The organism is uncultured Imperialibacter sp. (genome assembly GCF_963974565.1).
GTDB lineage: Bacteria > Bacteroidota > Bacteroidia > Cytophagales > Cyclobacteriaceae > Imperialibacter > Imperialibacter roseus.
The window spans coordinates 1-56,483 of the sequence record NZ_CAXBCJ010000021.1; the positions used below are offsets into that span (position 1 = coordinate 1).

Annotated in this window: 59 protein-coding genes (1 of these 59 running past the window's edge); 21 read left to right on the forward strand and 38 right to left on the reverse strand. The window is 46.6% G+C overall.

Going from position 1 to position 56,483, the window contains the following annotated elements:
• Positions 1–141: 141 nt before the first annotated feature.
• The 16 genes from AAC052_RS22630 to AAC052_RS22705 all read right to left on the reverse strand — a co-directional run bounded on the left by AAC052_RS22630 (position 142) and on the right by AAC052_RS22705 (position 11,809).
• Positions 142–1,194 (reverse strand): ThuA domain-containing protein, encoded by a 1,053-nt coding sequence (locus tag AAC052_RS22630; RefSeq protein ID WP_339815573.1) that lies wholly within the window; start codon positions 1,192–1,194, stop codon positions 142–144.
• Between the two features lie 348 nt (positions 1,195–1,542).
• Positions 1,543–2,001 carry a hypothetical protein gene (locus AAC052_RS22635; RefSeq protein ID WP_339815574.1) on the reverse strand — a complete coding sequence of 153 codons (459 nt, stop codon included), beginning with the start codon at positions 1,999–2,001 and terminating at the stop codon, positions 1,543–1,545.
• 543 nt (positions 2,002–2,544) lie between these two features.
• A complete protein-coding gene (locus tag AAC052_RS22640; RefSeq protein WP_339815576.1) occupies positions 2,545–2,907 on the reverse strand; it encodes a hypothetical protein in 363 nt (120 codons plus the stop codon).
• The gene (locus AAC052_RS22645) at positions 2,900–3,127 is read right to left on the reverse strand and encodes a hypothetical protein (RefSeq protein WP_339815577.1); all 228 of its coding nucleotides are present in this window, start codon (positions 3,125–3,127) and stop codon (positions 2,900–2,902) included. The genes AAC052_RS22640 and AAC052_RS22645 overlap by 8 nt, the downstream gene beginning before the upstream one ends.
• A gap of 113 nt (positions 3,128–3,240) precedes the next feature.
• On the reverse strand, positions 3,241–3,804 hold the full coding sequence (locus AAC052_RS22650) for a DUF6756 family protein (protein WP_339815578.1): 564 nt from the start codon (positions 3,802–3,804) through the stop codon (positions 3,241–3,243).
• Positions 3,759–4,355, reverse strand: coding sequence for a hypothetical protein (locus AAC052_RS22655; RefSeq protein ID WP_339815579.1), 597 nt, complete (start codon positions 4,353–4,355; stop codon positions 3,759–3,761). The genes AAC052_RS22650 and AAC052_RS22655 overlap by 46 nt, the downstream gene beginning before the upstream one ends.
• Before the next feature lie 542 nt (positions 4,356–4,897).
• On the reverse strand, positions 4,898–5,824 hold the full coding sequence (locus AAC052_RS22660; RefSeq protein WP_339815580.1) for a hypothetical protein: 927 nt from the start codon (positions 5,822–5,824) through the stop codon (positions 4,898–4,900).
• 161 nt (positions 5,825–5,985) lie between these two features.
• Positions 5,986–6,615, reverse strand: a complete 630-nt coding sequence (locus AAC052_RS22665) for an NAD(P)H-dependent oxidoreductase (protein ID WP_339815581.1) — start codon at positions 6,613–6,615, stop codon at positions 5,986–5,988.
• 5 nt (positions 6,616–6,620) lie between these two features.
• Positions 6,621–7,067 (reverse strand): DMT family transporter, encoded by a 447-nt coding sequence (locus AAC052_RS22670; RefSeq protein WP_339815582.1) that lies wholly within the window; start codon positions 7,065–7,067, stop codon positions 6,621–6,623.
• 4 nt (positions 7,068–7,071) lie between these two features.
• Positions 7,072–8,049, reverse strand: coding sequence for a cyclase family protein (locus tag AAC052_RS22675; protein WP_339815583.1), 978 nt, complete (start codon positions 8,047–8,049; stop codon positions 7,072–7,074).
• Positions 8,050–8,207: 158 nt separating this feature from the next.
• Positions 8,208–8,510: a helix-turn-helix transcriptional regulator gene (locus AAC052_RS22680; RefSeq protein ID WP_339815584.1), complete on the reverse strand. Its 303-nt coding sequence runs from the start codon at positions 8,508–8,510 to the stop codon at positions 8,208–8,210.
• Positions 8,494–8,658, reverse strand: coding sequence for a type II toxin-antitoxin system RelE/ParE family toxin (locus AAC052_RS22685; RefSeq protein ID WP_339815585.1), 165 nt, complete (start codon positions 8,656–8,658; stop codon positions 8,494–8,496). Before AAC052_RS22685 ends, AAC052_RS22680 begins: the two co-directional genes overlap by 17 nt.
• Positions 8,659–8,942: 284 nt before the next feature.
• Positions 8,943–9,521: a Crp/Fnr family transcriptional regulator gene (locus tag AAC052_RS22690; protein ID WP_339815586.1), complete on the reverse strand. Its 579-nt coding sequence runs from the start codon at positions 9,519–9,521 to the stop codon at positions 8,943–8,945.
• Positions 9,522–9,569: 48 nt separating this feature from the next.
• Positions 9,570–10,109 carry a hypothetical protein gene (locus tag AAC052_RS22695; RefSeq protein WP_339815587.1) on the reverse strand — a complete coding sequence of 180 codons (540 nt, stop codon included), beginning with the start codon at positions 10,107–10,109 and terminating at the stop codon, positions 9,570–9,572.
• Positions 10,102–10,569 (reverse strand): N-acetyltransferase, encoded by a 468-nt coding sequence (locus AAC052_RS22700; RefSeq protein ID WP_339815588.1) that lies wholly within the window; start codon positions 10,567–10,569, stop codon positions 10,102–10,104. Before AAC052_RS22700 ends, AAC052_RS22695 begins: the two co-directional genes overlap by 8 nt.
• Before the next feature lie 106 nt (positions 10,570–10,675).
• Entirely contained in the window at positions 10,676–11,809 is a 1,134-nt protein-coding gene (locus AAC052_RS22705; RefSeq protein ID WP_339815589.1) for a Gfo/Idh/MocA family oxidoreductase, read from the reverse strand.
• 518 nt (positions 11,810–12,327) lie between these two features.
• On the opposite strand from AAC052_RS22705, the gene AAC052_RS22710 reads away from it, so the two are divergent.
• Both AAC052_RS22710 and AAC052_RS22715 read left to right on the forward strand, forming a co-directional pair.
• On the forward strand, positions 12,328–12,912 hold the full coding sequence (locus AAC052_RS22710) for a porin family protein (protein ID WP_317490012.1): 585 nt from the start codon (positions 12,328–12,330) through the stop codon (positions 12,910–12,912).
• Between the two features lie 176 nt (positions 12,913–13,088).
• A complete protein-coding gene (locus tag AAC052_RS22715) occupies positions 13,089–13,262 on the forward strand; it encodes a hypothetical protein (RefSeq protein ID WP_193217767.1) in 174 nt (57 codons plus the stop codon).
• Positions 13,263–13,270: 8 nt separating this feature from the next.
• Here the strand turns inward: AAC052_RS22715 and AAC052_RS22720 are convergent, their stop codons facing one another.
• The gene (locus AAC052_RS22720; protein WP_339815590.1) at positions 13,271–13,738 is read right to left on the reverse strand and encodes a nuclear transport factor 2 family protein; all 468 of its coding nucleotides are present in this window, start codon (positions 13,736–13,738) and stop codon (positions 13,271–13,273) included.
• A gap of 193 nt (positions 13,739–13,931) precedes the next feature.
• Between AAC052_RS22720 and AAC052_RS22725 the strand changes: the two genes are divergently transcribed.
• On the forward strand, positions 13,932–14,510 hold the full coding sequence (locus AAC052_RS22725; protein ID WP_193217768.1) for a Crp/Fnr family transcriptional regulator: 579 nt from the start codon (positions 13,932–13,934) through the stop codon (positions 14,508–14,510).
• Between the two features lie 19 nt (positions 14,511–14,529).
• On the opposite strand, the gene AAC052_RS22730 is transcribed toward AAC052_RS22725, so the two are convergent.
• The 15 genes from AAC052_RS22730 to ung form a co-directional block, all read right to left on the reverse strand.
• On the reverse strand, positions 14,530–15,489 hold the full coding sequence (locus AAC052_RS22730) for an NAD(P)-dependent alcohol dehydrogenase (RefSeq protein WP_339815592.1): 960 nt from the start codon (positions 15,487–15,489) through the stop codon (positions 14,530–14,532).
• A gap of 39 nt (positions 15,490–15,528) precedes the next feature.
• On the reverse strand, positions 15,529–16,221 hold the full coding sequence (locus tag AAC052_RS22735) for a DUF4386 domain-containing protein (RefSeq protein WP_339815594.1): 693 nt from the start codon (positions 16,219–16,221) through the stop codon (positions 15,529–15,531).
• 94 nt (positions 16,222–16,315) lie between these two features.
• The gene (locus AAC052_RS22740; RefSeq protein ID WP_339815595.1) at positions 16,316–16,687 is read right to left on the reverse strand and encodes a DUF6567 family protein; all 372 of its coding nucleotides are present in this window, start codon (positions 16,685–16,687) and stop codon (positions 16,316–16,318) included.
• A gap of 214 nt (positions 16,688–16,901) precedes the next feature.
• Entirely contained in the window at positions 16,902–18,092 is a 1,191-nt protein-coding gene (locus AAC052_RS22745; RefSeq protein ID WP_339815596.1) for an alpha/beta hydrolase-fold protein, read from the reverse strand.
• A gap of 97 nt (positions 18,093–18,189) precedes the next feature.
• Positions 18,190–19,134 carry a DUF4249 domain-containing protein gene (locus AAC052_RS22750; RefSeq protein ID WP_339815597.1) on the reverse strand — a complete coding sequence of 315 codons (945 nt, stop codon included), beginning with the start codon at positions 19,132–19,134 and terminating at the stop codon, positions 18,190–18,192.
• A gap of 12 nt (positions 19,135–19,146) precedes the next feature.
• Positions 19,147–21,543, reverse strand: a complete 2,397-nt coding sequence (locus AAC052_RS22755; protein ID WP_339815598.1) for a TonB-dependent receptor — start codon at positions 21,541–21,543, stop codon at positions 19,147–19,149.
• 240 nt (positions 21,544–21,783) lie between these two features.
• Complete coding sequence (locus tag AAC052_RS22760; protein ID WP_339815599.1) at positions 21,784–23,208, reverse strand: amidohydrolase family protein; 1,425 nt, start codon at positions 23,206–23,208, stop codon at positions 21,784–21,786.
• A gap of 10 nt (positions 23,209–23,218) precedes the next feature.
• Positions 23,219–23,443 (reverse strand): hypothetical protein, encoded by a 225-nt coding sequence (locus AAC052_RS22765; protein WP_339815600.1) that lies wholly within the window; start codon positions 23,441–23,443, stop codon positions 23,219–23,221.
• On the reverse strand, positions 23,440–23,997 hold the full coding sequence (locus tag AAC052_RS22770) for a hypothetical protein (RefSeq protein WP_339815601.1): 558 nt from the start codon (positions 23,995–23,997) through the stop codon (positions 23,440–23,442). Before AAC052_RS22770 ends, AAC052_RS22765 begins: the two co-directional genes overlap by 4 nt.
• Positions 23,998–24,087: 90 nt before the next feature.
• Positions 24,088–24,645, reverse strand: a complete 558-nt coding sequence (locus AAC052_RS22775) for a hypothetical protein (protein ID WP_339815602.1) — start codon at positions 24,643–24,645, stop codon at positions 24,088–24,090.
• 354 nt (positions 24,646–24,999) lie between these two features.
• Positions 25,000–25,416 carry a DUF1348 family protein gene (locus tag AAC052_RS22780; RefSeq protein WP_339815604.1) on the reverse strand — a complete coding sequence of 139 codons (417 nt, stop codon included), beginning with the start codon at positions 25,414–25,416 and terminating at the stop codon, positions 25,000–25,002.
• Between the two features lie 155 nt (positions 25,417–25,571).
• Positions 25,572–27,578 (reverse strand): sigma 54-interacting transcriptional regulator, encoded by a 2,007-nt coding sequence (locus AAC052_RS22785; protein WP_339815605.1) that lies wholly within the window; start codon positions 27,576–27,578, stop codon positions 25,572–25,574.
• Positions 27,579–27,659: 81 nt separating this feature from the next.
• Positions 27,660–28,052, reverse strand: a complete 393-nt coding sequence (locus AAC052_RS22790; RefSeq protein WP_339815606.1) for an STAS/SEC14 domain-containing protein — start codon at positions 28,050–28,052, stop codon at positions 27,660–27,662.
• A 9-nt stretch (positions 28,053–28,061) separates the two neighbouring features.
• Positions 28,062–29,162, reverse strand: a complete 1,101-nt coding sequence (locus tag AAC052_RS22795) for a glycoside hydrolase family 43 protein (protein ID WP_339815607.1) — start codon at positions 29,160–29,162, stop codon at positions 28,062–28,064.
• A gap of 53 nt (positions 29,163–29,215) precedes the next feature.
• On the reverse strand, positions 29,216–29,878 hold the full coding sequence (gene ung, locus AAC052_RS22800) for a uracil-DNA glycosylase (protein WP_339815608.1): 663 nt from the start codon (positions 29,876–29,878) through the stop codon (positions 29,216–29,218).
• Positions 29,879–29,969: 91 nt separating this feature from the next.
• Here ung and apaG point away from each other — a divergent pair, with 91 nt between their 5' ends.
• Entirely contained in the window at positions 29,970–30,356 is a 387-nt protein-coding gene (gene apaG / locus AAC052_RS22805; RefSeq protein ID WP_151997133.1) for a Co2+/Mg2+ efflux protein ApaG, read from the forward strand.
• A gap of 3 nt (positions 30,357–30,359) precedes the next feature.
• Entirely contained in the window at positions 30,360–31,151 is a 792-nt protein-coding gene (locus AAC052_RS22810; RefSeq protein ID WP_339815610.1) for a class I SAM-dependent methyltransferase, read from the forward strand.
• 8 nt (positions 31,152–31,159) lie between these two features.
• Here the strand turns inward: AAC052_RS22810 and AAC052_RS22815 are convergent, their stop codons facing one another.
• Positions 31,160–31,753: a methyltransferase gene (locus AAC052_RS22815; protein ID WP_339815611.1), complete on the reverse strand. Its 594-nt coding sequence runs from the start codon at positions 31,751–31,753 to the stop codon at positions 31,160–31,162.
• 97 nt (positions 31,754–31,850) lie between these two features.
• On the opposite strand from AAC052_RS22815, the gene AAC052_RS22820 reads away from it, so the two are divergent.
• The 4 genes from AAC052_RS22820 (at position 31,851) to rplI (ending at position 33,953) form a co-directional block, all read left to right on the forward strand.
• Entirely contained in the window at positions 31,851–32,753 is a 903-nt protein-coding gene (locus AAC052_RS22820) for a chromosome segregation protein SMC (RefSeq protein ID WP_317490000.1), read from the forward strand.
• A gap of 132 nt (positions 32,754–32,885) precedes the next feature.
• Positions 32,886–33,245 (forward strand): 30S ribosomal protein S6, encoded by a 360-nt coding sequence (gene rpsF, locus AAC052_RS22825; protein ID WP_339815613.1) that lies wholly within the window; start codon positions 32,886–32,888, stop codon positions 33,243–33,245.
• A complete protein-coding gene (rpsR, locus tag AAC052_RS22830) occupies positions 33,242–33,496 on the forward strand; it encodes a 30S ribosomal protein S18 (RefSeq protein WP_151997139.1) in 255 nt (84 codons plus the stop codon). Before rpsF ends, rpsR begins: the two co-directional genes overlap by 4 nt.
• 13 nt (positions 33,497–33,509) lie before the next feature.
• Positions 33,510–33,953, forward strand: coding sequence for a 50S ribosomal protein L9 (gene rplI, locus AAC052_RS22835; RefSeq protein ID WP_317489998.1), 444 nt, complete (start codon positions 33,510–33,512; stop codon positions 33,951–33,953).
• An 85-nt stretch (positions 33,954–34,038) separates the two neighbouring features.
• Here rplI and AAC052_RS22840 read toward each other — a convergent pair whose 3' ends face one another.
• Positions 34,039–35,070, reverse strand: coding sequence for a Fic family protein (locus AAC052_RS22840; RefSeq protein ID WP_339815614.1), 1,032 nt, complete (start codon positions 35,068–35,070; stop codon positions 34,039–34,041).
• Between the two features lie 270 nt (positions 35,071–35,340).
• Here AAC052_RS22840 and AAC052_RS22845 point away from each other — a divergent pair, with 270 nt between their 5' ends.
• The 6 genes from AAC052_RS22845 to AAC052_RS22870 all read left to right on the forward strand — a co-directional run bounded on the left by AAC052_RS22845 (position 35,341) and on the right by AAC052_RS22870 (position 43,056).
• The gene (locus AAC052_RS22845; protein ID WP_339815615.1) at positions 35,341–36,303 is read left to right on the forward strand and encodes a GSCFA domain-containing protein; all 963 of its coding nucleotides are present in this window, start codon (positions 35,341–35,343) and stop codon (positions 36,301–36,303) included.
• Positions 36,300–38,330 carry a thioredoxin domain-containing protein gene (locus tag AAC052_RS22850; RefSeq protein WP_339815616.1) on the forward strand — a complete coding sequence of 677 codons (2,031 nt, stop codon included), beginning with the start codon at positions 36,300–36,302 and terminating at the stop codon, positions 38,328–38,330. The genes AAC052_RS22845 and AAC052_RS22850 overlap by 4 nt, the downstream gene beginning before the upstream one ends.
• Before the next feature lie 76 nt (positions 38,331–38,406).
• Complete coding sequence (locus AAC052_RS22855) at positions 38,407–38,616, forward strand: hypothetical protein (protein ID WP_317489994.1); 210 nt, start codon at positions 38,407–38,409, stop codon at positions 38,614–38,616.
• 402 nt (positions 38,617–39,018) lie between these two features.
• The gene (gene priA / locus AAC052_RS22860; protein ID WP_339815618.1) at positions 39,019–41,496 is read left to right on the forward strand and encodes a primosomal protein N'; all 2,478 of its coding nucleotides are present in this window, start codon (positions 39,019–39,021) and stop codon (positions 41,494–41,496) included.
• Between the two features lie 2 nt (positions 41,497–41,498).
• Entirely contained in the window at positions 41,499–42,239 is a 741-nt protein-coding gene (locus AAC052_RS22865) for a hypothetical protein (protein WP_339815619.1), read from the forward strand.
• Complete coding sequence (locus tag AAC052_RS22870; protein WP_339815621.1) at positions 42,226–43,056, forward strand: DUF6048 family protein; 831 nt, start codon at positions 42,226–42,228, stop codon at positions 43,054–43,056. The genes AAC052_RS22865 and AAC052_RS22870 overlap by 14 nt, the downstream gene beginning before the upstream one ends.
• On the opposite strand, the gene surE is transcribed toward AAC052_RS22870, so the two are convergent.
• From surE to dnaG, 4 genes are all read right to left on the reverse strand, one after another.
• Entirely contained in the window at positions 43,053–43,829 is a 777-nt protein-coding gene (surE, locus tag AAC052_RS22875) for a 5'/3'-nucleotidase SurE (RefSeq protein ID WP_339815623.1), read from the reverse strand. The genes AAC052_RS22870 and surE overlap by 4 nt on opposite strands.
• A 6-nt stretch (positions 43,830–43,835) precedes the next feature.
• On the reverse strand, positions 43,836–44,465 hold the full coding sequence (locus tag AAC052_RS22880; protein ID WP_339815625.1) for a hypothetical protein: 630 nt from the start codon (positions 44,463–44,465) through the stop codon (positions 43,836–43,838).
• A gap of 34 nt (positions 44,466–44,499) precedes the next feature.
• The gene (locus tag AAC052_RS22885) at positions 44,500–45,720 is read right to left on the reverse strand and encodes a bifunctional 3,4-dihydroxy-2-butanone-4-phosphate synthase/GTP cyclohydrolase II (protein WP_317489988.1); all 1,221 of its coding nucleotides are present in this window, start codon (positions 45,718–45,720) and stop codon (positions 44,500–44,502) included.
• A 124-nt stretch (positions 45,721–45,844) separates the two neighbouring features.
• Positions 45,845–47,809: a DNA primase gene (dnaG, locus tag AAC052_RS22890; RefSeq protein WP_339815626.1), complete on the reverse strand. Its 1,965-nt coding sequence runs from the start codon at positions 47,807–47,809 to the stop codon at positions 45,845–45,847.
• A gap of 159 nt (positions 47,810–47,968) precedes the next feature.
• Between dnaG and AAC052_RS22895 the strand changes: the two genes are divergently transcribed.
• From AAC052_RS22895 to AAC052_RS22920, 6 genes are all read left to right on the forward strand, one after another.
• Complete coding sequence (locus AAC052_RS22895; RefSeq protein ID WP_339815627.1) at positions 47,969–48,628, forward strand: hypothetical protein; 660 nt, start codon at positions 47,969–47,971, stop codon at positions 48,626–48,628.
• A gap of 128 nt (positions 48,629–48,756) precedes the next feature.
• Entirely contained in the window at positions 48,757–49,854 is a 1,098-nt protein-coding gene (locus AAC052_RS22900) for an Mrp/NBP35 family ATP-binding protein (protein WP_339815629.1), read from the forward strand.
• Between the two features lie 3 nt (positions 49,855–49,857).
• A complete protein-coding gene (locus AAC052_RS22905; RefSeq protein WP_317489984.1) occupies positions 49,858–50,124 on the forward strand; it encodes a NifU family protein in 267 nt (88 codons plus the stop codon).
• A 59-nt stretch (positions 50,125–50,183) separates the two neighbouring features.
• Positions 50,184–53,213, forward strand: a complete 3,030-nt coding sequence (locus AAC052_RS22910) for a M43 family zinc metalloprotease (protein WP_339815630.1) — start codon at positions 50,184–50,186, stop codon at positions 53,211–53,213.
• Between the two features lie 67 nt (positions 53,214–53,280).
• A complete protein-coding gene (locus AAC052_RS22915; RefSeq protein WP_339815632.1) occupies positions 53,281–55,968 on the forward strand; it encodes a D-alanine--D-alanine ligase in 2,688 nt (895 codons plus the stop codon).
• A 15-nt stretch (positions 55,969–55,983) separates the two neighbouring features.
• A protein-coding gene (locus tag AAC052_RS22920; protein WP_317489981.1) for a PASTA domain-containing protein crosses the window boundary here: on the forward strand, positions 55,984–56,483 show its 5' portion. The gene runs 331 nt beyond the window's last position; only the first 500 of its 831 coding nucleotides appear in the window; the start codon lies at positions 55,984–55,986; its stop codon lies beyond the right edge, outside the window.

A 56,483-nucleotide genomic window follows, 5' to 3' on the forward strand; every position in this document is an offset into this window, starting at 1 on the left:
TTAAAATAACAAACCTTTTGACTTTTTTGAGAGCAAAATGATGAAGTCAGGAAAACATGCTTCAATGACTCCTATTGGACAGGCGTCACTTAGCGTTAGCCCAGGGAACAATTCGCCCTATGTTGAACGTATCTAATTCTTCTATTTATCCCATTTTCTAACAGTCACCTTTTCTTCTGTGGGAAAATCCGTCGGAATGGCCTGGGTAACCGCACCGGTGGCCACCCATTCAGCACCCCGCTGTAGCGTGGTGATAAAGCCTGCACATTCCATGGAATAGTCGAAGTGGCCCAGAGCAGTGTGGAAAACCCGGCCTTGCCCGTAGTTCATGGCCATCAGCAGGGGCACATGCTGTCCCATGCCTTTTACTTTAGGGTTCCATGGAGGCGAATTGCCCTCTACATCCGCATAGGCCGTAGCCAGCACGGTGGCGTTCTCCCATGGGCCTCTCATGCGCTCATACAGCTCGTCCTGGGTGTGCATCCATGCGGCAGGCAAACCTTTCATGATAGGGTGCTCGGGAGCACGTGTAGTCATAAGAAATTCGTACTCGGCACCATGCGAGCCACAAAAGCCCGCTGAAGGATCTATGATGAGCTCGTTGGCGTCGTTGTAGTACACATAAGGGCCTGTGATACTGTCACGGCCGCCCCAGGCACCCACACCAATCATTTTATTGTATTCATCCCAGTCACCCCAGGCGTTATCGGCTGCGTGCACCACGATCAGTCCACCGCCTTCGCTCATGTATTTTTCAAAAGCTTTTTCGGTAGCCTCAGGCCATCTTGGACTGGCTGCCCCCAGGTTAGAAACCACCAGGTCGTACTGACTGAAGTCGATCGAAAACCGGGAGGTTTTTACCGGATCTTTAGAAATGGCATAAGCCGTTGAATCCAGCGGATAGGTTTGGATATAGTACTCGTAGGCAGCAGGACGTGATTTGTTGTATTTGATACCCAGCCACACAGAATCCATGCGGTGGATGTCTACCTCAAAGAGACCTGTTTCCTCCAGGTAGTCCTTCATCATCATGGTGGTTTTAGGCCAGATGTAGTGGTTGTTCTGACCGTCAACGATCAGCACTTTGAGTTTTGATGCTTCTGTTTCTTTGTTGCTGGCCTGTTCTTCCTTGTTAGCCGGGCTGCATGCCGTGGCCAGAAGTACTACTGCAACAATCCAATTGAATTTTTTCATTTTATATAGTTTAAGATAGGGTCAACCCAATACTATCCGGCACTTGCCAGGAATTAAAGATAAGTTAAAGGATCGTAGGATGCCTACAAAAAGCTTTGTGAAAAGCGGTAGGGATTGGTGGGGTTTGTTGCTGTCATTTGACAATGCCGCTCACGTTGCTGAAAATGAGTGTGGGAGTTTTATGCAGCTCCGCTTCCACGAGCACTTAGCCACGCCTTGCTAGCCGTAGCTTTAGCGAAGGCTGGGCGATGTTAAAATTAACTCTTGTGGCGGACGATCCAAGCCAGCTGACTTTTGACAACCGATAAAGTCCACATTCATGGAACCGCTGTGTTGTGGTGCTTTTATCTAGTCGATGTTCAAAAGCATATTTTGGAGCAGTTCCTTTTGATCTCGAGTCAGTGGGATATTGAAAGTTCGTTTGATCGGCTGGGAAAGTTTGACTTCCCAAATGTCTTTGTCCTGATACTTATCCATCGACTTCAAAATTAGGGGCGATTGAATGCTAGGAATAGCATAAGTGGACTGTCCAACCGTCAGAGTTCGTTCGTTTAGGTTCCAGGATAACTTTGAAGTCTGTGTAAAGCTAACTTTAAAGCTGCCCATAAAGAGAAGAAACATTATGCCGATGGCTACATATGAAATCGGATAAGCAATTTCTGGAAGATGAAAATTCTCTATTAAGTTGAAGGTGTTATGAGGTGGGCTGAATGGAAAGCATATGCTCAGCAGCAAGGCTGCGAGAACGAAATAACTCTTGTATTTGTCTAGTTGGAAAGTTAGCCAGTTAATGTGTTCTGTCTCCATATCCTGTAAAGCTAATGCATCAACGATGTCCTGCAACGATTTATGGGAACTGTTGTAAAGAAGAAGTATGTCCAATAGGCTGGAAGTAGGTTTTTCCTATGGCCATTGGTTTAGACAGTGGTTCCCTCATAAAGCAGTGTTTTCCAGTTAGTCGCCCGCTGGTAATATGTACGCAATGCCGAATTCAAGAATTGCTAGACCTATCAGAAAACCGAACATTGAAAGAAATTGTATTAGAGCTTTACGTTTTGAAGTTGGGTCGCCCTTCTTAACTAAGTTCATCATAATTCGAGCAACGAAGTAGATAATTAACCCTGCCTTTACTATTGTTAGAAACACAAATATTCCTGATTTCATATGAGGATATTTCACTGTCAACTGCGCCACAACGTCTAGCTATCGTGAGTGGGGTCTTTAATGCCGTGCAGATTCCGCTGGCACCTAGTCACGCCGATGATAAATTTATACTTTGTGGCGGACAATCGAGCCAGCTACAGCTTCCTTACTGCCGAGCCCCCATGGAAGGTTTGTGTTGTGCTTTTTTTATTCTGTTTTGTCGAGCCAACTTGAATAATCTTCCAAGTCGGCACGGTATTGTGATTTTTCCATCTCATCAGTTTGCTCGTCAAATCCGTGGGCTGAATTTCTGGGATATTCGGCAGCAGAAATTACATCTCTAAAATCAAAGTTTGCCTTATCTATTAACAGGTCGAGTTCGTTAAAATCTCTGTTCGCCAGTTTCAAAACTGCTGCAGAAATTCTGCGTCTGCCAGCGTCATTCTCGCTATTTAGTAGTTCTAACCTAGATACGACAAGCATTATGTCATCAGGAAACTCCCTGCGAATAAGGTAGTCAAGAAGTTCAGGAGAAATCTTGGCTGTTTGCTGCAATTCAGACCTACTCATAAATGGATGCCCCTTTTAATATGTTCATGAAGTTCTCCCAAGATGGCTCGTCGGCATTTATGCTCAAATTCATATTGTCATAGTATCCTTGAATATCTTCGGTATAGGCGCTCATAGCTTCTAGGAAGTCGCTGAGATTTTTGTTTTCCCACTTATCCGGGTTATCCTTCAAGTCTTGCCTGAAGTTGCTTAAGAAGATTATGAATTCTGTTCTCGTCATTCACGATAATTAAGCACAACGATCAGCTAAGCACAGTCGGCTCAGCCTTTCAAATATCTCAAATGTATCGGATCCAAATGCCCTTTGCAAACAACTAAGTAAGCCGATTGGGCTTAGCGCCAGTTACCAGCTTTAATTTTTGATTCGAGCTGTTGAAGTTGTGCGATCTTCTTCTCTGTTCCAACCAAAATATCGTGGTGGTTGTAAGAAATTAACCATTCAAGTTTCTTCGAGACAATCAAGATTTCATCAAAGTGTCCAGACTCCCAAATTACCTTGCTAAATGGCTCGATGAATCCTTCATAAATCCAGAATTTTGTTTTCTCGTTGACAGTTTCGTCAAGAAGAAACCAAACTTGTTCAGAATGATCTACAAGTTCAGCCAATCTAAGCTTGGGAAAATCAATGTAAAAGCCATAGGTCGGATTTCTCAGAGTTTCCCATATCCATCTGGAGTTCCTATCATTTGAGAATTTCTTCCAAATCTTCTCTTCAATATCTTGCCAGTGGTTGAGGTTTACTTCCTTTAATTCAGAAGATGACACACTCAATTCCTCACATATTCTGTTGATTTCAACTCTTAGATCAGTCCAATTATTAGGGTATGTCTTCAACCTGATCATTTTTAACTTTACTCTTGGTGTTGAATTATTGATTGTTTCATTGATTTCTGCCAAAATTCTTGAGAGTTGCAGAAGTATGTGGTTAACGGGAAGTTTCCTTGTTCCTCCTTTCCACTCCAAGTCAAGTGGATTGTAGCCAATTCACCGGAATTCAGTTCTACCAGAATTTCATCGTTATCCTGTCGCTTAGCCAAGACCTCATACTTGCCATTATAGAGTTTATGATTTCTTGGCAATTCTTTCTTCAATTCAGCGCTAACTCCCTCTCCAAGATCATGAGTTTCCATAATATCCCACCAAGGATCAAGAAAGTTTAAATTGAAAACAGATGGATTTAGTAGATTTTCCAGTTCACCTTCTTCTAAGAGCTTCGAAATAGTCTGTTCAACGCAATCATGTGTGAGCTCTGCTACAAATAGATCAGGAGGAATAACATAAAGGTTGCCTTCTTTGCTTTTAGCTTCATTCAGATAGTTGAAAGTCCAGACGTTAATTCCATATTTTCTTCCATCCTCAAGAGTTACTTGGATGTTTGCGAAATCGTTGGTTAGGTCTTCCCAGCCTTCTGTTTCTTCAAATTCTAACCAAAGAGCAAATTTTCTCATGCGGTATATTGCTGGTAACATTTGGCTAACACGCACCAGTGCATTTTATTTCCATTACATCTTTTTATTGGGCTACTTACCATAAATAGCCGACTAAAACCCGCAAAACTAATTTATCCGTTTGTAAGAGAACAATATACATATATTATATGTATAATATATAGCCAGGTATTTGTTGTTCTAACCTAAAATACATTGACTGTTTCCCATCACGTCAAAGCGCTCTTCCCATCAAAAGCAGCACTATTTCAAAACATGGCTACAATGAGCTCCCATTGTAGCTACAATTGCTCCCCAACATAGCTACATTTCACCTGCAACATGGCTACATTATACCTGCAACATAGCTACATTGAGGCCGTTTGCTACGCAGCAAACAAGGTTTTTGCTACGTAGCAAAGGGGGTGTTTGGTGCGTAGCAAACAAGTTTTAGCTGCGCTGCAAAGAAAAGTGGATATTTGAGGCAGAAAGGAACGAAGGGCAGTAACTGCCTTCTTTAATATACGAAATTTCTATCCAAAAGGTGAGCCTCACAGGCAGGTTTATCGTCGGGAAAATTTGTTCACTTCTATCTGCCTGAGAGCATCTGGCTGGGTGGCCCATAGGTGCAATATTCCTTCGTTGTCCACTTGCAAGCCAGCTGCGGCTCCAAAACTCACACCGCTTTTGCAGTGAAAGGCTTTGGTAAGCACCTTTTTCATGACCGGCTCAAACTGTCCAGCCTTACTCACAAGGATTAAATCGGCGTAGTTACCATCGGTAGTCTTGTAAAATCCAATGGCATAAATGGCCTCCTCATCCCTGATCAGGTTGATGGACTGGTAGCTCCCCCAGTCGGCAGGTGCAGCAAAACTGTAGATAATTCTCCGGTCTACCCGGTTGGGGTCGAAGCGATAGAAATCCCAATGGCGGCTGTCCCAATTGCTGACCACTATCAAGTAGTCATTCTCCAGCGCCAGTATTCCCGTTGCACCGGAGGTTTTCAGCTCAGGCACTCCTTCCCTATCTATGGTAACGACTGGCTTGTCTTCGTAAAGACCTTCGCCGTAGTAGTTGTACAAACGCACCTTTGACAATGTTTTCTTCACATTGTCTTCAATACCCACGCCCAGGTACTTGTCGGTCAGCTGAATGCCCCCTGCATGCCGGAACGGCTCCTTCATCAATGGAATAAACTTCTCGGTCTGACGTGAAGCCAGGTCGGCTTGCAAAATATAGGCCTGGGCAAGAGAACTGCCCGACATCAGCAGCTTTTCAGCTCCGTCTTGCACCATTACCTGCACACCCTGCAAATGCCCGGACTTGGTGGGCACATCAATGTCGTTCGCCAGCACAATCACCTCGGGTTCTGCGCTCAGCGCTTCAAAGGCAGCCGGTACATTTTTTACTTGCTGGGCCTGGCCAACAATTGGTTGCACGCTGATGAAAGCAAGCAGAAAGAACGGTTTCACTAAATTATGGCTGAGCATGAGGAGTGATGACTTTAACAATTCACCAAGATGGCACTAATACAAAAATAACACACATGGCTGCGTGTTATTCTTGTTTTAAGAATTGTTCGTCGGGTGAAAAATATCGCACCAGAGGCTAAATCAGCCTAAGCAATTGCCCCGTCTCAAACATCAATCCTTTACGCCATTTGGAACAATTCCTCCATCGACTTTCTTACTTTCTGCCGTTCCTGGGTCTCGTCGTTATCGGAGCGGTAGCCTACGGGCGCAATGACTGAGGCATTCAGTCCAAGTTCGTCGAGGCCAAGGAGCCGGTTGTAGGCTTGCTTATCAAACCCCTCCATTGGGCAGGCATCGATCTTCAGCTCTGCACAGGCCATCAGCAAGTTGTTCAAAGCGAGGTAGGTCTGCTTCTCAGACCAGCTCTTTCGCTCTTCTGTGGGCATGCCAGCAATGGTCTTCTTGATAAATTCACCATACTGCTTCAGGCCGTCATCACTTTTCCCCTGCAGTTCAATGATCCGCCGAATATAGCTATCCACATGCTGGTCGTAGTTGCGGGTGTAGTTGCAAAAAACGAAAAGGTGGGAGGCATCTGTGATCTGGCTTTGGTTCCACGAAGACTTCCTGAGCTCCTCTCTGATGTCATCGTTTTCGATGATGAGCACTTTGTAGAGCTGCAAGCCATACGAGGACACCGAAAGCCTGATCGCTTCCTTCAGGAATGACAGGTCGTGGGCGCTTACCTTTTTGTGAGGGTCAAATATTTTGGTGGCATAGCGCCAGTTGAGTTTATCTATTAAGTTCATCTTATTTATGATTTTACAAGTACTACGCCGACAATCATGACAAGCATACCAGCGATCTTTTTTATTGATACGGGCTCCAGTGGCATACCAAACCAACCAAAATGACTGGCGATAGCAGCGAAAATAACCTGGCCTGTGAGGCTGAAGGTGACTGCGGTAGAGATACCCACCCTGGGAATAACGTAGTAAAACAGCGAGACGGCGATGAAGCTAAAAACGCCGCCTGCAAACCACATGTAGGCAGGAATTTGCCGCAACTCGCCAGCTGTCGGAAGCTGCCGTACAGTGGCCACTACAACCAGCAGCGTAACACTCGCACTCATTACCAGAGCTATGCCGGTGGCCACAAGTGAGTTGTTGAGCATGACACCGAGCCGGGAATTGATGCCGCCCTGGATCACGACCATAATACCCACCGAAAATGAAAGGAGGAGTAATAAAGGATTGTTCATGGCCTTACTGTTTTGTTTGAATTGGAAATGCCACCGGACGCATGGGTGAAGCACTTGCGCCCCTTAACTTCAGTGAAGCAGCGATAAAGGCGAACTCGTAAACCTTATCTGCCGAGAGCTCTTCCAGGAACATCTGTTCTATAAACATGGCCCCCTTCTCAGCCAACAAGTAAGTGTGCACGGGCACCCAATTGTCGGTTCGCTCAGGAGGAAAAGCCTCGAAGCTAAGGTTGTCGGCGCCCAGCAGCATGATGCCCATTTCTTCTACCAGCCATTTCACTGCATCCAGGCTGATGCCAGGGTAGTTGTCGAGATAGTCAGCAGCATTTTCGTAGTGTTGTGCCTGGCCTGTGCGAATCAACACTACGTCGCCATTTTGCAGCCGGACGTTCTGCTTCCTCAGCACAAGCTGCAAATCAGCGGCACTGATGCGGTAGTTTTTGGGAAGTGGCCCTTTGGCAGCTGCCACATCCAGCAGCACCCCTCTGGCAATGATCGGTGGTATGGTTTCGGCACCCGTCTTTTTCCAGCCTTTGTCGCCGAGGTGTTCTTCAGGAGTGAACCCGTTCCAGATCTTGCCATTCAGCCCAAAATGGTTCAGCGCATCAATATGCGTACCCATGTGGGTGTACATCGATATGGCATCGCCGGTGTAGCTTACCTTTTGGTTCATGGCCTCCCCCAAACCATTAGGATTATCGACAACCGTACCGTGGGGTGTGTGCGTGAGCCAATACTGGTAACCGGGGTCGCCCAGCGAATGGAAGCTTGGCATGCCAACGAAATAATCGACGCTGAGGTCGTAAACCTTGCCCGACACAATCTGTGAAAGCACCTGCAGTTGCGATGCCTCTGTCATCATATTGAGGGTGCCTATTTCATCGTCGGGGCCCCAGGGACTTTCACCAACTGCTTCTTTCTGCTGTGCCGTTGCGGCCTTAATGGTGAGCAGCGTGACCAAAATGAATGTTGTTGTTTTCATGACTTTAACTTTTTCTTACAAAGTTGGGCGTCATGAAAGCCGGTTGCGTTAAGGTATCTTAAGAACGACCCATCAACTCAAATTCTTCCTGATAGTACTGTTCCCTGGGATGCCGAGCGAGGCATGGCGAAGAACTTCAAATGAATCCAGTTATCGATTTACAGCTTTATGGAAAGGTCAACTTGTCCACCAAGACCGAGCTCCACAATTTTCTTTAAGGTCGATAGCCGAACCTCCTTTATATTGTTTTCAATTTTTGAAATATATGACTTGGTAGTCCCCACCTTTTGAGCAAGTTCTTCCTGAGTCAGCCCCTTTTCAAGTCTAGCCTCCTGGATAAGTGCTCCGATTTTGAAATTTTCGTAGCCTTCTTCCAGGTCATCTCGCTTCGGCGTGCCAACCTCACCAAAATGCTTATTCTTGAATTGATCAAGGGTCATTATATTACTTTTCTTGCTCATATTCTTGCTTAATTTTTAATACCTTTTCGATCTCAGCCCTGGGGGTCTTTTGAGTTTTCTTCTGAAAACCGTTCATTAACACCACTAACTGTCCATCATCGAAGAAACAAAAGATTCTATAAATATTGCCTCCGGTTTGAGCCCTCACTTCATATAGCCTGTCAGTTCCTTTGATGTGCTTCAGGTAAGTTTCAGATATGCCTTTAATCTCTCTATCAAGTTAATTCTCCAGATAATTTTCTTCTGAACTTTATCACTTTGCTTTAGGAAGAAGGACTCGAAATAATCTTTGTAGAAGATGACCTTTCTAACTTTACAATTCACATAGCAAATGTATTAAAAGTTTCACTTTAGTACAACTTAGCATCACGCCTCTGTCCGCATAGTTGCTCTATCAGGCAGATCAGGCATGCACATGACTGAACTTCCCCATCAACTCAAATTCTTCCTGATAGCACTTAAAAACTCGGGTGTTATTTTCAGGTAGGAGGCCACCATGTACTGGGGAACCCGCTGCTCAATGTCCCGGTATTTGGAGCGAAACTCCACATACCTTTCTTCGGCGGTTTTACTCATGGAGTTAATGGTGCGATCCTGCAGTGCCACGTAAGCAGTTTCGAATTTCATTCTGAAAAATCGTTCGATGGCAGGCACCTCGTCATAAAGCCTGCTCAGGGTGTCTCGGTGGATTTGAAGAAGCACACTATCGTCGATGGCCTGAATAAACTGCCTGGCGGGCGTTTGGGTGAGGTAGCTGTACAAATCGTTGATCCACCAGCCTTCGATACCAAACTGGATAATGTGTTCCTTCGTTTCCTCGTCCATGTAGTAGCTCCTGAGGCAGCCTTCGGCTATGAACCGCATGTGCGACGAAGTTTCGCCTTTGAAGAGAAGCATCTCCTTCTTCTTTAAGGCCACTTCCTTAAAACTTTGCTTCACCAATTCCGCCTCGTTCTTCGTCAGCGGAATGGTTTCCTGCAGGTGGTATATGAGTTTATCGGATGCATCCACTTTTTATCCCGTTTTGATGCCTTGCCACAAACCTGGAGCCACTAGCTATCACACTTTGGCCAGTTTGCTGATCTTTACATGTTTCTCCACGTCAGGCCGCCATTTGTCCTGGCTGGCTATCACATCGCATATTTTCTCTTGAAAGTAAACCTGATGCCATGTTCTTTTATGAAATTGACACACATGCTCGTATGTTTTTTCTGCATGTATCATTAGCCTTAACAGGAACTCTTCGTTTGGCTCCCGGTGGTTATTCAAAATCTGACTCAGCAAAACAGGAGTGACGTCAATGTCTTTCGCAAAACTATTTCTTCTGCTATAGATCGCATCAATGTATGAGGTTAAAAATTCGGTAAAAGCACTATGCGTGTGATAGACTGGCTCCTTAATGTATTCGTCCATTTTCAGCTTTAGCTGCAATAACTTCGCCTTGACGATTTGATCGGCTGACAGATTTTTCATTCTCTGCAACCTGGCCTCCATTAATGCCTTGCCGTCATCCAGTCTGTCTTTCTTTGAAGTGTACCGTGAATCAACGCCATACTCTGCCCCCCCAACTTCCCTTATCTCCTTTTTTCTGCTAGTCATGGTCGTATGTCTCAATCAAATTGAAAATTTCCAGTATTTCGATGCTTAGAGTCAGACCCGTTACGTTCATGCCGAATTTATCTATGTAATGGCGAGCTATTAATCCCTTTGGCTTTAACGACACGCAGGCAAGCTCACCGTATTCTCCTACTGCAATTTTTGAAATAAACGTCAGTAGGTTGCCAGTAATGTTTTCAAATTTCTTGCTACTCCCTTTATTTTCTTTTGAAACGGTCAGCAGCCTTATATGCAACCTCCATTCTTCTGGAATTCTCTCTATAGAAACAAGTCCAAGTATATCTCTCGTGTTGGCTATTCTCAGCTTATACATCTCGAATTCCTTTTCTTGTTTCCAATCAAAGAAATACCTCGCCTTCGTCAGACTTGCGAAGTCACGATCGTCAACAGGCTCAATCTCTACCTTGTGGCTCGCTCCTGTTCCAGTATCAATTACTACCACAAATTAAAAGTACGGAAAGTTTCCTAAAAACGTAAAGCTATTTCTATAAGTATCCGTTTTTAGGAAACAAATAGGTCGATCGCTAAGGGTATTCGAGTTGCCAGTGCTATTTCGTAATCACCAGCTTCTTCGCCTGATCCTGCGCTTTGAGTGCCAGCTCGGTGGCCAGGAACACGTGGGCTTGTGGCAACGCCGTTTCGGTGCGGTTGAGCACATCATCCACAAACAGCTTACCAAATGGCAGCTCCACATCATTGCAGTCGATGTACCTGGTTTCTTTATGCGTCACCAAGTAGAGGTGGTTGCCCCCTTCGTGACCAGAAGCAATATCGATGTTCTTTCTTATTTCTATATAGCCCTCCGTTCCCAATATGGTCAAGCGCCCATCGCCCCAGGAGCCCAGGCCATCGGGTGTGAACCAGTCTATCCGCACATAACCGGCGCCACCGTTTCCTTTCACCATGGCATCACCAAAATCCTCAAACTGCGGGTACTGCGGATAGTGGTTGTTGCCTACCTGAGAGGCCACCACTTCGGCTGTGGTAGACCCTGTGAAGAAGAGGAACTGATCGAACTGGTGCGATCCAATGTCGGTGATGATGCCGCCGTAGTATTTTTTATCAAAAAACCACTCTGGCCGGTTGGTCAGGCCTATCCTGTGCGGCCCCATGCCTATGGTTTGGATTACCTTGCCAATGGCCCCGGACTGCACCAACTCACCAGCCTTCACTGTCGCCTTGTTCTCCAGCCTTTCGCTGAACATGATATCATAAATACGTCCGGTTGCCTTTTGCACCTTGCGTACTTCAGCCAGCTGAGCGAGTGTGGTGATACCAGGCTTATCGACCAGGTAGTCTTTACCGAGTTTCATTACCTCAACGCCCAGCGGCGCTCTGTCTACCGGAATGCCGGCACTCAGCACTACCTGAATGGACTTATCTTCGAGAATCTCTTTTTGGCTTTTGGCAAGTTTGGCTTCAGGATATCTTTTAGAGAAGGCTGCTACCAACTCTGGCTCCGGAGCAAAGAATGAAACAAGCTCACCTCCTCCTCTTTTCACAGCTTCTGTCATGCCATAAATATGGCCATGGTTCATACCTATGACCGAAAACCTGATCCTGGGTTTGTCCTGCATGATGGCAAGGGCACTTTTTGGAAAAGAAGAAAGGAGGGCAACGCCGGTCGCTGCTGAGGCAGATGTTTTGATGAATTTGCGTCTGCTGGATTGAGGATGTGTCATGTTGTAGTAGGGATTGTTGTTAAACAGGTATCGGTTACAATGACATAGACGATTTTAAAGCGAAAAATCCTGACAAGCCATTGAACTTATGATAATAATACAGAAAAGAACGCAAACCGATAAGATATCCTACATGACTGGCTGCCCAACTATAAGCTATCTGCCCAAACCAAAACCGCCTTCGCCCCAAACGACCTTGTCGATAAGCGTCCCATGAAAACCGTCATCCATGATATCGCCAACAGCAATGTAGTCCGCTGGTGATTTCCACTAGCGTATGGGATATGGCAAAATTTCGAACTCGTTCAATAGGTTGTGATACTTCTCCTCCAAATTCCCTGGAATGCGCCGACCATTTAACATCAAGCCCGCCTCCTTCAACCCAGGGTGTCCCATCAGTGATATATGTAACTAATAGCTGCACTTGTGCAACAATCCCATGGGCCACTGTGGTGAACTTTGCACTCACTTTGATGATCTACCATAATGTAATGGCGGACTCCACTCCCAAGAAAAATATGAAATCTTTTTTATTCGCACTTATTGCCCTTTTTCTCCTAACTGTTTCCACCCAGGCACAACACGTAAATGTTGGCATAAAAGGCGGCCTGAACGCCTACACCATCCAGGGCGACAATAGCGGCAACTTCGACCCCAAACTCAGTTTCAATGTTGGTCTGCTGGGTCATATCCATATGGATAATCAATTTGCGCTTCAGCCAGAGGTCGTTTTTTCCGGACAAGGCACTCAATACAAAAGTGGTGGCAGCGATGTGAAGCTCAACCTGAACTACGTGAATATCCCGCTACTCTTTCAATACATGTTCGACAATGGATTTAGGCTGGAAGCAGGCCCGCAACTGGGCATTTTGGCCAGTGCTAAATCGGAAATCGGCAACAACAGTACTGACGTAAAAAATAACTACAAAAGCACCGACATCGGACTAGTTGTAGGCATGAGTTACGTGAAGCCGTCTACAGGTTTTGGGTATGACCTTCGATATGTTCACGGCCTAACGGACATCAGCGAGAATAATGCATCCAACTCTTACAACAGAGGCTTGCAACTCGGTATATTCTATCTTTTTCAGCACAGATCATAAGATCAGAGGTTGTCTCAAAAGCCCCTAAAAATGAAGCGAATGTCACATTGAGCTCGTCGAAATGCTTAAGCACGTTAAACAATAAGGTTTCGACAGAGTCAACCTGACATAGGATTAGGGCTTTTGAGACAACCTCCTTTTTCTTGCCATCCATCCACCTTAAAAAAACAGTCACTATGAAAGCACCTTCAGCTCCTAAGAAAATTACCTGGATTATTGGTTTGATCAGCGGCATCCTTGGCATCATTGGCCACTACGCCCATGTTCAGATTTTGAGTGAATACAATTACACCTTGCTGTTAGTGGGTTTTCTGGTGCTGGCCGCCGGAACGACTTTCAGAGAGATTTAAGTGTACAACTACCAATACTCGTAGATCCTGGCAATTTTTCCATCTCTGAACTCGAACAGGGTCATTTGGGGCTCGCCTTCTACTGTCTTTCCATCCTTTTTAGTAACAAAGGTTTTGCTCACGGCGATGGCATTCAACCCCACTATTTTATTGAGAATTTTGATATCGGTTACACTTCCGTCATAGCCACCGTTTTTTTGGTTGCGTTGATAGCCCTCGTATAGGTCCTGACGGGTATAGGTGCCTCCGTATTGAGGGTGGATGTACTCGAAGTCATCTGTAAAGAGATCAAAAATAATGTCGATGTCCTCTGGTTGGGAATTTGCTTGAAAGACTTTTAGGTTGAGTTTGTAGTATTTGTCGAGCACTGTGTTCAGGGAATCTTCGTGCGTCAGTTTCCCAGGCTGGGCATTTACCACAGTAGAAGCTGAAACCATAAAAAGAGAGAAAAAAAAGTGGATTGCTGTTTTTGTCATTGTTGAAATTCTTGAATTTTAAACTGAAACTAATTTTCACCCACAACCATAAGTTGCGGGTTCATTTTTAAAAAAGTTGGAACTACCCCTCAATATTAACGTATAGCCTATCCAAGTTGGAGATAGTTTTTATCTTTAACATATCATTAACAAGGCATGCTCTGGCCGCCTGCTATTAACCAAACCAGTAGCCATGGTAAAGTACATCTCCGAAATGATTGGTCAGCACATGACCCTCACCGAAGAAGAAACCGAGGTGCTCAACGACTGCATTCCTATTCGCAGCTACAAAAAAGGCACAATCCTGCTGAGGGAAGGTCAAATCGCCACCGAGTGCTATTTCAATATCAAGGGCTGTGTGCGCCACTACTACCTTTCTGATGGTGAAGAAAAGACCACCCAGTTTTATACCGAAGAGCAGTCGATTGCCTCTATGAACAGCTACCTCAACAAAGTGCCCGCCAACCACTATCTGGAGTGCGTGGAAGACACTACCCTGGCTGTGTTCGGCTACGAAAAAGAAAAGGAGCTGTACCGAAAGCACCCAAAGTTTGAATCGCTCTGCAGACTTTCGATGGAGGATGACTTCGGCAAGCAGCAGGAAATGCTGGCTAACTACATCATCCAAAGCCCCGAAGAGCGCTACCTCAATCTGCTCGAAACCAGACCAGGTCTATTGAACCGGGTACCTCAGTATCACCTGGCCAGCTATCTGGGTGTGAAACCGGAGTCGCTGAGCAGGATCAGGAAGCGGGTGGCGGAGAAAGGTTAATCCTCCGCCGTGCCTATTTTCACTGTACCTGTATCACAATCTTGCCAAACGGGTGCCCTTCTTCCATGTAGCTGATGGCTTTTGCCACATCTGCCAACGGATAACTTCGCTCAACTACCGGTCTCACTTCGCCCCCATCAACCATCTGCCTGACCGCCTCGAGGTCTTTCCTGTTGGCACTGGCCAGCATATTGATTATTTTCTTGCCTTCGGCGATGGCAATCCATGGCCCTAAAAACATAGCTCCGGGTGAAAAGGCAGTTGTCACGTACCTGCCATGCTTGTTAAGCACTCGCTTCAGCGCTGATACCGAATGATTGCCCACGACGTCAAAAATGAGGTCGTAGCGCTCGCCACCCTTTGTGAAGTCAGCCAGTTTGTAGTCAATGGTGTGGTCGGCACCCAGAATCTTCGCCAGCTCGGTCTTGCCGGTGCTGGCTACGGCAGTCACTTCTGCGCCGAAGGCTTTGGCTATCTGCACAGCAAAAGTGCCCACGCCGCCGGAAGCTCCGTTGATAAGCACCTTCTTTCCGGGACTGATCTGCCCCTTATCACGCAGCCCCTGCAAGGCAGTAACGGCCGCCATCGGCAAAGCGGCGGCTTCTCCGAACAAGGCATTTGATGGCATGTGCGCCAGCGCTTTCTCGGAAACTGCTACGTATGCAGCAAATGCGCCAAAGCCGTAAGCAGACAGCTCGCCAAACACCTTATCTCCGGGCTTGAAATAGCTCACGCCTTTGCCAACGGCTTCAACCTCCCCGGCCATATCGGCACCAAGGATATTGTTCTTGGGTTTGAAAAAACCAGCCATTATTCGAACAGGAAACGGCTGCCCTCTCAACAGGTGCTTGTCTGCCGCATTCACGGAGGCTGCGTGCACTTTTACGAGCACCTCACCGGGGCCCGGCATGGGTTTTTGTACGTCCTTCAATTCCAACACATCGGGCGACCCATATCGTTGATATACAATTGCATTCATTTTAAATAATGTTTTGAGTTTTTGACCTTGGTTATAAAATCAGGCTACGATGGCCTTCGATGTCATCTTTCTGACTGACACACCCTTGATCAGCAGCCACAGACAGAGTGACATTTCTGCCAGTACTGCCGGCCCCACCACTATATTATCGAAGAGCTCTTCGTGTCCCGGAGCCAGAAAATTGCCGAAGCTGTTAATTAGGTAGCCCAAAGCGGCGATGATGATCATAGTCCCCAACCAGGCTGGAAAGCCATCGGATTTGATGATCAGGTAGCCAAGCAATACACAATGAAGCCCAAAGAACGCTCCTGCGATCAGGTAGCCAACCGTGTGCACGTTGAGAAAAAACAGGGCCAAAGCATTGAGCTGATCAGGACTGAATACCGACAGGTAGCCGGAGCCATCGAGTAGCTGCAGGGCCATGTAGTGGTTGAGCAGGTTCACACTGGCGATGGCCGGATGAGCCAGCAAGCGAAGTAGTGCTGCTGTGAGTGAGAGGGTTTTATTCACTGGCTTAAGCAACTGATACAGCAGCACGGACACCACCAGGTCGCACAAAAAAGCCACCAGGTCGGCTGCAAAGCCCAAACGGAACAGGCCCTCTGAGGCCACAATATTTTGAGCGGTCGCTGCTGCATCGCCCGTCACCACTGCACCGGCACGCACGTAGCCTTCGCTAAAGCCGGCGGTAACAAAAATGATGAGGTAAAGGAATCCTGCGATCCTTGCCATTTTTTTATTTGAGTTCATGATTCAATTTTGTTGTTGTTGAAAAAAATGGGCGGGCTGCCTGAGTCAAACAGCACCTACCCTTTTTAGCTTTTGACTATCTGTTGAATTCTACCACATGGCCGCTCACGGTAATGGTTCGCTTCAAAAAGAATGGAGGCACACCGCCGACATGCTCTTCTGTAAGCAAATTCACCAGCGCTCTGGGACCGTCCATCAATCCTGCCGACTTCACCATTTCGGCGTACGCTTCGTTGTACATCTGCTGTCTTTTTCTTCCACCGATCAGCACCCAGTACTTCGCCTCGGCGCTACCGCTGACACTGCTGATCACCTTAAAATTATTCTCCTTCAGATGCACCTGAGTGGAGCTTTGGTTTTGGTTGCGCATGATGGCCCTGCCAGCCCCACAAGAGCTGATAACCACCATCATGATCATTACTGCGATTGTTGAAATTGACTTTTTCATCTTCTTCATTGTTTTGAGTTTTTGAAATTGATTTAAATGTTTTTCGTTTTTGAATACCCAAAATTAGAGCGGGTAAAAACCGATTTCATTGACTTTGGTTAAGAAGAGAGCCGACGAACTTTTTATTGAAATTTGATTATCCAGGGGGCGTAAAAATAAAGGGCAATCTCCGCCGATAACAGAGATTGCCCAATACCCTTTGAAAGGCGGCTGCTTACTTTTGCTGCTGTAGCTTCTTCAACTTCTGAAGATATTTCTTCGCTTCACCTTGATTACCCAGAGCCTGATAAGCCCCTGCGAGTGTACTCAACAGATCAGCAGAATCGGGAGACTGATTCAAAAGGGCCAGATAGATATCAATGGCCTGCTTATGTTCACCATTTTCAGTTAAAAAATCGGCGATGGAGAAAGCACCATAGCTTCTTCCTCCTTCTATCAAGTCGCTGATCAACATAGCTGAACCCAATGCCTCATAAAATTCCCGGAAGCGGGTGTAATCCCGGGCTCGCAGGGCGCTTCGAACAATAGTAAACCTTGACCACAAAGACATGTCTGGTGAAAACCCATACCGGGAAGCCCTTTCTTTGGTGTAACTATGGGCGTATGCCATGCCACCTGCCTCGACAAACGCTTGCAAATCATCTACCTGCAATTCAGGATAGTACCTGAAGTATTTTCGAAGGCCATGATACAGCGTGGAGTAACCTGTGGAGCGGTGTTCTTCATTTTCCAGTCGGAAACAAGTCCAATCGAGCCCAGGAAAATCCTTTTCTGAAAGCAGGGAATCCAGCTTGTCGACTCCCCGGTTCACTTCAAATTCATTGGGGCTTACTGAAAAGTAAAGAGATTTGTTGAGTGCCGGCAGCTTATCCAGCACGTCCACTTTGTCCAGAAGGGGGAAGGGGCTTGCCAACATGTAGCCATCAAACAAAGACGGGTGATTTGTTAGCATGTGGAAAGCAAAACTTCCTGCGTATTCCCAACCAAACAACAGCCGTTCGCCACTGGTTCGATAGCTGCTTTCCACATAAGGTATCATCTCTTTTTCAATAAATTCAGCGAACTGCTGTTTGCCGTCGGCGAAGTGATTGAAGCGTTGCGGATAGCTATTAGTGATGCCCACTACTATGAACTCCGGTGTTAGCTGATATTGCTTGAAAGTGGCGGCAAGACCTACGGTATGAAGAAAAAATCGCTGACCATCCAGTATGAAAATAACGGGGTAACGCTTTTCCTCCTCACCATATCCCTCAGGCAGATAGATCTGAATTTGTCTTTCCTCATCAAGAATCTTTGAATCGATAAAGTGGTTGGTTCCAACGATATTTTCAGTAGTGGAGACCTGTGCTTGCACTCTACTAATTGATAGAAGACCGATAGCTGCCAGTGTAAGTGACTTGAGCATTGTTCTGGATGCGATTTTAGATAGCATGAAAAAATATAAAAGCTTTTAAAAAGGTATGGCAGCGAAACAGTCAGGGCTCGCCGCCACACCATTACTACTATTTACCTGCATTGGCCCTTGCTTCATCAGCGACTGCTTGGGTGATCTTGCCACCTCCTGAGCTAACAGCAGACACATTGAAGAAGCCTGCCACGTTGGTGTTCGAATTTTCATCGGTGCTCTTCACGTTGGTCATCACATTGGCCAGGGGAGTAGCAAATAGCTCAGAGAAACCTCCGGGCCTGTTGGTCTGCAGAATGACGCCCGTCAGGTATTCGAATGTCACAGGATCAATTGAATGAATCTCCACATACAGCGAGTCGCCTATCTCGTAGGGCGGGTGGTAGTAGTTTTTCCTGTCGGGCAGCGGGTCCAACGGGTTCACAAAGTCACGGCGGATAACCTGATGGAATACTTCTCCATCCACCGACTGGCTTGGCGACAAGCCCGCATCGAAGGCAATATTGATCTCTGAGGGTTTGCCCAGGTAGTTACCATTTTTCCACGCCTTGATCCAGTACGCATCGCCGGGCCCCACCGGATCGGTTGCCACAAACTCCGCTGAGTAGTACGATTCCAGTATATTGAAGTCCTTGGACTTGTACTTGTACAATATGGTATCCACTTCAGGCACACGCCCAAGCGTTGACACTGCCTCAAATGTTTCACCGGCATAGGTAACTGCCAGTTTGTAAGTATGACCCACTTCACCCAACGGCGCATCGGCAGGATCCCAGTAGTAGGCATCGGCACCTTCCTGAAAGTTGTAAACCACTCCTGTGTTAAGGTCTTCCACCGTTACCTGCGCTCCAGGCGTCAGGCTTGGGTAAGAGTTATCGAAATACGGCTGCGATCGTGACACCATCACTTTCTGCCTTTCCATTTTCTGAGTAAGCCAGGCGTCTATCACCAGTATTTCCTCAGCTTCCTTGAGCTCCGGCTGAATGGCGGTTTCGCAGCCAAAACCAAAAACAATTAATGCGATATATATGATCTTTTTCATTGTTGTTGAGTGTTAGAATTTGAAGTTGTAAGTAACTGCGGGAATCAGCGTGCCTATCAGAGAAAGCTGCTTAGCAGCCGTTTGCTGTGGGGCGTCTGCCATTTGCCTGTCCCTGCCCTGCGAGAAGTAGATGCTGAAAGGGTTCTTTCTGGCGTACAGGTTGTACACGGAGAAAACGATGTGGTCATTGCCTGACCGGTTCTTCTTGCCCCGCCACACATTGTTAATTGTAAGTGACGCATCCAGCCTGTGGTAGTTTGGAAGTCGGAAGTTGTTTCTCTCACTTCCGCTCACGTAGGGAATGACGTAACCTGCCGACATGTAACGATCCGTTGGAAACGTGGTGGGTGTGCCTGACATGAAGCTAAAGTTGGCAGAAAGGGAAACCCTCTTAGTCAGGTCGTAGAAGCCAGCCACCTTGAGGTTGTGGCGCTGATCGAAACGGGTAGCGTACCAGTTGCCTTCATGGTTCTTGCGGTCGTTTCCAAAATTGATCCCGTCCACTTTCAGCTCCGACTTGCCCAGTGTGTAGCTCACCCAGCCGGTCAGTCTCCCGGCGTTTTTCTTCACATAAAGCTCCAGACCATAAGCCCTGCCAACGCCTGAAAGCAGCTGAGAAGCAATGAATTCGTTGATGAACAGTTCAGCTCCGTCGATGTAGTCGACCTGGTTCTTGTTCCACTTGTAATATACTTCGGCAGAGGTCTCGAAACGCTTTCCGCCAATGTTCCTGAAGTAGCCCATGGCCACCTGATTACCCATTTGCGGGGCAATGTTGTTGTCCGACGGCTGCCAGATATCAATTGGCGTAGAGGCCGTAGTGTTAGATATCTGGTGGATATACTGACTCATGCGGTTGTAGCTGGCCTTCACGGAGCTCGACTCCGAAAGCTGATACCTCAGCGAGGCCCTCGGTTCAACGTTTTGATAGGAGGCAATCGACTCCCAGTCGCCTTTCTCTGTAACTGAAAGCAACGGTTTCTCCACACCTGCCAGGGTGTCGCCATAAGTCATCAAGCTACCACCGAGGTTGTTGAAGTAGCTGAACCGCACTCCGTATTGAGCAAACAGTTTGTCACTCAGCTTCTGGTCATTGCTCAGATAAACTGCGGTTTCCAGGGCCTTGCGTCTGTCGAGGCTGATATCTGTTCTGATGCCATTGTTCACTGTCGAGGCATTGGCTGGTTCGAAGCCGTACAAAATAGCTTCCCCTCCAAAGGTTAGCTCATTGTTCACATTCAGAAACCAGTTGAACTCCGGCTTGAAATTCCACGTGCTTACTTCGGCGGCCCAGTCGAACTTATCCAGTTTGTTGGTGCCAAAGCTGAAACCATAGTCGTAGTTGCTGTAAAAAGCTGAGACGTTGGAAAACAGCTTATTGCCATACAGGTGATTCCAGCGTACCGTGGCGGTGCGATTGCCCCAGTCGAAACCCTGCGATTCGTCAAATGAAAATACGTCACGCCCCAGGTAGCCGGAAACGTACACACGGTTTTTGTCATTGATGTTGAAATTGGTTTTGGCAGTGAGGTCGTAGAAATACATGCCTGCGCCGTCAGACAGCATATTGGTAAAAGGCCGCACCAGCACGTCAGCATACGACCGGCGACCGGCGATAATGAAAGATGACTTATCCTTCTTAATTGGCCCTTCCACCGCCAGCCTGCTAAACACGGTACCCACACCTCCGGCTACATCATAGTCTTTGTTATTGCCTTCTTTCATTCGGATATCCAGAATGGATGACAAGCGACCACCGTAGCGGGTGGGTATGCCGCCTTTGTACAGCTTCACATCTTTCACGGCGTCAGGATTGAACACCGAAAAGAACCCAAACAAGTGTGACGACTGGTACACCGGAGCTTCGTCAAGCAACACAAGGTTTTGCCCGACGCTTCCTCCACGCACATTGAAACCAGCAGTGCCCTCGCCTACAGAACTGACACCAGGCAGCAACTGAATACTCTTGAGCACGTCCACCTCCCCGGCAAATGCCGGTAGCTTTTCAATGGCCTTCATTTCCAGCTCAATCGTACTCATTTCAATACTGGCCACATTTTCATCAATGGCCTCGCTGGTAATCAGCACTGTTTCCAGCTCTGCATCAGCCGACCGCAGTTCCAAATCCAGTCTGATATCCTCGGTCAGGTCAATTACCTTGTGTGTGTCGCCGTAACCAACATAGCTGACATCCAGGTTGTAAGTACCCTCCGCCAGCGTAATGGAATAAAAGCCATAAACGTTGGCGGTGGTGCCGCCCGATATCTCTCTGACAAAAACGTTGGCGCCGATCAGGGCCTCGCCATTGCTTTCATCTTTAAGGTATCCACTGATTGTGAATTGCTTTGCCTGACCAAAGGCGGTCAGGGCTAGCAGGAGACATAGTGCTCCGGTAAAGATTGTTTTCATAGTTCTTATTGTTTTGAGTTTGATGAGGCAAAACAAGTCACCCCAATGATGTATTTCATTGACTTTAGTTAAGAAGCGATCACTGGCTGGTGATGAATTGGCGCTAGCTTTCAGCCATGGCAATACCACTCATGGTCACTCCATGACCAGTGCAATCATTCATATCACTGTAAATTTTGGTTTAAATGTTCCTGCGTCTATTCAGGGTAAATCAGGTTTATTCCGCTTCATTAGTGTGTTTCACAGCAGGCTTTCGGCGATTCGAAGTAAAGTGGCAGCTCCGGTTTTCCGATTTCTGGCCTTTTCCTTGAACTGTTGCAGCAACTCCTCATCAATCAGCCGCCCCTGAGCCCAGACTGCCACTGGCTGGTGCAGGGTGCTCAGGTCATCAAGCGGATTGCTCTTTGAGAGGACAAGGTCGGCCCATTGTCCCACCTCGATGGTGCCGGCATCAGCATACCTTTGCGACGCCTTCGCAGGATTAACTGTTGCTGTTTTTAATGCCTCATAAGGCGTAAGCCCGGCTTGCTGAAAATAGAACAACTCCTCGTGTAGGGAAAAACCAGGCACTGCAAACATGATACCCGCATCGGTACCGCAAAGAAGAGTAACTCCTGCTTCGTGCATCATCTTCACTATATCCTGATGCAGTTCATGCTGGTTGCTTAGTCTTTCCAAAGTTTCCGGATTGTAAAGTTGTTCACTCGTCCATCTATTGTAATCATCCATAGAGCCGAGGGCCACAAAAGCAGGGTTCATGTAGCTGACCTCCTGACCCTTGAGCATGCCTTCTCCCTGTTCGATGATATCAATAATGTTTTGGAAAATGCTCAGCGTCGGCGTGTGCGCCATGCCGTGCTGCACATACAAGTCCACCACCTGCTTCAACTTTACACTATCTATGTCAAATTTCAGTGCTGTTTGCACAATCTCCTCGGTATGTTCAACACTCTCAAATGCCGGTTTGAAATGATAGCTATAGACGACCTCAAAGCTGGGATGCGCCGCAATGGTCATTTGCTCTTCTTTGGCCTGCTCAAGAACGGCATCAAAGATTTCCTCCGTCATGCCTGCATAAGTTTTTATGAAATCGTATCCATCAGCCTTGTATTGGGCTATGAGGTTTTTTGCCTCCTCAGGAGATTGAATCTGTACTTTGTCTACGCCTTCATCGTTTGGCCCTGTGAGCTTGGGGGTGCTTGTTGAAAATGCGGGAGCCAGCAATTCGCCGTCAGCTATTTCCTGCTTAAGTCTTAAATGGAAAGGTATGCCCCACATGTTTCTTACTGTCGTCACGCCGTTAGCGAGATAAAGCCCCAGCTCCTGCCTGTCCCAAACATGTACATGCATGTCGATCAAGCCCGGGCTCAAGTACTGTTCCTGTCCATCGACTACCGTGATGCCCTCTGCCGAAATATTATGGCCAATTTGTTCAATACGCCCGTTCCTTACCAGCACAGACTGGTTCATCAAAACAGTATCCGAAGTCATCGGTACCAGATTGATGTTGGTGATCAAGTAAGAGTTTGCCTTGAGTTGTTCACTGTCGGCTATGCTCAGATAGCTGGCACTGCGCTTGTCTATTCTCAAAATAACCAGAACACTTAGCGCACAAATAGTGATTAAAGACAATACAACCATGCAGGCTATTTTCAAAAACTTCATATTCCAGCTATTAAAATTTTGTAAACGTGTAACATACTTGTCTTAAACTTTCTGAAGGAAAGTTATCAACGTCTGCCAAAAGGTCGAACCTTTGGGAGCCGCCATCTGTAGATTGCGTGATCGATTCCCCGCCACCCTTTTCAGTGCCTCCGGGCTGCTCATTGGAAGGGCTACTAAATAAAAGCGTAACAATGGCAATCAACACTCCGAGTATGATCAAAAGAAGCTTTTTCATCGCATTTCGGATTTAACAGCCCTTGTTCCCGCTAGTTTTTTGAAGGCAGTCGCCCACCAGTGCTGTTTGGTTTTGCGACCATTGATCACAATGAGTTGATCCAGCCCATAGCGGCCCGATCCAAGCACAAGGAGAATTAGCACCAGGGCTGTAATTACGAATTGCACCACCAGATTAGCATCGGGTGACGCCCAGAATGATTGATACACCATCGTGCAAACAACAGCAAGCACCATGAAGCGGGTATTGAGGCCCACTGCGATGATGCCCCCCTCAAGCCAACGGAATACAACCTCAAGGTGATTGATCCATGCCATTTGCCATGTATCAGTCATGCCCAGGGCCTTCCACTGGTCTGGATCCAGCTCCGTTCGCAGCGATAAACCAAGCAACGCTCTTCCCCAATCAGTGCAAACAACGGCAGCCAGTACCAATCTGAGTATCAGTATCAAGCTGTTGATCACGGCAGATTGGATGGGTAACGGCCGTATCAACTGGTTGACCATGATCTGAAGCCTGATCACGCCTCTGAGTGTGGTAGTCTTAAGTGTCATAGCTACAAAATGTTAGCGGTAAAATTGGAGCCGACAGCCTGCCCTTAACAAGTGACCTTTCTCGTACGGTTTGGTCTGCCCGCTTCACTCCTAAAAGAAATTGAAACCTAAAGCAAGCGTCAGACTGGTGCCTTCACGCTTTCCTTCCTCTAAATTCACACTGCTCATGAGCAACCGACCTTGCAGGTCGATGGTCCACTTTCTTCTTTGGAGCACTTCATAACCCGTGCTGATCAACACTCCTTTGCCGAAGTTGAACTCTTCCTTCCCGATGTCTACTACATCATAAAAAGCGGGCATATCCATGGCCAACCCCATACCTCCACTTATCCACCATTTGTTGGCTGGCCAGTACTGCACCGCCGGAATCAGCCCTTCAAAACTTCTGTCACGACTGTTCTGCTGATACATCTGGCCTGGTGCGTTCAGGTACACTCCGAGCCTGTCGTTAAACAGCCAGCCTATTTTCAGATTAGGCAAAGAGATATCTCCACCGGTTTCGGCGTCACCAGCTCCTTTCGTAAAGTGTAGTACACCGACGCCAAATGACCCGCCGATGCTGAAGCCTTTTCTGATGGGGGCTGCGCTTTGTCCTTTAGCGGCAAACAAGCCCAGCACACAGATTGATGTTAGAATAATCCTTTTCATTTTGATTGTGGTTTTTGGTTTTCGTTTTTACTGATAATTCTCTTTTCTAAAGTTCCCGCCAGTGTCAGCGGAATGAATTTCTTGTTACCGTTACAAAGGTCTGGCGGTCGGCGGAGGCACACTCAACACGTATGAAGCAAAAGCCATAAAGTTTGGCGATCTGGCCAAAAACTATGACGAAAACATATAAGTTATGACGTAACAGAGCCTTCAAAATCTTTGTAAAAGCGCTCTTTACTTCATTCCAGCTGTTTAAATAGTTATCACTTTCGCCGCCTTGGCTATTCAAAGGTGACACTTGCCGGAGCCATTTATCTTAAGCTACCTTAAGAAAAGCCCCTGCATCCGTTTTTGTCACTTGAACCACCTGTGTGCCTCCAGAATTTTAGTATCAAAGATGTATTCGTACCTGGAGGTCACCAGGCCGTTGACTTCAAATTCCAGATTCTCGACACCAGTTGCCCTGAACCATTGTCCATCTTCAGCGCTTTGCCATTCGTAGGCCACCCTGTTCGAAATCCTGTTTTCGTGGAAGGCCCACAGCTCAGCCACATGGCGGTAGTGGTGCTGCATTGACCACTTCTGGATCAAAAAGCTTTTGATGGCATCCCGGCCAGCGAAAGTATGCTCACCACATTGCCACCTTGACTCCGGAGAGAATAGCGGCACCAGACTTTCCGGGTTATTGGAATTCCATGCGTTGGCTAATTGCTGGTTGACAGCCTCGACTGTCTCAAGTGTAAAAGGAAATTGTAATGTTTGAATTTTCATTTTGACAATTCAGTATCGTTTGTTTTTCAAATCCGATACCAAGTATGGTGCCAAAGTATGCAACTAATTGATTATTAGTTATTTGATAGTGAATTCTAAGGAAGTGAGTAAGATTGAAAAGTCAATATTTTGGCGTAATGTCAAAATATTGACACTTACCTTTCGATGCCGAGCTTTTTCATCTTCTCCACAAGGGTAGTTCTTTTCAAGCCAAGGAGCGAGGCTGCTCCATTGTCGCCACCGACACGCCAATTGGTTTTGTTAAGCACCTTAGTTATGTAACTCTTCTCTATTTCCGTCAGGGTGACAATACCTTCATTTTGATTGTCGGTCTCCGCCATTTGGAGGCTTTCGGTTATCTCAAGGCTTTTTCCTCTCGAGGTGATAACGGCCCTTTCTATCACATTTTCCAGCTCCCGTACGTTGCCAGGCCAGTTGTAATTAGTAAGTAGGGTCAACACATGCCGGGAAATGCTTTCGATGTGCCTGTTGAACTTGAGGTTGTACTTCATAAGGAAGTGCTGTGCCAATATGCCAATGTCTTCCTTTCTTTCCCTCAGCGGCGGAATTCTCATTGGAAACACATTCAGGCGGTAGTACAAATCTTCCCGGAACTTCCCATCTTTTACCGCTTCTTTCAGCTTCACGTTGGTGGCGGCAATCACCCGAACGTCAACCTTCAAGGTTCGGTTAGAGCCAAGCCTGTCAAATTCTCCTTCCTGCAACACCCGAAGCAATTTGGCCTGAAGTTCCATGGGCATCTCGCCTATTTCATCTAAAAAAATAGTGCCTTTGTCAGCCAGTTCGAATCGTCCGGTTTTGTCGCTATAGGCCCCTGTAAAAGCCCCCTTTACGTGACCAAACAATTCACTTTCTATGAGGTTTGCCGGGAGTACTGCGCAATTCACTTTAACTAACGCTCTACCCTTTCGGTCACTCAAATTATGTACGGCCCTGGCTATTAACTCCTTGCCAGTGCCCGATTCTCCCTCAATCAACACCGTGGCGTCAGTAAGTGCTACATGCTCAATGTCCTTCAGCACCTTTCTAAAAACTTTACTTTTGCTAATGATCTCCTCGAAGTTATGATCCAACTTGATCTCCTCCTGTAGATAGTCATTCTCCTGTTCCAGCTGCATTTTTAAGCGCTGAATTTCTTCCACAGCTTGCTTCAGCCGCTCGTTAGAATGCTTCAATTCTGCTTCCGCTTTTTTTCTTTCGGTGATATCGAGGAATGAAACCACTGCCCCCCGCAATACTCCCCCGTCCGATTTGATAGGAACACTAATGTACTCCACCGGAAAGCTTGTGCCGTCTTTCCGCCAAAAAACGCCATCATCAGTGAGATGTGCTTCACCCGAAGTCACTGTATTGCACAAAGGGCAGCTTTTTTGTTCGTCGTGCTCACTTTGAGTGGACGAATGAATCAGGTCATGTGGAGAATGCCCTACCACCTCGGACAGCGCTCTGCCTACCAATGTCAACCCGGCCTTATTCATAAACGTGATCTTTCCCCGGTCGTCAAGTCGATAAATCCCTTCGCCTGTCGACTGCAAAATGAGCTCAATCTCCTTGTGTAGTCGGCTAATCTCCACATTGGCGTTTTCCAGCTCTCTCTGATTTCTCTTTTGCTCAGTAATATCACGCATCACGGAGTGGAACACCTTACGCCCAGGTTCGTTCACTAATGTGGTGAGGACGATTTCTGCCGGAAATAGTGTCCCATTTCTGAGTTTGTGCCACCACTCGAAGCGAATAGATCCCTGTGCAAGTGCCGTATTCATGATATCGTCGGCTTTCTCCCGACTACTTCTTCCATCGGGCTGTTCCTCAGGCGACAAGGCGGAAGGATGCACCTTCAAAATTTCCGACTTTGTGGTGTACTGAAACTGACGCATCGCCGAAAAATTGGAATCAATGAAAACGCCATTTTCAATAATAGAGATAGCGTCGCCTGACCTTTCGAAAAGTTCCTTGAAAATACTCCCCTCAGCGAGAGACTTTTTTTGTTGGTCGAAGACTTGAAAAAGCTTATTTACACTGGAAATAATGGCATCCTCCTGATCGTTCCCTGTAAGGGAGATTTGAACATCGCTTGATCCGCTCAGTACTTTTTCAATGGCTTGCTCTAGTAGCGCTGCAAGTGATTGATCCTGGCCCATTTCCAAATTTATAAATTCCCTATAATTATCCTCAAGGCATCACTACATCAGGAGGAGAGCATTTGCATATCGGTCATATGGTCAGCCCACCTTTTTCAACCACTTTTTTGCCTTTTCCGCATCCGTAAAGCTTTTCATCGGAATGGGCGGTTTGCTCATGCTGAACAGCAGGTTCATAATGAACCTCGACAGACCCGGCTTCGACACCATGGCCATGGCGGTGTAGATGTCTGGCAGCATTTCTCTGGAAAACTTCTGGGTTTCCTTGTCAGGCACGGGAGAGTTTTTGAGATAAATTAGTAGCGGAACTGGTTTGCTATGAGCAATGTCTTTTACCAACTCCACATTGCCGGCTATAAGCTCGACGGTACGTTTGATGCTTTTGGAAAGCGAAATAAGTATCTCTCCTTCAAACCAGTAGGTAGCGATTTCTCCTTCCCACGTAGGTCTGTCGGTGGGTATCTTTACTTCCATTAGCTGATTTTATTTTTTTGTATAAGGATCAATGGTAACGATGCTTCCATCGGGCCGGTGGGTAAGTTCAGTGACTTTGATGTTTCTTAAATGGGTTTGCCCGCCAGAAAGGGTGCTATCATGGTAAAACAGATACCATTTACCATCAACCTCCACAATCGAATGGTGGTTGGTCCAGCCAATTACAGGATTAAGCACAACGCCCTGATAGGTAAAAGGCCCGTAAGGATTATCGCCAGTGGCGTAGCAAATAAAATGGGTATCACCAGTAGAATAAGAGAAGTAATATTTGCCATTGTATTTGTGCACCCAGGCCGCTTCAAAAAACCTGCGATTGTTGTCCGCCGCAAGCAATGGAGCTCCATTTTCATCCAGAATATCCACCTGTCTCACGTCTTCAGCAAAGCCCAACATATCATCATTCATTTTAGCCACCCTGGGCCTGATGGCTGGCTGGTCGCCGGCGGGAAATGAGTCGTAGGACACGTATTCGCCCGTCTCCCAGCGCTGCAATTGCCCACCCCAGATACCACCGAAATACATATAGGAGCTTCCATCGGCATCGGTAAATACTGCCGGGTCGATACTGTAGCTGCCTTCAATAGGCTGATCCATTGGTGTAAATGGCCCATTGGGTGTAGCGGCAACTGCCACACCTATTCTAAACACGTCTTCTTTGTCCTTGGCAGGAAAGTAAAAAAAGTACTTCCCATCCTTGAGAGCAGCATCCGGCGCCCACATTTGTCGGCCTGCCCAAGGCACATTGTCGATATGGAGCGCTATACCGTGATCTGTTACTGGCCCTCCAATTTTGTCCATCGAATAAACATGATAATCCACCATGCCAAAATGGTCGCCGTTATCGTTGGCAGGAATACCAGCGTCAAAATCGTGCGAAGGATAGATATAGATTTTTCCGTTGAAAACGTGCGCCGATGGATCGGCCGTGTAAAGGTCAGTGACAAGCGGCTGTGAAATGGCCCCCAGGCTGTCTGTATCCGTTTCAGCTTCGGTTTCGGAGGAATTGGAAGTAGTTTTTTGATCACAGGCGCCAACGCACACAACTGCGCAAAACACAAGGTACTGATTGAGTTTGGTAGGTAGTTTCATTCTGTAGGTATTAGTTTGGTGACGTCAATTTATAAAATTTTTATTTCTATTAATCACCAATCAATCTCCCTTAACCCCTTCGATTTCAGGTACTCATTCGTTTTACTAAACGGCTTACTCCCAAAAAAGCCACTGTGTGCAGAAAACGGTGACGGATGCGGTGATTCTATCACATAATGCTTCGACTTATCAATAATGGCCCCCTTTCGCTGGGCATAAGCTCCCCACAAAATGAAAACCACATTTTCCTTTTCAGCCGAAACCGTCTTTATCACTTCGTCAGTAAAAGTTTCCCACCCTCGGTTCTGATGCGATCCCGGGCTGCTCGCTCTCACGGTTAGCGTCGCATTGAGCAGCAACACACCCTGATCGGCCCAACGCTCCAGATTCCCGGAGGGCGGAATATCTTTACCAAGGTCGTCTGCCAACTCTTTGAATATATTAACCAGCGACGGTGGCATTTTAATACCGTCCTTTACCGAAAAACACAAGCCATTGGCCTGATTTGCGCCATGATAGGGATCCTGGCCAATGATCACCGCCTTTACCTGATCAAAGGGACAGTGGGCAAATGCACTGAAAATTTCTTTGCCTGGAGGGTAAACAATATGCTTTGAGTATTCATCTTTTACGAAAGAAGTAAGGTCGACGAAATAGCTTTTGTCAAATTCAGGTAACAATTTCTTCTTCCAGCTTTCTTCAATTTTTACATCCATGAATCATTTTTTTGATTTTCTTTGTATCTTAATAGCCTCCTGGCAACAACCAACCCTAATATAGGCATCCGCATTTAAGTCTTACAATTTCATGGTAACTGAAATTACAGAAGGGGTAAAAGTGAGCGTCATCACAGAATATCAGCCGGAATACTCCAATCCGAAGCAGATGCACTTTGTGTTTACTTACAAGATTACCATTGAGAACTGCGGAGACAATACCATACAGCTCTTGCGCCGCCACTGGTACATCCACGACCTCAACACGCAAGTGAGGGAAGTGGAAGGCGAAGGCGTGGTGGGCCAGCAGCCAATTCTGGAACCCGGCGAAACCCATCAATACGTAAGCGGCTGCAACCTCCGGTCGGGCGTTGGCAAAATGCTGGGCTCCTACCTCATGGAAAAAGTACTCGACGGTAAAAAATTCCAGGTGAAGATTCCCGAGTTCACCATGGTGGTGCCTTATAAACTCAATTGATTCTTGTCGCTTTCCAGAAGGCTTTATCCTGCCAAAGCATATTTTTCCTACTGGCTCAATGCTGTTGATGAGCAGTCTTTGCACGGCCCTTTTCTTTTCAAGTTTTATAATGAGGTACTAAAGCCCAAAAGCCCATCTGCGCATTTCGAGCCTATTGAAAAGCTGCGAAGGGCTTTACTAAGAGACAAAAGACTCATCGACTTGCAAGACCCCGGTGCGGGCTCACTCGTCAGTCGCTCGCTACAACGAACAGTAGGCAGCATAGCGAAACACAGCCTGTCTTCCCAAGCCTTTTGTTTCTTTTTATACCAACTGACAAGATTTCAGCAACCCGAACACTGCCTGGAAATTGGCACTTCTCTGGGCATTTCGGCTGCCTATATAAACAAGGCTTCTTCAGGACAATTAACCACCATTGAAGGAAGCCCGGCCATTGCCTCCATGGCCAGAGAGACTTTTGATCGGCTGGCCTGCCAAAACATAAAGCTTATAGAAGGTAGGGCACAGGAAACGCTCATGCCTTTTATTCAAACCACACCAAAACTGGATCTGGTCTTCATAGATGCGCATCACAGCGAAGAAGCCACACTTTCATTCTTTGAGACTTTGCGGGGGAGCCTGCACCAGCAAAGCATCGTCGTAGTCGGAGACATTCACTGGTCGGCGGGAATGGAGCGGGCGTGGCGGCAGCTAACCCAGCATGAATCGGTGACACTGTCGGTTGATATTTTTCATGCGGGCATACTTTTCTTCAACCCTGACTTGAGGAAAGAGACAGAGATTCTGTGGTGCTAAACTGACGACTAAGAAATGGTTTCCTTTTTTGTCAAATGGATAAATAGCTCCCTGCAAGCCCTTGGTGGAATTGAATTGTAACAGGCCTCAAATACCTTAAAATCAAACAGTGGCTCAAAATAGGCCCTGTACTCCGCTGCATTGCCCCCAAAAGGTGGGCGGTCGCTATTGAGCGGGTCGTCAAACAAAACGCCCACGAGTTTGCCTCCGGGCCTCAATAGTGCATGCACTTTCTCGGCATAACTTTGCCTCAGCGACGGATCGATTGCACAAAAGAAAGTCTGCTCAACGATGAGGTCGTATTGGCCCTCATGGTCGAAAAAATCCCCTTCTATCAGCTGCTCTTGGGGCAGCTCCGGTACTCTTTGACGAAGGTTGTTGAGCGGTTCACGACTTAAATCTATAACAAAAACGTTTTGAAAGCCCACTTTGAAAAGGTATTCGGCTTCGTAGCCATTTCCTGCTCCAGGGATCAGAATCCTGGTTTGCTTGTCAGTGAGCTGATCAAAATAGGCCTTGAGAGGTGTGGTAATCGCACCGGCATCCCATCCAGTTGACCCATCCCGGTATCTTTTTGTCCAAAAATTGGCATCCAAATTCATAAACTAGCTGTAATGACGGCAATTAACATTGTTTTAAGACATTAGTTCCCTAATTTTGCGGCTGTTTTTACATTGTGCACAGTAATAGACCAATACCATGAGTGAAGGAGGAAGTAATAATAAAAAGCAGCAATCAATCGTCATAGCCCTGGCTATCCTTTTGTTGTTGGCTTTAGTGAAGATAGGTATCGACTACAGCACCAATAAATCGCTCACGGCAGACAATATGGCGAAGCAGGAGGAGCTGACCGAAACATATTTCAGTCTTGATTCGGTATCATCTGAACTCGATAAACGAATCCAAACCATTACCGAACTGGGTGGTGAGATAGACACGCTTTTGAAAGTGAAAGAGCAGCTGGAGAAAGAAAAAGAGGCCATAAGAACCCGAAGCAACAGAGAAATTGGGCAGCTAAAAGCCAGAGTGGAAGGTTACCGTGAACTTCTGGTTGCACAAGACGAAGAGATTACCAAGCTAAGAGCCATCAATGAGAAGCTTTTAACTGAGAACACAGGCCTGAAAGAAGAGAAAAATGAGTTGACAGCTTCCATAAGAGACCTCAATCAGTCCAAAAACAAGCTTGAAGAAAAAGTGGCCCTTGCCTCTCAACTGAAGGTGGAAAACATGGTAATAGCCGCTGTCAATAGCAGGGGTAAAGAAACCATTGGCGAGTTTAAAAATCGTCAGATAGAATCGATCAAAGTCACGTTCAACATAGCTGAAAACAAAGTGGCACCCGTAGACGGCAAGGATGTGCTGGTGCGCATAGTGGCTCCTGATGGAAACGTGCTTTTCGACGTTACGAGAGGATCAGGTACTTTTATGTTCGACAACCGTGAGATGTACTTCACAGCCAAGCAAGAGATTCTTTTCGACAATACCCGCCAAAAACTGTCCTTTCTTTACAACAAGGGCAGTGAATATGCGCTGGGCATTCACAAAGTGGAAGTGTACACCGACGGTTACCTGATGGGCGCAGGCTCCTTTACGGTAAAATAATCCAAGCTATCTCCGCTTCATTCTGAGGATTCCAACGCATAATCAAGGGGTATATCAACTTATCTGACAGCGCCTTGTCAATTAGGAATCAATTACATACCTTTGCAGCCCATTTAATCAATAAGTTATACAATGCTTAACAATTACGAGACAGTATTCATTTTAACTCCCGTTTTGTCTGATACTCAGATGAAGGATGCTGTTGACAAATTCAAAACCGTGGCCGTCGACAATGGCGCAGACATGGTCAATGAGGAAAATTGGGGCTTGAAAAAGCTGGCGTATCCGATCCAGCACAAAACCACAGGTTTCTATCACTATTTTGAATTTAAAGCAGCTCCTGGGGTTGTGGCAGCACTTGAAACCGAGTTCCGCCGTGACGAAAAAGTTATGCGTTTCCTCACCGTTGCGTTGAACAAAGACGCAGTCGAGTACAACAACAAGCGTAGGAAAGGCGAATTCAACAAAAAAGAAAAGGAGGTCGCAGCATGACACTGATGAACGAACCCATCAACAGGGACATCCAGAAAATTAAGAAGTATTGCCGTTTCAAGAAAAACGGAATCAAATACATCGACTACAAGGATGCTAACTTCCTGTTGAAATTTGTAAACGAACAAGGTAAAATTCTTCCAAGAAGACTAACAGGCACGAGCCTTAAGTTCCAGAAGAAGGTAGCCCAGGCGGTAAAAAGAGCAAGACACATTGCTATTCTACCGTACGTAACTGATTCATTGAAGTAAACCACCGAGGATCATGGAAATTATACTAAAAGAAGACGTAAAAGGCGTTGGCTACAAAAACGACACAGTTTCTGTAAAGCCAGGGTTTGGACGTAACTACCTGATTCCTCAGGGATTGGCTATTATCGCCAATAACTCCAATAAGAAGCAAATTGAAGAAAACATCCGCCAGGCTGCTCACAAAGCAGAAAAGATCATTCAGGACGCTCAGGCGCTTGCAGCATCTATCGGCGATTTGACAGTAACTATTAACACCAAAGCAGGCGAAAGCGGCAAAATATTTGGTGCTGTTACAGCTCTTCAAATTTCTGACGCTCTTAAAGACAAAGGATTTGAAGTGGATCGTAAGAGAATCACTTTCAAAGAAGCTGTGAAGAACGTTGGTGAACACACAGTACTGCTTGATCTTCACAAGAATGTGAAGCACGAGATCACTGTGAATGTTGTCGGTGAATAATCCGAATACAAAATCATAAAGGAAAGGCGCTCACAAGGCGCCTTTTTTTTGTTATCACCAACTTGTCATATCAAGTAGGTTCCCACTACTTAAATATGTCTATGTACTCCTGGAAGAAAAAGATTTTACCTCTTTTAGCCCCGGTAACTTCCCGGATAATTTTATACTTTTCAAGCTCATCAAGGAGCTTATAGACGGTTGGCGCAGAAAGCCCGGTCAGCTCTTTTGCCTTTTGAGCATCAACGATTGGATGTTGGTACAAATGCTGAACGATTGAAGTAGCGTTCGAAGACCTACTACCTAATAGTCTCAATCTATTTTCCACATCCTTCTGTAGCTTCAGAATATTATCGAAGGCTAGTATGCTATTCTTTGCTGTCTCAATTATCCCCACAAGAAAGAACTTAAACCATTGCCCAATATCGTTCTTATCTCTAACCCTCATAAGATTGTCGTAATACAGGGTTCTGTTACGTTCAAAAAAATCCGATAGGTACAAAATCGGCTTTTTTAAAATGCCCTTCTCTACCAGGTACAGCGTTATCATCAACCTTCCCACTCTTCCATTGCCATCGAGAAATGGGTGAATAGTTTCAAACTGATAATGTATCAGGGCGATCTTAAGCAACTCGGGAAAATAGATTTCCTGGCTATGAGCGAATTTTTCCAAGTCGTTCATGTATTCGTCTATTGTCGAATGGATAGGAGGAATAAATGTCGCATCCATAATGCTTGCCCCTCCAATCCAATTTTGACTACTACGAAATCTTCCAGGCTGCTTGTATTTCCCTCTAACCCCAGATAACAAAGTCTCGTGAGTTTGCTTGATCAATCGAGACGAAAACGGCAGCTCCTCCAGTGTTCGAATGGCCTCATTCAAAGCGGAAATATAGTTTTGTACTTCCTCCCAGTCATCTCTTTTTTCTTCGGCTACATCGTCTCTTTCCAGCAGAGCTTCCTCTATATTTGTTTTGGTTCCCTCTATTTTGCTAGACTGGGTAGCCTCTTTGAGAACGTGCATGCTGATAAAAAGGTCGATGTTGGGTATGTACTCTGAATACATATCAAGCCTACCTAGCTGTCTGTCAGCCTGACTGAGCAAACTGAGCAATTCCATATTTTCAATTTTCCACGGTCTGTTGATTTTCTCAGGTTGAAAACTTTTATACGTCCCTTGCTTAATGTATGAACCTGCTATGAATTTCTGCATTTTTCTATCCCTTCCGCTAATTATAGGTTAGCACTATTTAAGATAATAACCGATATTTTAATTAACTACTCTTTTAATTAAAATAAACCAACCTCTACTTAATTAGTCATCGACTGCCTCATGCCCGTCTATCAGTACCTGTATCGCATACAGGAATTATATTTTCTAAATTGAGAAATGTTTCGCACCGAGATTAATCTTCCGCCTTATGAATCTAGCATTAAGTATGGAGATCCCATATTAACCCTGGGCTCCTGCTTTGCTGATGTCATGGGCAATCGCCTGGCTGAAAACAAGTTTTCAGTCGACATCAATCCATTTGGTACAGTCTACAATCCTGTCTCCATTTTCAAGCTGCTTTCACAAGCTGCAAGCAACACCAGTTTTACAAATGAGGGAATCGTTGAAAGTCAGGGCATTTACCAGCACTTCGACCTGCATTCAAAGTTTGGGAAAGGAACCAAAGAGGAACTCCAGGCAGAGGTGCAACAGCTTGAGCAAAAAACCACCAAAACCCTCGCTGATGCAAAATGGCTCATCGTTACTTTAGGCACGGCCGTAGTATACGAACGCTCAGGAGAAATAGTGGCCAATTGCCACAAAGTGTCTGCCAGCCAATTTTCAAAAAGGATATTGTCGGTTAAAGAGGTGATCAGAGCCTACGAAAATGTGCGGAACCAGCTTTTTCAGGTTAATTCCGGAATCCAAATGATAGTCACTGTTAGCCCCGTACGGCATGTCAAAGACACACTTGTAGTCAACAGCCAAAGTAAGTCCATCCTGCGGGTGGCGGTGGCTGAAATGACCGCATTCCCTGAGGTTAGCTACTTTCCCTCCTACGAGGTCATGATGGACGACCTGCGGGACTATCGCTTCTACGAGAAGGACATGATCCACCCCAACGAAACAGCGCACGACTATATCTGGGAAAAGTTCTCCGAGGTTTACTTGGATGAGCCCACCAGGCAGCTGATTCTTAAGTGGCAGAAGTTGAAAAGAAACCTTGAACACAAGCCTTTTCACCCGGCTTCGGCACACCATCAGGCTTTTTTGAAAAAGACGATGGAAGAAATGGAACAATTGAGTAGCCAATTGAATTTAGAACAAGAGATACAAGCCCTGAAAAAGGAAATTCTATGACCAAAGGCCCGCAGCCCAACAAGCTGATCAGTGAAACAAGCCCCTACCTGCTACAACACGCCTTCAACCCCGTCGACTGGCAGCCCTGGGGAGAAGAAGCGCTGGACAAGGCATTGAAGGAAGACAAGCCTATTATTCTCAGTATAGGTTACTCTGCCTGCCATTGGTGTCACGTGATGGAACATGAGTCGTTTGAAAACGAAGCCATCGCCCAGCTCATGAACGACCACTATGTGTGCATCAAAGTCGACCGGGAGGAACGGCCCGATGTGGACCAGGTGTACATGGACGCCGTGCAAGCCATGGGGCTGAACGGCGGCTGGCCCCTCAATGTGTTTCTTACGCCGGAGCAAAAACCCTTCTACGGCGGCACCTATTTCCCTGCGAAGAACTGGGCTGGCCTACTCGAAAACATAGCTGAGGCATTTATCAAGCAACGCCAGGAGCTGGAAGACTCAGCTGAGAAGTTCGCTAACCACCTTGGTGGTAGTGTGCTGGAACAGTTCAGCCTTTCTTCGCCGGAAAGCAGCTTTTCTCTTGCGGAAATAAGTTCTGCAGCTGGCAGACTGCTCCCAAAGTTTGATACCATTTGGGGAGGCCTGCAAAAAGCACCTAAATTCCCCATGCCCAGCATTTGGCTGTTCCTGCTGCGTCATGGGCATGCTACCAACAGCCAGCAACTGGTTGATCACGTGCATTTCACACTCATCAAAATGGCTCAGGGGGGCATCTACGATCAGGCCGGCGGTGGCTTTGCTCGCTACTCGGTGGATGGCGAATGGTTTGCTCCTCACTTTGAGAAAATGCTGTACGACAACGCCCAGCTCCTCAGCTTGTTTTCGGAAGCTTATCAGGTGACGGAAAATCCGCTATTCAAAGAGGTGGTGTATCAAACAGTGGAATGGCTTGAGCGGGAAATGCTGCACGTAGAAGGCGGCTTTTATGCAGCCCTTGATGCCGACAGCGAAGGGGTGGAAGGAAAGTTCTACACCTGGACGCAACCTGAGTTTGAAGCAATAGCAGGAGATCAAAAGGAATTTATCAAAGACTATTACAATATCTCAGAGAATGGCAACTGGGAGCACGGCAGAAATATCTTGTTTGTTACCGATGCCATCGAAACGGTGGGCGGCAGGCATCAATTGCCGATAGCTCAGGCTAAGCAAGCCCTGGCTGCCTTCAATGAGCGAGCCATGCAAGTCAGAGCGTCTCGGGTAAGGCCTGGTTTAGACGATAAAATTCTCACCGGATGGAACGGGCTCTTGATCAAAGGGCTGGCAGATGCGGCGATTGTTTTCAAAGAAGATAAATTTGGCAAGCTTGCTATCAATTGCGCTTCGTTTATCAAAAGCAAAGCGTGGCACAGCGGCGTACTGCATCGTACCTACAAAAATGGTGAAGCCAAACTTTATGGCTATCTGGAAGACTATGCTGCTACCGTTGACGGCCTCGTCAAGCTGTATGAAGCCAGCTTTGATCGGGAATGGCTTCAGTTTGCCTATTTGCTGTCCAGCAAAGTGATGGAAGAGTTCTTTGATAACGAAGAACGACTTTTCTATTACACCTCAAGCAAGGGAGAAAAACTGATTGCCCGAAAGAAGGAAGTATTTGACAACGTGATTCCCTCCACCAATTCGATAATGGCGCACAACCTGCACAAGCTGGGGCTTTACTTTGAAAACAACGACTACCTTACACTTGCTGAGGAAATGACCGCCAGACTAAAGTTGTTGATACTCACGGAGCCCGACTACCTCACCAACTGGGCCATGATGGCCGGACAGCTGGCCAAACCCACAGCGGAAATTGCCATAGTAGGACCTGGTGCAGGCAAGCTTGCGAGTGAGCTACAACTGACCTACCTACCCAACAAGGTGGTGGCAGTTTCTGAAGCAGAAACCGACGCATTGCCCATGCTGAATGGCAAAAAGATGGTGAATGAAAAGGCTACGGTTTACGTTTGTTATAACCGAGCCTGCCAGCGACCGGTGGGCACGATAAAAGAAGCTTTGTCGTTGATTCTTTAATCGGAAGATTAGGTCAGCAACTCACTATTTGGAGTATTTTGGCTATCTTTGATAAGCAGGCAAATGAACTAAAACTATGGTAAGAACCAGTTTAATCCCCAAAAAGCAGCAGGTTTCAATCGAAGTACCAGCCGATTATGTTGGTACAGAAGTAGAAGTAATTGCCTTCAGGAAAAATGAAGGAGTAGAGAGAGAAAAGACAATACCCAAGAAAGTTTCGTTCTCAGCAATTTCCATTGACACTGCCGGTTTCAGATTTGACCGTAATGAAGCCAATGAACGATAAGATATTTCTAGACAGCAATATTTTAATATACGCTTACTCTAAAAATGAAATAGAGAAACAAACGGCCTCAAGAAATTTGATCACCAACTTCAACTCAATCATTAGTACGCAGGTACTTCAGGAATTCACAAATATCATCACTCGGAAATTTCAGTTCAGCTTTGATGATGCTCAAAAAGCTATTATCGAATGTTGCCAAAACAACATGGTTTTCACAAATACTGACACTACAATTCTAAAGGGATGTCAACTAGCGGCCAGATATAAATTTTCTTTTTTCGATAGCCTTATTATTGCCTCAGCAATTGAGTCTGATTGCACGTTGCTTTACTCCGAAGATTTACAAAACGGCCAGGTCATTGACGAGTCACTCACGATAGTAAATCCATTCGTAAATATTTGATGGCATCCTTCGCCGACATCCTCCTTCCTGTGCCTATCCCCAGGTTATTTACCTACGAGGTAACGGCGGAGCATGTCGACAAAGCCGAGGCTGGCAGAAGAGTGATTGTGCCTTTTGGGCAAAAGAAAGTACTGACTGGCGTTATCGTTCAAACTCATGGAACCAAACCGGAAAACTATGAAGCCCGTGAAATTCTGGACGTGCTGGACGACCAGCCAGTAATTGTTGACCAGCAGCTCCAGCTCATTCAGTGGATGGCCAGCTACTACATGTGCACACCCGGTGAAGTACTAAATGCTGCCCTACCATCAGGACTAAAACTCAGCAGCAAATCGATGGTGCAGAAGCACCCGGACTTTGACCCGGATGACGGCAATCACACCTATTCCGACTCAGAATGGAAGGTGGTAGAAGCCCTGGAAGAAAAAGAGCACCTGAGCTATGACGAGATTTCGCAGATCACCGGCGTTAAAAACATCTACCACCTTATCAAATCGCTATCAGCCAAAGGAGCGATCCTGATTTTTGAGCAGCTCATTGAAAAGTACAAGCCTAAAAAAGAAAGGCGGGTGCGGCTGCAAGCATCTCTGGAGAATGACCTATTGGCACTGGAAGCACTCTTTCAAAAGCTCGAAAAGAAAGAAAAACAACTTGAGCTGGTAATGAAATACCTGAGAGAAGTGCCTGTGAATGAACTGAAAGAAAGAAACCAACTAGGGCTCTCCAAAGGAAAATTCCTTTCAACAGGCCTTTCTACTTCATCGCTTGGCACTTTGGTAAAAAATGGGGTTTTCGAAGAGTTTGATAAGGTAATTTCACGATTTGGCGAGCCAAAAAAGAAGGAAGCGGTTATTCCTGAGCTAACGTCACTACAGGAAGAGAAACTATCCGAAATCCATGGCCTCTTCGAGAAAAAATCGACGGTGCTGCTCCATGGCGTTACCGGCAGCGGCAAAACAGAGATCTACATTCGCCTGCTCCAGCAAGTGCTTGACGAAGGAGCTCAGGCGCTGTATTTGCTTCCGGAAATTGCGCTTACGGCCCAAATACTCCGGCGTCTGAAAAAAGTATTTGGCGACAAAATCGGCATTTATCATTCCAAGTACTCCGACAATGAGAGAGTCGAAGTTTGGAACGGTGTGCTTTCCGGCCGATTCCCAATAGTTGTGGGCGTGCGGTCATCAGTTTTTCTGCCCTTCAACAATCTTTCTCTCATCATCATCGATGAGGAGCATGAGTCGTCGTACAAGCAATATGACCCTGCGCCCCGCTACCACGCCCGAGACACGGCCATTATGCTGGGGCAGCTTCACCATGCCAAAATTTTGTTAGGTTCGGCCACACCGTCTGTAGAGAGCTACTACAACGCCGTGTATGAAAAGTACGGACTGGTAACGTTGGAAACCCGGTTTGGTGAAGTGCAAATGCCGGAAACTGCCCTCATTGACCTGAAAGATGAGCGAAAGAAAAAACGAATGCACGGCGACTTGTCGCCGGGATTGCTGCAGGCCATTGAGCAAACGCTGGAAGAAAACAAGCAGGTCATCCTCTTTCAAAACAGGAGAGGCTATGCGCCCTATCTTCACTGCGAAGACTGTGCCCACATACCCAAGTGTGCTAACTGCTCGGTGAGCTTAACGTATCACATGTACCGGCAGGAGCTGCTCTGCCACTACTGTGGTTTCCGTGAACCCCTTCCATCGCATTGTGAGGCGTGCGGTTCGGCCAAAATTAAAACCATAGGTTTCGGTACAGAAAAGCTGGAAGATGATTTAAAGGTGTTGCTTCCTACCGGCCGCATCAGCCGAATGGACTACGACACGACCCGCACGAGAAGTACTTACGAACAGCTCATCGAAAACTTTGAAAATGGTGAAATAGATGTGCTGGTAGGCACACAAATGATCACCAAAGGCCTCGACTTTGACCATGTAGAGTTGGTCGGCATTTTGGACATCGACCGCATCATTCATTTTCCTGATTTTCGTTCACATGAGCGGGCCTTTCAAATGATGACACAGGTAAGCGGCCGGGCTGGACGTCGATCAAACAACGGCAAAGTGATCATTCAGACCAACAACCCCGAGCAGCCTGTCTTTCATTTAGTACGAACCAACGACTACAAGCGATTCTACCAGATGGAGATTTTGGAGAGGGAAAGCTTTCATTACCCACCATTTGTGCGAATGATACGGGTGCTTTTCCGCAACCAGGACAAGCAGTTGGTTTGGGAAACCGCCAATCACTATTTAAAAAGTATTCAAACTTCGTTGGGAGGCCACAGAATACTTGGCCCCCAGGAACCGTTAATAGCAAGAATACGAAATCAATACCATCAGGAAATTACCATCAAGTTGGAAAAAGGTGGTATTTCTATCCCTAAGGCCAAAGAATTCCTGACTCAAAAGATGGAAGAATTGCAACAGGATAAAATATTCCGCCAGACATCCGTTATTTTTGATGTCGATCCGCAGTAACTATGAAGTTGGGCAAAAAAACAAACCATTGGCAAATTCTTCTTTTCCTATTGACAGGTTCCTTGCTGTTGTCTTGTCTTGGAGAAGTAGAGCCCTATGAAAAAGAGCCAGCGGTGAAAGTCAGGTTTTTCAACATCGACAGTCTGCAAAAAATTAATTCGGCCATTGCAGCAATCGACACCGCCGTGAAACATTTAACTACGGAAAAGACAGCCCTTACTACTCAGCTTTCGGCACTCAACACCTCGCTAACTTCCCTCAACAAGCAAATTGCCGAAGGTAACAATGATTTGATACCGGAAAGAGATTCAGTGCAGGCAGCGATCGCAGAAGCCAGGGCCAGGCAAACGGAGATTACCACAGAACAAGCCGCCCTTGCCGCAGCAAAGACACCGCTCACTAAAACAGCGGCGGCTATCAACAAGGGCACAATTTTGGTCAGCAGCATCACAGCCAATGGCAACAAAGTTTCGTATTCAGATAGTGCCAACACCTTCAGTCTGCCACTAAACATGAATACATCCAGTCAAGTATATTATTTCGAAATTGCCGGCAAAGTGGATAGTATGGAGCTTACTTATTCGTTTGTTGAAGACCTTACGGCCAGGAGCTACACCAGGCTTATTGGCACCAACATTGAAAGAACCGACGACAAGTTTTCATTTGACAGTGTGAAAGTATACTGCAAAGCGTTGCCTGACCCTTGCCTGAGCACAAAAACTACCATCAATGTCTATTTCTAAGGCTGCCATATTGTTGCTATTTGTGCTGGTCAGCCTGTCGGCTTACAGCCAGGATATTGGCCGGCCAAAACCACCAAGAACACGGGTGAATACGGAAGACCTGGCTGATACAACCAAGACCGCCAAACCGAATCCTCCCGCCATTGACGACGAGGACGATGAAGAAGAGGAGCCTAAACCTGCCAGGATAAAGGACACCACCGATTATCCTTTTCTAACTGAGTTGCACCTTCTGCTCGACTACGGGAAGCTGCTGACTTTGCCCGCTCCTTTCGAAAGCAAAGCCGAGGGAGGCATACAGGCAGTGTTTGAAAACAGGTATGTGGGCAGCATCAGCTATGGCTATGGCAGCATCAACCCAACGGGAGCCTACAAAAACTCTGACTACAATGCCACCGGCACGTATATAAAACCTGGCTTGTTCTACCAATTAGCCATCAATCCTAAAAATAAATTACTGCTGGGAGCTCAATATGGAATGGCGTCTTTTGAAGATTCAGGCGTTACCACCATAGAAAGTGCCTCTGGTTTATTTGAACCATACGAAAGAGCTTTTGCACGTGGTGGCCTTAAGGCAAGCTGGCTGGAGCTTTCCATTCAATCGGAAGGGAACTTCAGAGGCAATTTTTGGCTGGGATTCAGGGCATCTTACCGGCATTTGATCAATATGGACAACCCCGGCGATCCGGATGTACTCATTGTGCCAGGCTACGGAAAAACGGTTGGTAGTGGAGTACCTGCTGTGAACCTATTTTTGAAGTACAAGCTTAACTTCTTCCACCCTCCGGTAGTAGTTGTGCCTGAATCAGAGGATTAAAAATCCCACTCATCATTAAGGATAGGCAATGCATGGTGAGCAGTCAGGTCGTACTGACAAGGCACTATGGAGATGTAATTGTTGGCAATGGCCCATTCGTCGTTGTCCTCGCCCTTGTCGAAGTTCACAAAATTGCCCGCCATCCAAAAATACTGACGACCATACGGGTCGTGGCGCAAGTCGAACTCCTCCTGCCATTTGGCATTTGCCTGGCGGCACATTTTGATGCCTTTTATTGCCTCGTTTCTCTTTGGTGGAATATTCACATTCAACGCCACACCCTTCGGAATCCCTTTTTCAAGGGCCTGCCTTGTGATCTTCAAAATATGCTCGTCAACGTGTGATAAATCAGCATCATGTGGGTAGTCGCATAAGGAGAACCCTATCGCCGGCAATCCTTCCATAGCCGCCTCTATAGCCGCTGACATAGTGCCGGAATACAGCACACTAATGGACGTGTTGCTTCCATGATTGATTCCGCTAACTACCAGATCCGGGCGAATATCTTTCAATATATAGTGCTTGCCAATTTTCACACAGTCGGCAGGTGTGCCGCTGCATTTATAAGCCTTTACATCGCCAAAAATATCGTCCGTATCCAGCCTCAAGGTGTCGCCGATGGTGATGGCATGCCCCATCCCTGATTGGGGGCTGTCGGGTGCTACCACAATTACCTCACCAAGTGTTTTCATCAGTTCTACTAGCTTCCTAATGCCACGACTGGTTATGCCATCGTCGTTGGAAACGAGAATGAGGGGTTTCTTTTTTGCCATTGTTAATTATTTCACCGAATTGTAAAAAGCTACGATACGCACAAGATCCCGGATTTTATCTGGCGATAAATGATTCTTTTTCATGAAGGGCTTTACTTCCGACCACCTGTCACGCATAGCATCCTGAAGCTCAGGTTTCTTCCCGTTGTACAGTCTGATATTACCTTTTTTATCAAGGAAATAGAAACTATAGTCAAGTCTTTGCCTTGTTTGGTTATAACCACTAAAAGAATAACTCTGCACCGACGGCACAGTTTCCTGAATAATTGACTCTCTGGTCAGCAAGGACAGTTCTCCTTCGTACAGCAGCTCGAAAAGCATCGGCACCTTGTAGTCGTAGTTAACTGCATAGGGCAGCGAATAAAACTGTCTGTAATTTTCGGTTGTCTTGTCGTAAAATTCTATGTAGACAATTTTGCGGCTGGAGAAGGTGTTGATCCGATCCCGGTTTCTTACCTGAACTAAATCATTCGGCAGATCATATTTGATCTCTCCTCTCAGGGTGTCGGCATCGTCATTTACTATCCAGCCATCGTGCCAATACTCAGAAGGGAAATATTGAGCATAGGCTGAAGCACTTGCTAAAAGAGAAAATAAAAAAATAAAAAAAACCGAGTACTTTCCCATCCTCCTCATACTACAATATTACATTTCCCAGGCAAAAGACCCACTATTTCTCTTTCAAAATCATATGACCCATTTTGTCCCGTTTGGTTGTGAGGTACTTCTCATTAAACTCATTAGGAGCCACCTCTATTGCCAGGTTGTCTACAATTTCCAGGCCATATCCCAGCAAACCCGCTCTTTTCTTGGGGTTATTCGTGATCAACCGTAGTTTGCTGATACCAAGATCTCGCAGTATCTGCGCACCAACGCCATAATCTCTTTCATCCATTTTATATCCCAGGTGAAGGTTAGCTTCTACGGTATCCATTCCTTCCTCCTGAAGCTTGTAGGCCCTCAGTTTCGCCTCCAGCCCTATCCCACGACCTTCCTGATTCATATACAATACAACGCCTTTACCCTCCTTCTCCACCATTGTCATGGCATTATGAAGCTGCTCACCACAATCACACCTGTGAGAGCCGAATATATCGCCCGTCACGCAGGAAGAGTGTACCCTTACCAGGACCGGCTCGCCTGGCTCCCAGGTTCCTTTCACGAGTGCTAAATGCTGCTCGCCGGTATTTTTCTGCTTATACGCATGAAGCTGAAAGCTGCCATATTCTGTAGGCATTTTCACATCTACCAGTTTTTCGATCAGAGACTCTTTATCAAGGCGGTAAGTGATCAGGTCTTTAATAGAAACAAGTTTGAGGTTGAACCTTTCCGCCACTTTTTTCAGGTCCGGAAGGCGGGCCATTGAGCCATCCTCATTCATGATTTCAACCAACACGCCGGCAGGGTAAAGCCCCGCTAACCTGGCAAAGTCAATAGCAGCTTCTGTGTGACCTGAACGGCGCAGAACGCCGCCTTTCTTAGCCTTAAGCGGGAAAATATGACCGGGTTTGCCAAATTCTTCTGGCGATGCATTGGGGTCAACCAGGGCCTGAATAGTCACCGACCTGTCTTTGGCGGAAATGCCAGTTGTTACTCCTCTCCCTCTCAGATCGACAGAAACAGTAAAAGGAGTTTCATGAAGGGCCGTATTTTTGCCAACCATCAGCTCCAGCCCCAGCTCTTCGCATCGCTCCTCCACTAAGGGCACACAAATCAACCCTCTGCCATGCGTAGCCATAAAATTGATAATTTCAGGAGTGACAGTTTCCGCAGCACATATAAAATCGCCTTCGTTTTCTCTATCCTCATCGTCAACTACGATGATGATTTCGCCCTTTTTTATCGCCTCAATGGCGTCTTCAATTTTGTCGAGTTGTATTTCTTCTTGCATTGTGCTAATTGCACCCTCCCTGGGGGTGTCTACTTTTTTTTTAACACTCTTAAAATCAAAAGTATTCCGCAAAGGTTCATTTAATTATGCATACTGACAAATAAGAACCTCTCCAAGCAGGGCCTTAACCGACAGTGACAACACCAAGGATTCCAGCTAAACCCATTTCCACCTTCTTGAGTGCCTCATGGTGCTCCATTATCTCCACCTGCTCGGCCTCAGTTTCTGCAGTTTTCAATTTGTCAAGATTCTCTTTGATCACTGCCCTGACTGTCCGAAGCTTAAGCCTGACAATATTGGCATAGGTGGCACCTTTCAGGTCGTTTCTTTCACTGTTTACTTTGATGTCGAACTTCTCAGTCCAATGATGGCTCACCTCATGCCGCTCAGTAATCAAATCGATCACTTCTTTCTTCATTGGTTCGGTGCCATGCTTCAACACATAGTCCGCATCTATCACGTCTCCATCCACCAGCTTGTTCTTAAACATATCGAGGATTTGCGCATACACAGGGTGACTGAAATGCACCTCGTCTGTCTCATGCAGAAAGTAATCGGCGAGCAACTGATCTACTTCCTCGGTTCCTTTTATCACGAATTGACCATAGTTGAGCAGAAGCCTCAGGCTTTCCCTTTCCTGTATCATTTTTGGATCAACCTCCGGCTTTTCGAGCGTTGAAATAGCCGCATCAGGTGAACTCTCAGTTGCTGAACCGGAGTTGTCGAGATCCAGCCGCTGCCTGGTTTGCTGCCGTTCCCTCTCCTTTTGCTGCTGCTGGCCCTGCTCGATAAGCATTTTGTTCATCTCAGCAACGATCACAGCCTCATCCATGTCCATTAGCTGGCTGCACTCCCTGGCAAAAACAAGCCGCTTAATGGCATCAGGTATCTTCGCAATGCTACCCACAATTTCCCTGATGGTGCCCGCCTTTTTTATGGGGTCGCTGCCGGCATCCTTAAGGTACAGATGGGTTTTAAAAGCAATAAAATCTTCGCTGTTCTTTTCGAGGAAAGCCTTGAACGCAGAAGCACCCAGCTGTTGAGAGTAGCTGTCGGGGTCTTCTCCCTCCGGGAAAACGACCGCTCTCACATTGAGCCCTTCTTCAAGCAGCATATCAATGCCTCGCATACTCGCCTTGATGCCCGCCACATCACCGTCAAAAAGCGTGGTGACATTCTGGGTAAAGCGACTCATCAGTTTGATATGCTCACGGGTCAAAGAGGTGCCCGACGAGGCCACTACATTCTTAACACCAGCCTGGTGCATCGAAATAACGTCGGTGTAGCCCTCCACCAGGTAGCAATTGTCCTCATTCCGAATGGCCTGCTTGGCCTGGAACATCCCAAAAAGGACATTGCTTTTATAGTAAACAGGCGACTCGGGGGAGTTAATGTACTTGGGTTGATTATCCGCCTTTTTCAGTATCCTGGCACCAAAACCGATGACTTTACCCGACGGATTATGAATTGGAAACATGACCCTACCCCGGAAGCGGTCATATTTTTTACCATCTTCTTTGGCTAGAACCAAGCCCGCCTTTTCCATCATCTCCTCAGTGAAGCCATTTTTGGAGGCATACTTCATGAAGCCGTCCCACTTGTCGTGGCTATAGCCCAGGTCAAAGGCCTTGATGGTTTCGTCCGAGAAACCTCTTTCTTTAAAGTAGCTTAAGCCAATGGCCTGCCCTTCATCATCTTCCCACAAAAGCTGCTTATAATACCCTTTGGCATGATCGAGTAAGATCAGCAGGCTTTCTTTTTCATTGAATTCTTTGATCTGGTCGGGTGTGGCCTCCTCTTCTTCTACTTCAATGCCATATTTGTTGGCCAGGTGCTTGAGTGCCTCTACATATCCAAGGCCCTCAATATCCATGATAAAAGAAATGGCGTCGCCACCTTTCCCACACCCAAAACACTTGTAAATCCCCTTATTGGGAGCTACCGAAAAGCTGGGCGACTTCTCATCATGAAAGGGGCAGCAGGCCCAAAAGTTTTGGCCCTTTTTCTTCAGCGAAACATAGTCGGACACCACCTCCTGGATGTCCATCCGGGATTGTATTTCTGATATGATGTGGTCGCTGATGCGCATGGGGGTTCGAAGTTACGAAGTAAATCCGACTCCGGTAAAGCCGTCAGGCCCAAAGTTGATGATCAATCCGTGTCTGGCGATACTTTCGGGTAAAAGGCATTGCTCCGTTTATCAAAGAGGGTGAAAACCTATTTTGAAAAAGATACTACTTTTGCCCGGATGGAGAAGATTACTGTAGAATGGGGCGGCCTGATCATTATGGAGCCGATGGCGATTGTTTGGAACTGGCTGATTACCATTTTTGGTGTGGTGGCGTATTTTAAGCTGCGTAAAAACACCTCTCCCCCCTACAAAAACTGGAGTTTGTTCTTCCTCATCCTTGGCATTTCAGGATTTTTCGGCGGACTTGGCCACGGGCTTTTCTACTACTGGGGGCTCACCGGAAAAATACTTCCCTGGACAACCGGCATCTTGTCAGTCTACTTTGCCGAAAGAGGCATTTACGCCTTTATCCCCGCCGAAAAAGAGGTTTGGAAAAAGAGACTACAGCTGTTTTCCCTTTTGAAAATGATCATCATGCTGGCGGGCATGGCCTTCGTCTCCTTTGACTTTTCGTGGACAAAGAACAACTCAATTATTGGCCTTACCCTCATTGTGGGGCTGGGTGGCTACCTCCTGAGCCGGAAGTATAAAGAACTGGTCTATTTTCCTATCGGCATCCTTGTTCTTAGCTCGGCTGCTTTTGTTCACGGGTTCGATATCAATATCCACCCATGGTTCAACAGGGACGATTTCGCTCATCTTATTATGCTAGCCGGTATGAGTTTTTTTCTGGTGGCCCTTCAGAAATTTGATTTGAAATCATCTCAGGCTAATTGAAAGGCCTCTGAAAGCCCAATGCGCTCAATAAACTTTGAGCTACCCCAACTTTATCGTTCTTCTCATTGTTACATGCTGGTATAAGCATTAATTTGCAACAGTTTTGCATCAGAACAGCCATTTTCTACATGACCCAAATCAGTAAAGAACAAGTATTAAAGTCGTTGAGCAAGGTGGACGACCCAGATTTGAAGAAAGATCTGGTGACCCTTGGAATGATCAAAAACCTGGAAGTAGGTGACGCCAGGATCAGTTTTGCCGTGGAGCTTACCACACCGGCGTGTCCTTTGAAGGAGCTCATCAGGAGTCAGTGTGAGGACGTGATTTATGCTGATTTCGGAGAGGCTGTGGAGCTTTCTATTTTGATGACCTCCAACGTTACTTCTATCAGAGACAATGCGCCCCTGTTACCCGGTGTAAAAAACATCATCGCTATTTCTTCAGGGAAGGGCGGGGTAGGTAAATCCACTGTTACGTCCAATCTAGCCGTAGCGCTTTCAAGAAGCGGCGCCAGCGTAGGTATTATTGATGCGGACATTTTCGGGCCCAGCATCCCTACTATGTTCAACTGCGAACATGAGCAGCCCGGCATCATCGAGAAAAATGGAAAGAATGTAATTTTACCGATAGAACAATACGGCGTTAAGCTGATATCGATAGGTTTTCTTACCCCTCCCGACAACGCCGTGGTGTGGCGGGGGCCCATGGCCAGCTCAGCGCTAAAGCAGTTTATTGGCGATACGGAATGGGGAGAGCTCGACTACCTTTTAATTGATCTTCCTCCGGGAACCAGCGACATACACCTGACACTTGTGCAAACAGTGCCTGTTACTGGTGCGGTGGTGGTGACTACCCCTCAAAAAGTAGCCCTGGCTGATGCTCAAAAGGCATACTCCATGTTCAAGCAGCCTCAGATCAATGTGCCCGTGCTGGGAATCATTGAAAATATGTCGTACTTTACTCCTGAGGAACTTCCGAACAATAAATACTACCTGTTCGGCCAGAATGGAGGCAAGCTTTTCGCTGAGAAAAACAATGTTCCTTTCCTTGGTGAGGTACCACTGGTGCAGTCGATCAGAGAGTCTGGCGACAGTGGCTACCCAGCAGTAATGAAAGATGGGATAACGGCTGATGCGTTCAATGGCATTGCACAAGCCGTGGCTCAGCAGGTGGCAATGAGAAATGCCGCCAAAGAAAAAACGAAAGTAGTTGAAGTTAATGTTTAAGAAATGATTGCTGACACACCTGAATATATAGCGTTGATGGAGCGCATAGAAAGTGCGCTTGATTCAATCAGACCTTATCTGGAGGCTGATGGTGGAAATGTTAAGCTGCTAAGCATCGATGAAGGGCATGTGGCAAAGCTTGAGTTGCTTGGCAACTGCGGGTCGTGCCCGATGTCGGCCATGACACTGAAAGCTGGCGTAGAAGAGGCGATTAAAAGAGCTGTTCCGGAAATAAGTAAAGTGGAAGCCGTGAATGTGGCTGTCGTTTGATGAAATAATTTTCATAGCATTACCTCGTTACCTCTCATCCACGTTTTTTAACATACTCAATGAGCAGGAGGTTATACTTTTTTTTAGACTTAGCTGTTTGCATTTTTTTATGCTTTAGCCACCAGGCCTTTTCACAGGAAAAGTGTGGCACCGTACAACTCGAAGAAAAATACAGACCGATTATTGGTGAATCTGTCAAAGAGTTTGAATCGTGGGTTCAAACCAAAAAAACTGAGCGTCAGCTTCGGTTGAGTAGTAGCAGAACTGCTGAAGCCATTTACACCATACCTGTGGTGATACATGTATTGCATCAGGGCGAGGCGTATGGAGAAGGATCGAACATTCCGCTGGAGCAGGTATTGTCTCAAATTGAGTTACTCAACCAGGACTTCCGGAGATTAAATTCAGACACAACCGACACCCGAGAGATATTTAAGCCTGTGGCAGCTGACGCACTTATTGAGTTTGCGTTAGCCAAAAGAGACCCTGAGGGCATGCCCACCAGCGGCGTTGTAAGGGCTCGTGCCGGCAAAGACTCCTACGCCATTGGAGAAGAAGACTTACTTCAGAAGGTTAGCTATTGGCCGCCCGACAGATACCTCAACATATGGGTAACCAACCTTAAATCGGGCTTGTTGGGGTTTGCGCAATTCCCGGTATCAGACCTGATCGGCCTTAAGCCCAACATTGCTAATAAATTCCTGCCGGACGGCGTCACCATTGACTATGAGTACTTTGGCCAGGGCTTCAATGCAAAGGAGTTTTCTACCGGACGAACAGCTACCCATGAAATAGGGCATTACCTTGGGCTGCGACATATTTGGGGCGACGGCGGCTGTGGATCAGACGACTACTGTTCCGATACTCCAGCGGCAGACAGAGCCAGTTCGTCAGGCAGCTGCGAGTTGTCAAAGGCGAGCTGCGGGTCTACCGACATGATTGAGAACTACATGGACTACAGCCCCGACAAGTGCATGAATATTTTCACAAAGGACCAAAAAGAGAGGATGAGAACCGTGCTGGAGTTTAGTCCCAGAAGGAGGAGCCTCATAGGATCGGCAGCACTGGTGGCGCCAACGCTTGTGGACAATGATTTGGGTATAAAAACAATCGTTAGCCCGGCAGGCGGTATCTGCTCCGCCAGGTTTATGCCTGAAATAGTGGTGAGAAACTATGGCACCAGCATCATCACGCAATTTGAAGTCAGCGTTGTTATCAACGGGCTGGAGTGGGATTCAAGAACAATCTCCACCAACCTCGCCCCCCTGGCTGCCTACACCGTTACCTTCGACGAAGTACTGCTTGAGCAGGGCGGCTTATATACCACGACATTTGAAATCGGGAGTGTCAACCAGACACTAGACAACAAGGTCAGTAACAACAAGGTCTCGATAGACGCCAGCTACCAGCGACTAATTTCGCTGCCGATGCTGGAAACCTTTGAAGAGAACGGTTCTCAATTGGTCATGAAGGCCGACAACCCCGATCAGCCCTTTGCAGCCATCACGCTGGCACCGAAGGTCTTGGCCACCAACCTGGCCATACAGTTTGACTACTTCAGTGCTGACTCGACACAATTTGGCGACTGGGAAATGCTCCTGTCTCCCATCATTGATTTGACAAAATACCCTTCTCTTACCATCGATTTCGACTACGCCTACGGGCACGACGGTATCAATAATTCGGACGGTCTGCTGGTGGCTGTGTCGACCGACTGCGGCGCCACTTTCGAGTACGACGACATTGTGTTCCAAAGATTTAGCGAAGACCTTGCCACCACTTACATAGAGCCCGGGCAAGCGTTTATTCCTTCAGGCCCAGCCGAATGGAAAAAAGCTTTTATCGCCCTTAACAACTTCAAAGGAGCCGATAGGATACAGCTCGCCTTCATCGGACAAAACGGACTGGGTAACAACCTGTTTCTTGACGACATAAAAATATCGAGTAATAACCTGGCCGACTACGATATCGGCATTAGTGAAGTAACTGATCTTTCTTTCATTTCGTGTATCAACCAGCCGGTGCCAACGGTCGAGGTTAAGAATTTTGGGAAGCAACCCATCACCAGCTTTTTGCTTTCCTACACGGTTAACAACACCACGGAGGAATTGGAGGTTAACAATATCTTCATTAATACCGGCCAAACGATCAACGTACCATTGGAGATTGACGCCCTGGAAGATGGCACATATAAGCTTGAATTGGCCCTCGACCAACCAAATGGCAACACTGACCAGCGAATCTCCGACAACAGCTTCTCCCAGCTATTTCATGTAAAAACAGCCACCGACGTGATCCCATTCAGAGAAACATTTACTTCGAACAGGGGCGTGGAAGAAAATCTTTTGCACAGAATTACAAACACCGACGGACGCACCTGGCAAATTCAAAATGATGAAAGCCTCAGCCAGGGAAACAAAGTAGCCCGGATGACTTCCTACGACCTGACTGTACTCGGTGATGAGTTCTGGTTGGCAACGAAAGTGCTGGATCTTGACGATGCTGATGAAGCATCAATGTCTTTCAAACTTTCCTACGCCAAAAGGCAAAACCGTTCGGAGCGACTAAGAGTGATGGTGTCCGTGGACTGCGGCATCAATTTCAGGGACGTCGTATATGACAAGCGGGGAAGTGATCTGGCTATTACCGAATCTGAAGAATTTTGGGCTCCCTCAACTTCCGAAGACTGGAAAAGAGAAACAATCGACTTGTCAGCCTATGCTGGAAACAGCAGTGTTGTGGTGGCCATTGTAGGCACCAATGGCAACGGCAACAATATGTATTTGGACGATATAGAGTTTTATCTGTCGGGTGAGCCAACGCCAGTCTTCCCTGTCGAGGATTTGATCAGGCTCTTTCCTAACCCTGCGAAAGAAGTAATTAACGTGGCCTTTAGCCTGGCTGAGAGGCAAACCGTGACGCTACGAATGCAGGATGTGAGAGGCCGGGTGTACTTTGAAAAAGAATACCCCAACACCTTGAACCAAATTTATCAGCTAACCACAGTAAACGAAGCCAATGGCATGTACCTGATCCAAGCAATAACGAAGGACAAGGTAACCGCCCAAAGAGTCATTATCAGGCATTGAAAATCGTTTCGGTTGCGTAATTTTGTTGCAAGTCGCCAGTGACCGCTTTAATTATTAAATTTAAAAGATGAGAGTAGGAATATTCTTTGGAGGGCAATCCAGGGAAAGAGAAATATCCTTTGCAGGAGGACGTACAGTCTACGACAACCTCAATAAATCATTGTTTGAGCCAGTGCTCTTTTTCATTGACAGCCTGGGGCAAATCATAGAGCTCAATTGGCAATACGTATACAAAGGCACCATTCGGGACTTCTATCCTCCTGTGTCGCTGCTTCCACCGAGCCCTCATCATTTTCAGGTATATATTGAATCGCTGGCGGCCGAGGACCATAACCTTGCACTGAGTGCTGCCTCGCATGTTGGCCGCAAAGTTAGCCCCGAAGAACTACCAACACTTATCGACTTTGCTTTCCTTGCCCTTCACGGTCCTTTTGGTGAAGACGGTAATATCCAGGGGCTTTTGGAGTGGTATAATATTCCTTACTCTGGCTCCGGCATTTTACCTTCGGCCATTGGTGTGAATAAGGTTGTTCAAAAAGACCTTTTGGAAAAGAATGACTTCTCTACGCCCGCTTACGAGTTGCTTAACAGAGACTCGTGGCTGAAGGAAGCCAATAAAAAAGCGGTATTTGATGCTTTAAAATCAAAGCTAAAGCTTCCGCTGGTGATAAAAGCACCCAATCAGGGGTCGACCATTGGTGTGGCCATTATCGACAAAGACTCCGTGGAAGACTTTGTGGACGGCATGAACAGGGCTTTTTTCATTGAAGAGATTGAATTGAGTTGGTGGGCAAAACTACCCGATGAAGAGAAGAGAAAAGAGCTGATAAAACTGACAGACATCAGAGAGGGCATAGGCCTTCCTGTGATGATGGAGGGTGAATGGATATCCCACCCTGAAAAACTCTGGGTGAAACTCGACCAGCTGGCTTCCGCAAAAAAAGATACTATACAGCTTACCAGTCAGCACGCTGAGGAAACAGTGCTGGTGGAAGCCTTCATCAAAGGCCGGGAGTTTTCGTGCATCGTTATTGAAAATGACAACGGTGCGCCGATGGCATTACCTCCTACGGAGATCAGAAAAATCAAAGACCTTTTCGACTACCGCTCCAAGTATTTGCCAGGGATCAGCAGGAAAATAACACCAATTGAACTACCCGACGGTGATATTCAAAGGATTCGTGAACAATGTGAAAGACTCTTCACCGCTCTTCACTGCCAGGTATACGCCCGGATAGATGGGTTCTACACCGAGGATGGCGGTATTTTCCTCAACGACCCAAATACGACGTCGGGTATGCTGCCATCGTCGTTCTTTTTTCACCAGGCAGCTGAAATAGGGCTTAACCCTTCGCAGTTTCTTACTTACATCATTCGCACGTCACTGGCAGCCAGGATAAAAACCGGCAAAATGATCCACCAGATGAAAGGGCTGCTCAAAAAGTTGGATACTGAGATCCAGCTTCTGGCAGTTTCAGAGGTGAAAAAAATCAATGTGGGTGTGATCATGGGCGGTTTCTCTTCGGAGAGGCATATTAGCGTGGAAAGTGGAAGGAATATTTTTGAAAAGTTAGCCTCCTCCACAAAATACCACCCGGTGCCTATTTTTCTCACTGGCAACGAAGAAAACCATGAGCTCTACCTGCTTCCGGTTAATATTATGCTCAAAGACAACGCTGATGATATCAGAGAAAAGCTTCATGCGGCAGCGTCCAAAAATGAGCACCCGGTAATTGGGCAAATAAAATCTGAAGCTGGCACAATTACCAGCACCTATGCTCCGGGCACTATTTTGAAGTACAAGCGAATCAATTACGAAGACTTATCAGGCCTGGTGGATGCAGTGTTTATTGCCTTGCATGGCAGGCCTGGCGAAGACGGTGCCGTGCAGGTGGAGCTGGAGAAGCTGGGCATTCCTTACAACGGATCGGGCGTGGACAGCAGCCGCATTACCATCAACAAATATGAAACCAATGAGCTACTGATGAAACATGGCATTTCAGTGGCCAATCACACGCTTGTTTACAAGGAGGAATACCTGGCGCATCCTGCCAAAACAATTGCTGAGCTGGAGAAGAGCTTCACCTATCCGCTGATTGCTAAGCCGGCTGACGATGGGTGTAGTTCTGCTGTGAAGAAAATCAGAAACCAGCAGGAGCTTTGCGCTTTTGCTGAAATGATGTTTAGAGACACACCGGAGTTTTTGCCTGCTCAGCAGAAAGTACTCAAGCTGAAGGACAATGAGGAGTTTCCTCAAAAGAGCTACTTTTTGCTTGAAGACTTGATAGACAGCAACGGGGCCACACACTTTTTAGAAATCACAGGCGGCATGCTCACCAGCATCAACGATAACGGCGACAGAGTATATGAGCTGTTTGAGCCTTCGGAAACCCTGGCCACTGGCGACGTGCTTTCACTCGAAGAGAAGTTTCTGGCCGGAGAGGGGCAGAACATCACCCCGGCGAGGTTTGGTAAAACACCTGAAGAAAATAAGAGGGTAAGTGAAAAGGTAAGAAAAGACCTGGAAAAAGTAGCTGAGATTTTAAACATTGAGGGTTACGCAAGAATCGACGCCTTTGTACGTATTTATGAGGATGGCAAGGTAGAAACCATTATTATTGAAATTAATTCATTACCTGGAATGACACCCGCTACCTGTATTTTCCACCAATCGGCCATCAATGGCTACAAACCCTACGAGTTCATTGATGCGATTCTGACATACGGTATGCAGCGACAAAAATTAATAGCCTGACCTAAACTGTAGCAAATGACACTTTTTCAATTCAACTCATGGAAAGATGTGCTGATCCAGCTGGCCCTGATGGTAGCCATAGCCGTCGTGTTCCTGCTCGGGTTCTTTTACGTCTATCTTCCCAACACCACCAACCATGGAGAGACCATCACCGTGCCGGACCTGGAAGGGATTCCTTTGGATGAACTGGACGAGTTTCTGACTGACCGGAATTTGCGTTTTGAGATCAATAAAGATTCTGGCTTTTCGTCGCAATACCCGCCGTTGGCCGTGCTCAAGCAGTTTCCACTGCCTAACTCGAAGGTAAAGGAAAATAGAAAAATATATATCTCATTGAATGCCAAGGAGCCACCCAAGGTAAGGATGCCTCAGCTGGTAGATGGCTCGGTAAAAAATGCACAGGTAGTACTTAAAAGCTATGACCTTCTGCTGGGAGAAATCACCTACGCATCAGACATGGCCTTAAATGCGGTGCTTAAGCAGCTCTATCAGGGCAAGCCTATCAGCGAAGGAGC

Excerpts from the sequence above, each read along its gene's own strand:
- AAC052_RS22900 (WP_339815629.1), top strand. The coding sequence starts at position 48,757 with ATGACCCAAATCAGTAAAGAACAAGTATTAAAGTCGTTGAGCAAGGTG.
- AAC052_RS22910 (WP_339815630.1), top strand. The coding sequence starts at position 50,184 with ATGAGCAGGAGGTTATACTTTTTTTTAGACTTAGCTGTTTGCATTTTT.
- AAC052_RS22840 (WP_339815614.1), bottom strand. The coding sequence starts at position 35,070 with ATGGAATTGCTCAGTTTGCTCAGTCAGGCTGACAGACAGCTAGGTAGG.
- AAC052_RS22740 (WP_339815595.1), bottom strand. The coding sequence starts at position 16,687 with ATGAAAAAGTCAATTTCAACAATCGCAGTAATGATCATGATGGTGGTT.
- AAC052_RS22705 (WP_339815589.1), bottom strand. The coding sequence starts at position 11,809 with ATGACACATCCTCAATCCAGCAGACGCAAATTCATCAAAACATCTGCC.
- AAC052_RS22645 (WP_339815577.1), bottom strand. The coding sequence starts at position 3,127 with ATGACGAGAACAGAATTCATAATCTTCTTAAGCAACTTCAGGCAAGAC.
- AAC052_RS22850 (WP_339815616.1), top strand. The coding sequence starts at position 36,300 with ATGACCAAAGGCCCGCAGCCCAACAAGCTGATCAGTGAAACAAGCCCC.
- AAC052_RS22815 (WP_339815611.1), bottom strand. The coding sequence starts at position 31,753 with ATGAATTTGGATGCCAATTTTTGGACAAAAAGATACCGGGATGGGTCA.
- AAC052_RS22655 (WP_339815579.1), bottom strand. The coding sequence starts at position 4,355 with ATGAGAAAATTTGCTCTTTGGTTAGAATTTGAAGAAACAGAAGGCTGG.
- AAC052_RS22790 (WP_339815606.1), bottom strand. The coding sequence starts at position 28,052 with ATGGAAGTAAAGATACCCACCGACAGACCTACGTGGGAAGGAGAAATC.
- AAC052_RS22670 (WP_339815582.1), bottom strand. The coding sequence starts at position 7,067 with ATGAACAATCCTTTATTACTCCTCCTTTCATTTTCGGTGGGTATTATG.
- AAC052_RS22765 (WP_339815600.1), bottom strand. The coding sequence starts at position 23,443 with ATGAAAAAGCTTCTTTTGATCATACTCGGAGTGTTGATTGCCATTGTT.
- AAC052_RS22675 (WP_339815583.1), bottom strand. The coding sequence starts at position 8,049 with ATGAAAACAACAACATTCATTTTGGTCACGCTGCTCACCATTAAGGCC.
- AAC052_RS22710 (WP_317490012.1), top strand. The coding sequence starts at position 12,328 with ATGAAATCTTTTTTATTCGCACTTATTGCCCTTTTTCTCCTAACTGTT.
- rpsF (WP_339815613.1), top strand. The coding sequence starts at position 32,886 with ATGCTTAACAATTACGAGACAGTATTCATTTTAACTCCCGTTTTGTCT.
- AAC052_RS22755 (WP_339815598.1), bottom strand. The coding sequence starts at position 21,543 with ATGAAAACAATCTTTACCGGAGCACTATGTCTCCTGCTAGCCCTGACC.
- AAC052_RS22870 (WP_339815621.1), top strand. The coding sequence starts at position 42,226 with ATGTCTATTTCTAAGGCTGCCATATTGTTGCTATTTGTGCTGGTCAGC.
- AAC052_RS22640 (WP_339815576.1), bottom strand. The coding sequence starts at position 2,907 with ATGAGTAGGTCTGAATTGCAGCAAACAGCCAAGATTTCTCCTGAACTT.
- AAC052_RS22745 (WP_339815596.1), bottom strand. The coding sequence starts at position 18,092 with ATGCTCAAGTCACTTACACTGGCAGCTATCGGTCTTCTATCAATTAGT.
- dnaG (WP_339815626.1), bottom strand. The coding sequence starts at position 47,809 with ATGCGCATCAGCGACCACATCATATCAGAAATACAATCCCGGATGGAC.
- AAC052_RS22695 (WP_339815587.1), bottom strand. The coding sequence starts at position 10,109 with ATGACTAGCAGAAAAAAGGAGATAAGGGAAGTTGGGGGGGCAGAGTAT.
- AAC052_RS22785 (WP_339815605.1), bottom strand. The coding sequence starts at position 27,578 with ATGGGCCAGGATCAATCACTTGCAGCGCTACTAGAGCAAGCCATTGAA.
- AAC052_RS22715 (WP_193217767.1), top strand. The coding sequence starts at position 13,089 with ATGAAAGCACCTTCAGCTCCTAAGAAAATTACCTGGATTATTGGTTTG.
- AAC052_RS22855 (WP_317489994.1), top strand. The coding sequence starts at position 38,407 with ATGGTAAGAACCAGTTTAATCCCCAAAAAGCAGCAGGTTTCAATCGAA.
- AAC052_RS22820 (WP_317490000.1), top strand. The coding sequence starts at position 31,851 with ATGAGTGAAGGAGGAAGTAATAATAAAAAGCAGCAATCAATCGTCATA.
- AAC052_RS22760 (WP_339815599.1), bottom strand. The coding sequence starts at position 23,208 with ATGAAGTTTTTGAAAATAGCCTGCATGGTTGTATTGTCTTTAATCACT.
- AAC052_RS22680 (WP_339815584.1), bottom strand. The coding sequence starts at position 8,510 with ATGAGCAAGAAAAGTAATATAATGACCCTTGATCAATTCAAGAATAAG.
- AAC052_RS22665 (WP_339815581.1), bottom strand. The coding sequence starts at position 6,615 with ATGAACTTAATAGATAAACTCAACTGGCGCTATGCCACCAAAATATTT.
- rplI (WP_317489998.1), top strand. The coding sequence starts at position 33,510 with ATGGAAATTATACTAAAAGAAGACGTAAAAGGCGTTGGCTACAAAAAC.
- AAC052_RS22730 (WP_339815592.1), bottom strand. The coding sequence starts at position 15,489 with ATGAATGCAATTGTATATCAACGATATGGGTCGCCCGATGTGTTGGAA.
- AAC052_RS22735 (WP_339815594.1), bottom strand. The coding sequence starts at position 16,221 with ATGGCAAGGATCGCAGGATTCCTTTACCTCATCATTTTTGTTACCGCC.
- AAC052_RS22880 (WP_339815625.1), bottom strand. The coding sequence starts at position 44,465 with ATGAGGAGGATGGGAAAGTACTCGGTTTTTTTTATTTTTTTATTTTCT.
- AAC052_RS22720 (WP_339815590.1), bottom strand. The coding sequence starts at position 13,738 with ATGACAAAAACAGCAATCCACTTTTTTTTCTCTCTTTTTATGGTTTCA.
- AAC052_RS22885 (WP_317489988.1), bottom strand. The coding sequence starts at position 45,720 with ATGCAAGAAGAAATACAACTCGACAAAATTGAAGACGCCATTGAGGCG.
- AAC052_RS22635 (WP_339815574.1), bottom strand. The coding sequence starts at position 2,001 with ATGGAGACAGAACACATTAACTGGCTAACTTTCCAACTAGACAAATAC.
- AAC052_RS22845 (WP_339815615.1), top strand. The coding sequence starts at position 35,341 with ATGTTTCGCACCGAGATTAATCTTCCGCCTTATGAATCTAGCATTAAG.
- ung (WP_339815608.1), bottom strand. The coding sequence starts at position 29,878 with ATGGATGTAAAAATTGAAGAAAGCTGGAAGAAGAAATTGTTACCTGAA.
- surE (WP_339815623.1), bottom strand. The coding sequence starts at position 43,829 with ATGGCAAAAAAGAAACCCCTCATTCTCGTTTCCAACGACGATGGCATA.
- AAC052_RS22725 (WP_193217768.1), top strand. The coding sequence starts at position 13,932 with ATGGTAAAGTACATCTCCGAAATGATTGGTCAGCACATGACCCTCACC.
- AAC052_RS22660 (WP_339815580.1), bottom strand. The coding sequence starts at position 5,824 with ATGCTCAGCCATAATTTAGTGAAACCGTTCTTTCTGCTTGCTTTCATC.
- rpsR (WP_151997139.1), top strand. The coding sequence starts at position 33,242 with ATGACACTGATGAACGAACCCATCAACAGGGACATCCAGAAAATTAAG.
- AAC052_RS22780 (WP_339815604.1), bottom strand. The coding sequence starts at position 25,416 with ATGAAAATTCAAACATTACAATTTCCTTTTACACTTGAGACAGTCGAG.
- AAC052_RS22865 (WP_339815619.1), top strand. The coding sequence starts at position 41,499 with ATGAAGTTGGGCAAAAAAACAAACCATTGGCAAATTCTTCTTTTCCTA.
- AAC052_RS22905 (WP_317489984.1), top strand. The coding sequence starts at position 49,858 with ATGATTGCTGACACACCTGAATATATAGCGTTGATGGAGCGCATAGAA.
- priA (WP_339815618.1), top strand. The coding sequence starts at position 39,019 with ATGGCATCCTTCGCCGACATCCTCCTTCCTGTGCCTATCCCCAGGTTA.
- AAC052_RS22795 (WP_339815607.1), bottom strand. The coding sequence starts at position 29,162 with ATGAAACTACCTACCAAACTCAATCAGTACCTTGTGTTTTGCGCAGTT.
- AAC052_RS22895 (WP_339815627.1), top strand. The coding sequence starts at position 47,969 with ATGGAGAAGATTACTGTAGAATGGGGCGGCCTGATCATTATGGAGCCG.
- AAC052_RS22915 (WP_339815632.1), top strand. The coding sequence starts at position 53,281 with ATGAGAGTAGGAATATTCTTTGGAGGGCAATCCAGGGAAAGAGAAATA.
- AAC052_RS22770 (WP_339815601.1), bottom strand. The coding sequence starts at position 23,997 with ATGACACTTAAGACTACCACACTCAGAGGCGTGATCAGGCTTCAGATC.
- AAC052_RS22775 (WP_339815602.1), bottom strand. The coding sequence starts at position 24,645 with ATGAAAAGGATTATTCTAACATCAATCTGTGTGCTGGGCTTGTTTGCC.
- AAC052_RS22750 (WP_339815597.1), bottom strand. The coding sequence starts at position 19,134 with ATGAAAAAGATCATATATATCGCATTAATTGTTTTTGGTTTTGGCTGC.
- AAC052_RS22630 (WP_339815573.1), bottom strand. The coding sequence starts at position 1,194 with ATGAAAAAATTCAATTGGATTGTTGCAGTAGTACTTCTGGCCACGGCA.
- apaG (WP_151997133.1), top strand. The coding sequence starts at position 29,970 with ATGGTAACTGAAATTACAGAAGGGGTAAAAGTGAGCGTCATCACAGAA.